This is a genomic window from Campylobacter concisus, from assembly GCF_003048535.1.
GTDB classification, from domain to species: domain Bacteria; phylum Campylobacterota; class Campylobacteria; order Campylobacterales; family Campylobacteraceae; genus Campylobacter_A; species Campylobacter_A concisus_S.
The window spans coordinates 57,672-115,072 of record NZ_PIRQ01000005.1 but is presented as its reverse complement, the minus strand read 5'-3'; the positions used below and the strand labels follow the sequence as shown (position 1 = coordinate 115,072).

The following is a 57,401-nucleotide window of genomic DNA, read 5'->3' as shown; positions in this document are numbered from 1 at the left end:
TCTCTTACAAGCTCGCTTTGGCTTAAAATTTCTCTTTCTCTGTAAGTTGGCTGTGCGATGTAGTCATCTATGCTATTTTTGGCGTAGTATCTCGTGCCATCCACGAAGCCCACGCTATAAGCCCCTACACCAAGGTAGTTTTTGCCTTGCCAGTAGCCAAGATTGTGCTTGCAAATTTGACCGAAATTTGAAATTTCATACTGCCCAAAGCCAGCAAGCCCAATTTGTTCTATCATAAATTTAGCCAGGCTATCGCTATCCTTTTTATAGCTTTTTTTGCCAGCAAATGGAGTATTTTCTTCAAGCGTGAGCGAGTAAGCACTTAGGTGCGTGATAGCAAGGCTTTTTAAATTTTCAACCTCAGCCAAAAGGCGCTTTTTAGTGTCAAATTTGGTGTCATAGATGAGGTCTAAATTTATGCTCTTAAAGCCAGCTGTCTGGGCATTTTCTATAGCTTTAAAAATTTGCTCCCTGCTGTGAATACGCCCCAGAAATTTTAGCTTATCTTCAAAAAAACTTTGAGCGCCAAAGCTTATGCGATTTGCGCCTAAATTTTTTACATGCTTTAGCCAAGTAAGGCTTGCTGAGTTTGGGTTTGCTTCAAGTGTGATCTCGGTCTCTCGCGTGCAAAGAGGCGTTAAAATGCTAAAAATTTCATCATAAAATTTAGCATTTATCACGCTTGGTGTGCCGCCACCAAAAAAGATGGTTGAGATTTCTTTTATATTTTGGCTTTGTAGCTGAAAATTTAGATCAAAGCAAAGTGCCTTAAAATAGTTGCTAACCTTGTTAAATTCGTCGTCGCTTGAGCCAAAGGCACAATAAGGACATTTGCTTTCGCAAAATGGCACATGGATATAAACTTGCAAATTTCTCTCTTTTTAAATTTTGGCGATTATAAGAAATTTGGCATTTATAGCAGTTTAAAAGTAGCTTTTTGTCTTTAAGAGTTTGCTTGGTAAAAAGCCAAAATTTATCTTAAAAATTTTTGCAAAATGTGCTGTATTTGCGTAGCCTACGATATTTGCGGCTTCTTTTATACTTATATCGTTTTGCTCTAAAAGAGTAAAAGCTAGTTTTAGACGCTCTTTTGCTAGGAGCTGGTAGATCGTATCTTTAAAAAATAGCTTAAAATTTTTCTTTAGCCAAAAGTCATTTGTGCCACAAAGATGGGCTAGCTCTTTGATGCTTGGAGGATTTTGCATACGATTTAACAAGATCGTTTTAGCCTTTAAAAGAGTCTTTTCTTCATCACTATTAAGTGAGAATTCGCTCTTTTTTCGTATTTTGCTTTTATAAATAAGCTCTAAAATTTTTGACTCGGTAAAAATTTCCCTCATTGCGCCTTCATATAAATTTGTCGTATCAAGTTCATTTAAAACGCAAATTTGAGCTAAATCTTTTTTGTATTTCAAAAGTTCAAATTTATCATCAAATCTAAGTCCAGCAAATATCTCAAGCTTATTTGCGTAACTTTCGTCAAAAAGTAGTGTTTTCGTCTTATAAAATTTATTTTGATACTCAAAGATACCTTTAAAATCATCATTAACAAGCCCAATGCAAAATTCATCTTTGTTTAAGATATACTCTTTTTTATCAAGCTTAAAGCAAAGATCGTTTTTATCCTCATTAAACATTAAAAATAGGTATTTTTTAGACTTATGACGATCTCTTTTTATCCTGCCATTACATAAAATTTCACTTTTTAGATAGCTAATACCGCTGCTTTGCTTGAAAAACTCCACGCTTACTTGTTTTTCCTTTTGAGATATTTTGCTCGTTCCATATTTTTTGTCTAAATTTATCATTTTATCCCTCAAGCGTTAAATTTAATCCCTTTAGCGTTACGTATGATATTGATAACGATTATTTAATTTTAGTAAAATGTGCATTAAATTTTTATAAGGAGTTTTTGTGAAAAGTGCATTAAAAATTTCTATTTGTGCGGCAATTTTTATAAATTTACCGCTTTTTGCAAATGAAGATAAAGTTCTACCAGAAGTTAAAGTAGTGAGTGCGACAGGATTTGAGCAAAATATCAAAGACGCACCAGCAACGCTTAGTGTTATAACCAAAGAGGCATTAGAAAAGAAAAATCACAAAGATATCGAGAGCATGACCAAAGATATCCCAAGTCTTTTTGGAACTACTCCCGAAGCGGCAAATAGACGAGGAATTTCTATACGTGGATTCTCTCCAAGATTTACTAAAATTTTAGTAAATGGCATGCCAGTACCAGGCGATAACGCCTATAAAGGACTTAGAAGCGTTGGAGGCTCATATAGTTTCGTCCCACCAGCAAGTGCGATAAGCCGTATCGAAGTGATACGTGGACCTATGAGCTCGCTTTATGGAAGTGACGCACTAGGCGGAGTTATAAATATCATAACAGATGAGTTTAGCAATGAATTTGGCGCAAATCTTGGCTCAAGCTATAAATTTGCAAGAAATAAAAATATAAGTGGCGAGTTTTACAATAGCCTTTATTTGCACTCTGGGCTAATAGATGATGTTTTAAGTGTTTCTGTTTATGGTAAAAATTTAAATAAATCAGAAGATAAAATTTCTTATGCAAATAGAGAGCAAAAGGATAGAAATTTTGGCGCGAAGCTCTTTTTAAAGCCAAATGAAAATAATGATCTTACGCTTGAGCTTGCAAGAAGCGATGTGAAATATAAAAGAACTAAAGGCAAAACACTATCAACTGGTACTAACTCGGTTGCTAGCGAGAGAATAAAGGGCGATGTGATAAATTTAAGCCACGAAGCAAGGCTTGATAATATCTTGCTTCAAAGCTATTTATCTTATGGCAAGATAAAAGAGATAGCACAACAAAATTTGACGCTAAAGACTCTAAATTTTGATACAAAAGGCTCATATTTTACTGATAATAACGCCTTTACTTTAGGAGTAAATGCCAAAAAAGAAAAGCTTGACGAAAAGGCCACCACAGCAGATGCGGCAAATGTAAAAAGATATGATTATTCGGTCTATGCTGAAGATGATTATCGCCTTATAAAAGACTTTATCTTAAGCATAGGTATTCGCTATAACTACGATGAGAACTATGGCTCGCACGTTTCACCAAGAATTTATGGTATCTATAACTTAAACGACTTTTTTGCCTTAAAAGGCGGAGTTAGCACAGGTTATGCGACACCTGATATCAAGCAACGCACGCAAGATCTTGCTTTGCCATTTGCTGGAGGACGTGGAGCACAGCTTGGAAGAAGTGCTCTTAAGCCAGAGACAAGTGTAAGTTATGAATTTGGTGGCGTTTATAATAACAATGAAGGTTTTGAAACGTCTTTAACTGGCTTTTACACAAGTTTTAAAGATATGTTAAGTTACAGGCCTATCTGCTCAAGAGGCAGTGTTTGCAGGCATAAAGGCAAAATTTATCCAAATGGTATTTGGGAGAGTATAAATATCGGTAAGGCTGAAATTTACGGAGTTGAGCTAACAAATGAGTGGCAAGTTACAAATGCTCTTAGACTAAATCAAAGCTATGTTTATACAAAATCAAAACAAAAAGATGGATCAGAAGTTGGCAAAAGCTTAAACAACTATCCGCTTCATACATTTAAATTTGGAGCGAACTACGAGCTAAATAGATGGCTAAATTTCTGGTCACAGATAAATTATTATGGTAGAACTAAAAACTCATTTAGCTATGCTGATGATATGAGAGCTTACGTTATCGCAGATCTTGGCATAAACTACAATGTAACTAAAAATTTCAGCCTAAACTTAAGCGTTCATAATCTCTTTAACGAGTTTTTTACGACAAGATCAGGCAGATATGATGTTTTGATAGTCGATGGACAAAAGATCGAACTTGGCTTTAATTTGAAGTTTTAAAATGTTTAAAATTTGGCGGAAATTTCACTTAATTTTAGCTCTTATCTTTGCTTTGCCGCTTTTGATAATCTCAATTAGCGGAGCGATTATTTCGTATCACGATGAGATAATTGAAGCTTTTAGTAAAGATGAGATAGACATAGCAACCAATAAAAGTGCTTTAAGAATAGATGAAATTTTAAAGGTCTTTAGTAAGACTAGGCCAAATTTTAACCTTAGTTATATAAAGATAAAAGGCGAGGCAAATAGAGCTTATGTGGTAAGTGGCACAAGCGAGAATGGTGAGTTTAAATCATTTTTTATAGATCCTTATACGGGCGAGATAGTCTCTGAAAATAGTGTGGAAAAATTTATAGGACTAGCTTTAAATTTACATAAAAATCTAGGAGTAGCTCTATTTAAAAACGAAAATGTATCTAAATTTGCAAGTGAGCTAGTGGCGATTTCGACGCTTGCACTACTTGCAATTTTATTATCTGGAGCGTTTATACAATTTTGGAGATTTAGAAGTAAATTTATTAGCGCCTTTAAGCTAAATCTAAAGGCAAAGAAATTTGCATTTTTATATTCGCTACATGGATTTTTAGGGCTTTATTTGGGGGTTATTTTGCTTATTATCTGTGTTAGCGGTCTATACTTTTCTTATGAGAGCTTTGCTAAGGTCATAAATCAAATTTATGGCGAGCAAAAGGTATTTAAAAAGCCAAATTTTACTAGCAAAAATGGCTTTAGTTTAAGTGATGAGCAAAAGGTAGAAAATCTTCAAAAAGCTTATGAAATTTTTACTTTAAAATTTGGAAATGAGTTTGATGCTTTAAATTTTATCCTCAATAAAGACGGCGTAAAATTTATGATTTTTTACTTACCAAAAGGTGCTAGTGAGAGTGACGGCGTTAGGCTTGTGGTCGATACGGCAAGTGGAGAAATTTTAAAAAATACCATGCCAAAATCTTTTGAAATTTATAAATTTATGCTTGATCTACACGCTGGATATATATTCGGAGAGACTGGAAAATTTATCTTTTTTATGGCTTCTTGTGGAGTTGACGTGCTACTTTTTAGTGGCTGTGTGATTTACTACAAACGGCGTAAAAAGTAGTCTTATTTATCTATCTCTTAACTCTTTTTAGTTATTATCCCAAATAAAATTTTTTGGAAAAATCATGCAAAAAAAATACAGACCAAATGTGGCAGCTGTTATTTTGTCTAGCTTGTATCCATTTAAATGTGAAATTCTAGTCGCAAAAAGGGTGGATATGGATGATATTTGGCAGTTTCCTCAAGGCGGAATAGACGAAGGCGAGAGTCCAAAGCAGGCTTTAAAAAGGGAGCTTAAAGAAGAGATCGGAACTGATAAAATCGATATCTTAGATGAGTATCCGCAGTGGCTAAGCTACGACTTTCCAGCAAACGCGGCAAAGAAATTTTATCCATTTGATGGACAGACACAAAAATATTTTTTGGTTAGACTTAAAAATGGTGCCAGCATAAATTTAAAGACAGAGCATCCAGAGTTTAGCGAGTATAAATTTGTAGATTTTGGTAGAAGTTTAGAGGGAATAAATCACTTTAAAAAGCCTATTTATGAAAAGGTTTTGAGTTATTTTAAAGAGAAAGGATATTTTTGATGTTGATCGTTCAAAAATTTGGCGGAACTAGCGTAGGAACACTTGAACGCATCGAAGCTGTGGCAAATAGAGTCATTGAGACAAAAAATAGCGGTGCAGACGTAGTTGTGGTAGTTTCTGCGATGAGCGGAGTTACAAATCAATTGGTTGAATATAGTGAGTATTTTTCAAAACATCCAGATGGCGTCGCCACTGATATGCTTTTAAGCTCTGGAGAGCAAGTAACGACCGCGCTTTTAACGATCGCACTTAATGCAAAAGGCTATGCGTGTGTAGGTATGACAGGTGCGATGGCAGGCATTATTACTGATGATATTCATACAAAAGCAAGGATCGAAAGGATAGAGACTGCTAGGCTAAAAGCCGAGCTAAAAGCCGGCAAAATCGTAGTTGTGGCTGGCTTTCAAGGTATAGATGAAAAAGGTAATATCACAACCCTTGGTAGAGGTGGTAGCGACCTTAGTGCAGTTGCATTAGCGGGAGCACTTGATGCTGATCTATGCGAAATTTTTACCGATGTTGATGGCGTTTATACGACTGATCCAAGGATAGAAAAAAAGGCAAAAAAACTTGAGAAGATAAGCTATGATGAGATGCTTGAGCTCGCCTCTGCTGGTGCAAAGGTACTACAAAATCGCTCAGTCGAGCTAGCAAAAAAACTAAATGTAAAACTCATTACAAGAAGTAGTTTTAATCACAATGAAGGTACATTAATAGCAAAGGAAGATGACAATATGGAAGCAGTTTTAGTAAGCGGAATAGCACTAGATAAAAATCAAGCAAGAGTAACACTAAGAGGCGTAGTTGATAAGCCTGGCATCGCAGCAGAAATTTTTACAGCTTTAGCTCATGAAAACATAAACGTAGATATGATAATCCAAAACGTAGGACATGACGGCACTACAAATTTAGGCTTTACAGTGCCACAAAATGAGCTTGAACTAGCAAAAGAAACTATGCAAAAGCTCTCAGCTGCAAAACATATAGAATTTGATGATGCGATCGTGAAAGTTTCAGTTATTGGCGTCGGCATGAAAAGCCATAGTGGCGTAGCATGTTTGGCATTTGAAACGCTTGCAAAAGAGGGTATAAATATCCAAATGATCTCAACAAGCGAGATAAAAATTTCAATGATTGTTGATCAAAAATATGGTGAGCTAGCAGTTCGCGTACTTCACGATGCTTATAAGCTAGATAAATAATGCAAGATTTTATTCAGTGGACGTTAAAGGCTATTAGGGACGAAGGACCTTTGATGAGCTGGATGGAGGAAAGGCGTGTCGAATGGACGCCTTTGCTCGCATCTAGGCTTAAATTTTTACTTGAAGGAAGGGCTTTTATAACTATAAGTGATGAAGAGCGAAGATGGTTTGAAATTTATCTTTTAAAAAAGATGAACCATTCAAAAAGCATAAGGCCGTTTTTGCCATTTTTTAGCCTAAGATCGCTTTATCCATCACTTGATGAGATAGAGACAAATGAGCAAAAGCAGCTTCTAAAAGATATGCTAAGTCTTGCTTTTCCAAACGGATACTTGTTTTTTTATATCGGAAAGAGCCTTGATAGATATGCGAATTTAGCCAAAAGTGATGAGGATAGTTATATGTGGCTATTTGACGAGCAGGCACAAAATAGCTTTACTCTTAGCTCAAGTGATGAAAATTTAGACGTTAAACTAATAAGCCTTTGCAAAATTTTTGATAAAAGCATCGATGCGGCGCTTTTTGCCAAGGTGATACTCTAAATGCTTAATAAAATCGTCGTTACAAGCGATTTTGAAAGTTTAAAAGCCAAGCTTGAAAGCGAGTTTGGCATAAATAATTTAAGATTTTTTATAAGCGATGATTTTTTGCTAGAAAATGCAAAGGAGGTCATCGCAGAAGCTTACATTGCTGAAAAAGATGAAAAAATTTTAGTAATACATGCTAATTCTTTTAGGACAGAGGCTCAAAATGCACTTTTAAAGATCATCGAAGAGCCTCCAAGAAATATCAAATTTATAATAGTAACGCAGAGTAAAAATTTACTTCTACCAACGATCAGATCGAGAATGCTTATAGAAAATAAGCTCACAAAAAAGCCAAAAATGAGTGTTGAGCTAAATTTAAAATCGCTTGGACTAAAAGAGCTAACAAGCTTTATCGATCAAAAGATAGCAGAGGAGCAGGCGCAAAAATTTGGCAAAAACGAGCTAAAAGAGCTTGTCGGAGCCATCGTGACAAAGGCGGTTGATAGTGGGTATAAATTTAGCGGCGAGGAGATGGAGTATTTTTTCTCGCTCATCAAGCTTGCCGATCTAAACGCCAAGTCTCACGCCATTTTAATGCCACTCTTGCTTACTATCTTTGAGAAAGGACGACGTTGAAATTTTATAAGATAAATAACAAAAGCGACTTTGATGAAATTTGCAAAGCCGTCTCGCCAAGCCCGGCTGGCGCGAAGCTCATGCACGAAAAGAGCGAGATAAATTTTATCTTTATCGATGAGATAAAGACCCCAGCAGCAAATATCCTAAAACAAGACGCCCTAAGTGTCGGCGCCGAGCTAGTGACGCATAATGATACGATCTTGGGTCGCGAGAGCCTAAACAAAGCCTTGCTAATGGCGACAAACGCGCAGCTTAGGCAGCTAGCTAAAAAAGAGAAGCTACAAGACTTTGGGCTTAAAAAGCTTGCCGTCTTTTTAGAGACTAAATTTATAAAGCCCGCAAAGCCTCTTATAATGGGCGTGGCAAATATAAATTCAGATAGTTTTAACGAGCAAAGCCGCATAAATACGCAAAATGGCATAGCAAAAATAGAAGCGATGATAGAAGCAGGTGCTGACTACATCGACCTTGGCGGCGTTAGCTCAAGGCCAGGGAGCGAGTATTGCGGACGTGAGGAGGAGTTTAGGCGCATAAAAGACATCATTGAAGAAATTTATAGGCTAAATTTACACGAAAAGGCGAAATTTAGCCTTGATAGCTTTGATGAGTATTGCTTAGAATTTGCGCTAAATCACGGCTTTAAGATGATAAATGACATCACGGCAAATGCAAATTTAGCCTCGCTTGCTGCAAGATACGACGCCCAGTTTTGCATGATGCACATGCAAGGAGACCCTGCTACCATGCAGATTGCGCCAAAATACAACGACTTAATCGGCGAAATTTCAGACTTTTTTGAGCAAAAGATCGTCCTAGCAAGGGAGCTTGGCGCTAAAAAGATAGTACTTGACGTTGGCATCGGCTTTGGCAAGACGGCTGAACAAAATTTACTGCTTATTAAGCATTTGGAGCATTTTTTGAAATTTGATTGCCCGCTACTAGTAGGTGCCAGCCGTAAATCAGTTATAAATCACTACTACCCAAGCGAGGTTAAAGACCGCTTACCAGGCTCGCTTTATCTGCATCTAAAAGCCTTCGAAAATGGCGCGCAGATCATAAGGACGCACGATGTAGCCGAGCACAAGCAGCTTTTTGATATGCATGAGGCGATGAGCCAAGCCACGCTTTGGTAGGGCGCTGGGCCAAATTTGATAAAAGAGGCCAGATGAAAAATTTATTGCCGCCACCTTGGATCAAATTTCCAGAGATTAGCCCCTTTTCTATAGGCTGGAGGATGGGCTGCGGCGAGGATTATAAGTTTAAATTTAACGACTGGCTAAAAACACTCAGCCAAGATGAGCAGCGCCAGTATCAGCAGCTATTTGCTGAGCCTGCAACGTGGCGCGGATACTGGGATGAGAGGCTTAGTGATGATGATAGCACACTTTTTACTTATAATGAATTTTTGCTAGATCTTTGGGAGCGTGAGCCAAGATATGATCTAGCGTGGCTAAAAAAGCGCTACAACGCAGGTGCTGTTGGCAAGTTTTTATTATTTTGGGGTCATCAAAAGGGTGCAAGTATAAGTGCCAGCTGCCTAAGCCAGTGGTACGCCTCTAGCTTTTGGCAAGATGAGGTGAGATACGCTTGCGCCGAGCAATACATGATGGCTAAAAAGGCTGAGTGCTTTGGCGATAAAGAGGCTTTGGAGCAAATTTTATCTGCCAAAGATCCAGTGCAAATGAAGGCGCTTGGCAGGCAGGTGAGAGGCTTTAACGCTAAGGTCTGGGACGAGGTCAAATTTAGCGTCGTGCTAAATGCAAGCTATCTAAAATTTAGCCAAAATACTTCTTTGCGAGACTTTTTGCTCCAAACTGGGAGTAAAGTTTTGGTTGAGGCAAGCCCAGTTGATAAAATTTGGGGCATAGGTTTAGCCGCAAGCGATGAAAATGCGCAAAATCCTATGAAGTGGAGAGGGCAAAATTTACTTGGCTTTGCGCTGATGAGAGCGAGGGATGAGATAGCAAAGGTCTATAAAAATGTCCATCTTTTTGATACGAGAGAGCTAAAATTGGATCATTTATAAAGTATGTTTAAGATAAAATGCGGTGTAAATTTGGAGCAAAAATGACAAAACAAGAGTACGAAAAAGCGGTAGATACGCTAAATACATGGGCAAAGGCCTACTACGACGAGGATGAGCCACTTGCAAGCGACGAGGAGTACGACGCGCTATATCACGCGGTGCTTGAGTATGAGCAGGCAAATCCAAGCGAAATTTCTATCTTTTCACCTACAAAACGCGTGGGCGGCACCGTAAAAGAGGGCTTTAGCAAGGCTAATCACATCAAACGCATGTGGAGCATGGAAGATATTTTTGATCTAGCCGAGCTTGATGCGTGGCTAAAGCGTGGCGAGAAAGAAGATTTGGTCTTTGTTGCTGAGCCAAAATTTGATGGAGCGAGCTTAAATTTGCTTTATGAAAACGGCGTTTTGGTTAGGGCGATTACTAGGGGTGATGGCGTTACAGGCGAAGACGTGACACAAAATGCAAAGACGATAAATTCTGTTTTAAAGAGCATTGATTACAAAGGGCTAATTGAAATCAGGGGCGAGGTCGTTATAAAAAAAGAAGATTTTGAGCTTCTAAACGCAGAGCGCGTAAAAAATGGCGAGGCGCCGCTTTCAAACCCTAGAAATGCAGCTGCCGGAAGCCTAAGACAGCTTGATAGCGCAGTCACTGCTAAAAGAAAGCTACTTTTCATACCTTGGGGTGTGGGCGAGCAGAGCCTTGGGCTAAAAGATCACAGCGAGGTGATGAAATTTGTGCGAGATCTTGGTTTTGAAAGAGATGATTTTTTCAAAATTTTAAAAAAAGATGAGCTCGAGGCTGCGTATAATGAGCTTTTGGCAAATCGTGAGGCAAAGAGCGTAATGATGGATGGCATGGTGATACGTGTAAACGACCTTGCACGCTGCGAAGAGCTGGGCTATACTGTTAAATTTCCAAAATTTATGGTGGCGTTTAAATTTCCAGCTATTGAAAAGGTGACTAGGCTAAAAGACGTCGCGCTTCAGGTTGGCAGAAGCGGCGTAGTAACACCTGTTGGCGTGCTTGATGAGGTAAATATCGATGGCGCAAATGTAAAATCCGCCACGCTTCATAACTTTGACGAGATCGAGCGTCTTGGCGTCATGAAAAACGACTATATCGGTATCATCCGCTCAGGTGATGTTATACCAAAGATCACAAAGGTTTATAAGGATAGGCGCGATGGCAGCGAGCAGGCGATAGAGAGGCCTAAATTTTGCCCAGTTTGCGGCTCGCACTTGCTTGATGAGGGAGCGTTTTTGAAGTGTCAAAATTTAAGTTGCAGGGCAAGAGTAGTTGGCTCTATCATCCACTATGCGTCGAAAAAATGCCTAAATATAGACGGCCTTGGCGACGCGATCGTAAATTTGCTATTTGATAAGGGGCTAATTTCCTGTATAAAAGACATTTATGGCCTTAAATTTGATGATCTCATGGCGCTTGAGGGCTTTAAAGAGAAAAAGGTAAATAACCTTTTAAATGCGATCGAAGCTAGCAAAGGTGCGGAGCTATCGCGCTTTATCACGGGTCTTGGCTGCGAGCATATCGGCGAAGTGGCGGCCAAAAAGCTAGCAAGTAGCTTTGGGCTAGGCTGGCTTGATGCTAGCTTTGAGGAGCTTGTCTCGCTTGAGGGCTTTGGTGCGGAGATGGCAAATAGCCTAATTGACTTTGCCGAGGTAAATAGAGCAGAAATTTTAGCCCTTAGCCAGATCGTGCAGCCAAGCGTGACGCAGGCGCAGAGCATCTCAAATGCACTAAGTGGCAAAACGGTCGTGATAACTGGCACGCTAAGTCGCCCAAGAGATGAGATAAAGGCGGAGCTTGAGAGTTTTGGTGCAAAGGTTTCAAGCTCAGTTTCTAAAAAAACGGACTTTGTCTTAGCCGGCGAGGAGGCTGGCAGTAAGCTAGAAAAAGCAAATGAGCTAGGCGTGCTGGTGATCGATGAGAGCGAATATGAGAGGCTAAAACTTGAGGTTTGATAACTATGTCGCAAGCGTTTTAAATATCAGTAGAAACAAGGCGAGCGAGCTAATTAAATCTGGCAAGGTGCTAACAAATGGCGAAATTTGCACCAAGGTTTCAAGCGAGGTTAGTGAGGCTAAAATTTCGCTGCTTGATGAAATTTATGTTGGGCGAGGGGCACTTAAGCTAAAAAGCTTTTTGGAGACGGTGAAATTTGATCTAACTGGCAAAAATGCGCTTGATATCGGCAGCTCAACTGGCGGCTTTATGCAAATTTTACTTGAGCGTGGCGTAAAGAGCGTAACAGGCGTTGATGTTGGCACTGATCAGTTAGATGCCAGTCTAAGAAGTGATGAGCGAGTAAAAATTTATGAAAAGACCGATATCAGAGAGTTTGCTAAGCAAGAGCAAGATAAATTTGATCTAATAACTTGCGATGTTAGCTTTATCTCGTTGGCTGAAATTTTGCCAGCCATAGGCGATTTAGCAAGCACAAATTCGCTCATCATCACACTCTTTAAGCCACAATTTGAAGTGGGCGTCGGTGTAAAACGAAATAAAAAAGGCGTCGTCACTGATATGAAAGCTATAAATTTAGCGATGAAGAGATTTGAAGTGATGGCTAATAGCTTAGGATTTAAAATGATAGCTTGCAAAGAGTGCGAAGTAAAAGGGAAAGAGGGAAATGCCGAATTTTTCTACGCTTTTAACAAAAGATAATATCACTGCCGTTGCGATCGGGCATTTTGACGGCGTGCATAGAGGGCATAAACAGCTTTTAAAGCAGCTAGGCGAGTTTGGCGGACTTGTCGTGATCGATAAGAATAAAGCCAACATCACGCCAAAGCTAAAGCGAGCGGAGTACTCAAATTATCCTTGCTTTTTGTATGATTTTGATACCATTAAAGGGCTTAGCGGTGAGGAATTTATTGCACTGCTAAAACATGATTTTAAAAATTTAAAAAAGATCGTTGTTGGCTTTGATTTTAGATTTGGCAGAAATAGAGCATGGGACAAGCACGATTTGAAAAGAATTTTTGATGGTGAGGTGGTCGTCGTTGACGAGGTTTGTTATGACGGTATGGGCGTGCATAGCTCATCCATCAGAGAGCTGATACGCCAAGGCAACATCGAAGAGGCAAACAGGCTAATAGGCAGGGAGTACTCGATCGAGGGCAACGTGATAAAAGGGCAGGGCATCGGCGCAAAAGAGCTGGTTGCTACGCTAAATTTAGAGATAAAAAGCTATCTTTTGCCGCGCGAGGGCGTCTATGCGACAAGAACTAGGATGGGCTCATATACCTACGGCTCGGTCACATTTATAGGCAATAGGCTTAGCACGGACGGAAATTTTAGCGTCGAGACGCACATCTTAGACGAGGTAGCGCCAAAAGTGACGAAGCACGTTGCCGTTTGCTTCATAAAACGTTTGCGCGATAATAAGAAATTTAATAATCTTAGCGAGCTAAAAGAGCAGATAAAACGCGATATAAACGAGGCTAGACAGTGCGTGGGCGTGTGCGATCTCTTTTTTGGAGAGACGATGAGATACTTTGACGGATATGGAGCTGGTATATGAGAGATGAAATTTTTAAAGAGCCTATAAGTAAGCAGTTTGAATTTGATGACTTTGTGGCGAGCGTTTTTGATGATATGATCTCGCGCTCGGTGCCATTTTACGACGTTAGTTCAAATTTAAACGCAAAACTGCTAGCTAAAATTTTGCCAAAAGATGCAAGTGTATGCGACCTTGGCTGCTCTACGGCAAATAGCCTGCTTTTGCTAAACAACCTTAGAAACGACCTCGTGCTAAGCGGTGTGGATAACTCTGAAGCTATGCTAGCAAATGCTAAAAACAAGGCAAAGGCATATGGAGCAAAGATAAAATTTTTGCTTGATGATATTTTAAAGTGTGAGCTAGCGGGCTTTGATGCAGTTTTGGCAAACTATACTTTGCAGTTTATCAGACCGCCAAAAAGGGCTGACCTAGTGCAAAAAATTTATAACGGACTAAATGAAAATGGAGTTTTTTTGTTTAGTGAAAAGATCATCTTTGAAGATAAAAAACTTACTAAAAGTGTCATAGAAATTTATGAAGACTACAAGCAGGCGCAAGGCTACTCACGCTACGAGATCGCTCAAAAGAGAGAGGCGCTTGAAAATGTGCTGGTGCCATACACCGAAGAAGAAAATAGAAGCTTAGCCCTAAACACTGGCTTTAAGCGAGTCGAGAGCACATTTAAGTGGGGAAATTTTATGAGTTTTTTGGCGTTTAAATAAATTTAAAAATATCTGCTTTTGTATTTAAATATAAAATTTAACCACAAATAGTGAAGTTAAAATTTAGATTTTTTGGCTTTGCAATGTTAAAATTCTTGGATTATGAAATTTGGTAGTAAAGAAATTTAGCGGGAATTTCCCGCTAAATTTACTCATTTATCGCCACATTTCCGTGGTGGTGGAAGTCATCATAGATGATCTTTGAAGTTTGGAATTTCTCGCGTTTTAGCTCGCGAACTCTTAAAAATTCCTCTTCATCGATCTTTTTGATCTGAATAGCTGCTTTAAATGTCGGAGTCTTACTGATGTAGTCCCAGCCACTGCTTGTTAGCTCGTTGCATGAGCTCTCCCAGTAGTGAAAAGTCATCTGTATGATACCATCAGGCACTATGTCTGTAACCTCGGCTTTTACGACGATGTAGCCGTGTCTGCTCCACGCTTTGATGAAGTCGCCTTGCTTTATGTCGTATCTTACGGCAAGCGACGGGCTCATCTCAGCGATAGGTCCGATGCTGTCGCCGCCTTCTTCGATCGCTTTTGAGCGCCTTGTCATGGTGCCAACGGTGTATTGATAGACCTTTCTAGTAGTTAGAAGCTGTATCGGATACTCAGCGTCGGTTTTCTCATCAACTGAGCCAGCCATGATAGGATACTCAGGTGACATATTCATCTTCTTAGCAAACTCAAGTTTCGCTGGCTCGATCTCGTCGGCACTGTCCACAAATAGGCATGGTACAAAGCGACCTTTGCCATCAGGTGTGAAAAATTTCTTATCAAGATACAAGCTTTGACCGCCCATGTTATCTTCTGTTGGGCATGGCCAGTGAAGACCGTGATATTTTTTGATGCGGTAGTAGCTCATGCCACCATAGCGTCTAGGGTCGCATTTTCTGACTTCTTCCCAAATTTCTTCTGGTGAGTTGTAGTTAAAGCCCTCAGTTGCACCCATACGACGTGCGATCTCACAAACGATCCACCAGTCTTGTCTAGCATCGCCTGGAGGTGTGATAACCGCTTCGTTGTGCTGTACCCGGCGCTCTGCGTTGGTGTATAAGCCCTCTTTTTCGCTACTTGCAACGCCTGGAAGCACGACGTCAGCTTTTAGGGCAGTTTCAGTCAAAAATAGGTCTTGAACCACGTAGAAATCGACATTTGCGATGCCTTTTAAAAAGTGGTTTGTATTTGGCTCAGAGATAACTGGGTTTTCGCCGATAGTCCAAAAGAAATGCACTCTGCCATCAAGTATCGCATCAGGCACTTCAGTCTTGTGGATGCCTATCTTTGAGTTTAAAAATCCAGGCTCAAGGTGCCACATTTTCTCAAACCAAGCTCTTTGCTCTGGGTCGGTGACTGAGCCAAGATTTGGAAAGATATTTGGCAAAACGCCCATATCGCAGCAGCCTTGAACGTTCTCTTGACCTCTAAGCGGCAAGTCGCCTGTGCCAAGCTCGCAGATGTTACCAGTGATTAAGAATAAATTTGATACGTCGCAAACTCCGCCAACGCCGTGGTTAAAGTGAGTTACGCCCATGCCGTGAGTGATGACGGCCGGTTTTGTGGTGGCATACATTCTAGCAGCTGCTCTGATATCCTCTGGATTTAGCCTTGTGTATTTAGCTACAACCTCTGGAGCATAGTCTTTTACGGCTTCTTTGACATACTCGATGCCTATTGTGTGATCTCTTACAAATTCCTCATTTACAAGGCCTTCTTCGATGATAGTGTAAAGAAGTGCATTAATAACTGGGATGTTGTGCTCTGGCTCTAGCTGCAAGTGGATGTCGGCTCTACTTGCAAACTCAGTCTTAATAGGGTCGATAACGATCAGTTTTGCACCGCGGTTTAGCGCTCTTTGAATGTGCATAGCTGCGATTGGGTGACCATTTTCTGGGTTTGAGCCTATCATTAATATGCAGTTACTATAAGTGCCAATCTCTGTAAAGCTATTTGTGGCAGCTCCGTTTCCGATTGTTTTAGCAAGTCCTGCTACTGTCGGAGCGTGTCAAATTCTAGCGCAGTGGTCGACGTTATTTGTACCAATTACAGCGCGCATTAGTTTTTGAGCAACGTAGTTGTCCTCAAGTGTGCAACGTGCTGAGAAATTTCCAGCTAATGCGTCTGGGCCGTATTTCTCTTTGGCTTCTTTCATCTTTTCTACGACAAGATTAAGCGCCTCGTCCCAGCTTGCCTCTTCAAATTCACCATCTTTTGAAAAGATCCCATTTTTCTTTCTAATAAGCGGCTTTGTAAGTCTATCTGGACTTGCAACGTAGTCCCAGCCATAAAAGCCTTTTAAACATAAATTTCCTTGATTGACTGGATTGTCTTCGACGCCAGTAGCGGCACGAACGACGTTGTTTTCCACGTGCAAGGTTACTTGACAGCCTGTCCCGCAATAAGGACAGATGACTTTGCCTTCTTTCATCACTTTCTCCTTCTAATTATGCATTTTTTGCATATTTATTTTGAGTAATATTACTAGCCAAATTCTTAATCTTTAATAAAAATTCTTTATCTACAAAAATAAATTTTTAATCTAAGTTAAAATTAATTTAATTCTATTAAAGTCAATTATTTAGGGGTTTTAAAATTTATTTAAAATTGATAAATTTATTATAAAAGAAATAAAGATATAGAGATTTAGCTTTTTATATAAAACGAAGAAATTAATTCTAATTTTACTTTATTTAAAAAGATTAGTCATATTGTGAGTAGATAAATTAATACTAAAGATAGAAAATTTTAAAATTGAGCTTTAAATTTTTGAATAAAAGAAATGTATAAATGAAATTTAGTAAGGAGAGCGGATCGCTCTCCGATGGATTATTTATCTCTTAAGCCAAGCTCAGAGATTATTTTTGAATATGTAGAGTAGTCTTTGTTTTTAAGATACTTTAAAAGTCTTTTTCTTTGACCAACTAGCTTTAAAAGACCTAAGCGTGATGAAAAGTCTTTTTTGAAAATTTTAAGGTGTTCTGTAAGTTCAGTTATTCTAGCTGTTAAAAGAGCTATTTGAACTTCTGGAGAGCCTGTATCTCCCTCTTTTCTAGCGAATTTCGCAACTATTTGAGCTTTTTTAGCCGAATCCAAAGCCATAATGACCTCCTGATTGGTGAATTTTGAAAGAGCGATTATAGCATTTAAAACATAAAGTTAGATAAAACTACGCTTTTTAAAAATTAATGAAAAATGCAGTAAAAATTTTATAGAATAATGGCTATTTAAAGACTTAAGGAAGATAAATGCTTTTTACAAAGGCAAGCGAATACGCTCTACTTTCACTTATTTTAATATCTCAAAAATCATCTCCAGTTGATGTTGATACGATCTCAAATGAACTTAAAATTTCAAAAAGCTTTTTAGCCAAAATTTTACAAAATCTTGCAAAAGATGGAATTTTAAAGTCGTTTAAAGGGGCAAATGGCGGTTTCGCGCTAAATAACGAACCTGAAAATTTAAGCATAAAAAAGATAATAGAGTGCGCTGAAAAACGTGAACTTAACGTCTTTGAGTGCTCATCTTCTGCAGATGGCTGCCCGTCAAACAAAGCCTCAAGCTGTCAAATTTGGTCTATGTTTAGCGGCCTTCAAAGCAAGATCGACGAGATGCTTGATGCGATAAAACTAAGCGACATCGTTAAGAAGTAAAGTTGGCAAAGCAAAAAAATAACATATTAACTCTTGTAGCGCCGTTTCTTGCGCCAATTGTTAAGTTTAAAAGTCTTAGCATCGTTGGTATCATTGTTGCCATCCTTGCTATCATTATCGTACCGCTTCCAAGCGCGGTGCTTGACTTTTTCTTGGCACTTTCTATTTCTATTTCTGTGCTTATAATCTTAATTTCGATTTATGTGCCAAAACCAACCGATCTTAGTACATTTCCGACACTGATCCTTATTGTTACGCTTTTTCGCCTCTCGCTAAACATCGCAACTACGCGTATGATCTTAAGCGAAGGTCACAATGGCCCAGAAGCGGTCAGCGAGATCATCTCAAGCTTTGGAAATTTTGTCGTTGGTGGCAACTTTGTCATCGGAACCATCGTCTTTTGTATCTTGGTTCTCATAAATTTTATGGTCGTAACAAAGGGTTCAACCCGTGTGAGCGAGGTGCAAGCACGTTTTACACTTGATGCGATGCCAGGTAAGCAAATGGCGATAGATGCGGATTTAAACGCAGGTTTGATTGACGAAAAAACAGCGCGTGAAAGACGTCAAGCCATCATCGGCGAGGCAAATTTCTACGGCGCGATGGATGGTTCGTCTAAATTTATAAAAGGTGACGCCGTAGCTGGCATCATCATCACTATCATCAACATCATCGGTGGCTTTGCTATCGGCTCGTTTCAGCACGGCCTTGATATGGCGACATCGGCTCAGTATTATACGATCCTAACTATCGGTGATGGCCTTGTGAGCCAGATCCCAGGACTTATCACATCAACAGCTACTGCCATCATCATCACAAGGGCTAGCAAAGACGATGAGGACTTCGCAGAAGGTACTCTAAATCAACTCTTGGGAGACTATAAAACCTTACTAATAGTGGGCTTCATACTCTTTATGTTTGCCCTGGTTCCTGGACTTCCGACACTATCTCTTGGGTTTATTGCGCTGTTATTTTTGGGGCTTGGCTACATCATAAAGCAGACAAAAGATGGAGGATTAAATTTAAACCTTGCGCCAAAAGACAAAGCTGCTTCTAAAAAGGCCGGAGCAGGTGTGCCTGGCGCCACAGGAGCTGGTGCGACAAGTGGCACTGCTGTCAAAGTTCCAAAGAAGAGTGACGAAGAGATAGCAAGAGAAGAAGAGACAAAGATAAATGACATATTAAAGCTTGAAATTTTAGAGCTTGACCTAGGGTATGGACTGCTAAAACTAGCCGATGTGGATCTTATCGAGAGAATTCGCGCTATGAGGCGAAATATCGCTTCAAGCCTTGGCTTTTTGATGCCAAAGATAAGGATTCGCGACAACCTTCAGCTTCCACCAAATGAGTACCGCTTTAAACTAAAAGGTATCATCATCGGTCAGGGTGAAATTTATGCGGATAAATTTCTAGCAATGGATAGCGGTCTTGTGAGTGAAGATATCGAGGGAATTCCAACAAAAGAGCCAGCTTTTGGACTAGATGCACTTTGGATCGATGCTAGTGTGAAAGAGGACGCCATCCTTAGTGGCTACACGATAGTTGACCCTGCAAGCGTCATCTCAACGCATATGAGTGAGCTTATAAAGCAAAACGCAGCTGAGCTTCTAACTCGCCAAGAGACGCAAAATTTACTAGACAAACTAAAGATCGACTACCCAGTTGTGGTAGAGGATACGCTAAGAATCGCACCTATAAATTTGATCCAAAAGGTCTTAAAAACGCTGCTTAAAGATAATATCCCAATCAAAGACCTGCTTAGCATACTTGAGGCCATTAGTGATATCGCCGAGGTTAGTAAAAATTTAGACATGATCATCGAGCATGTTCGTGCAGCACTCTCACGTGTTATTACCTCTCTTTATGTCGATGAAAAGGGACAGTTAAATTTTTACATTTTAGATAGTGCGGTCCAGCAAAAGCTCATGGATGCGGTGCAGTATAAAGACGGCGCATACCACCTGATGATAAATGTAGCTCAGACATCGTCTATCGTGCAGGCTCTAAGGCGTGAAAAAGAGAAGCGTCCGATGAGCCAGCACGGTGAAATTGTACTTTGCGTGGAGCCAAGCTTGCGCAAATTTATAGCAAATATCTGTGCAAATTTTGCCATCGACATAGTGGTGCTAAGTTTTGCTGAGATCTCTGCAAATACGCCATTTGAAACAGTTGGCGTCATAGAAATAGAAAATATATAAAGGAAAAAGATGAAAATTTATCACCTCTCACACACCGATCTTGACGGATACGGCGCGCAATACATAACAAATTTTTACTTCAAAGATGTGAAATTTTTAAACTCAAATTACGGCAGAGAGATAGATGATAAATTTGCTCAAATTTTAGCTGAGATAGATGCCTCAAACGATGATAAAAACATCATTTTGATTACTGATCTAAATTTAACTCTAGCCCAGTGCGAGAGCTTTACTGAGATGATAGAGGGTAAAAATATAAAGCTATTTTTGCTTGATCATCACCAAAGCGGTGCAGAGTGTGCTAGTGCCTATCCGTGGTATTTTTTGGATAGCTCAAGGTGTGCTACAAAGATCACTTACGACTTTTTTGCAGGAATTTTTGGCAAAAATAAAGAGCTTGAAATTTTTAGTGACGTCGTAAATGCTGTAGATATCTGGCTAAAAGATGATAAAAATTTTGAGATGGGCAAGGTCTGTTTGGGACTTGTTGCAAACGCTAAAGAGATAAACAAGGTGATGTTTGAAGTTGAAAACAACCTGTATATGGATCACGTCCTAAAAGAAGCGAGTAATTTTTTTAACGAAAAAAACGATTACATTGGGCTTGATATGCAGATACACGCCATCAAAAAGTCATTTTTCAAAGAGGATAAAGACGACACGCTAAGCAATCTAATCTCAAACTATGTCGTAAAAAAGCTTAGTGAAAATAAAGAGAAATTTAGCATAAGCTATAAAGATCATAAAGGAATTTTAACCTACAATATCGGCAACGTTTCGGTTATTGGCAACGATTTTTTAGTAGCAAATCCTGAATTTGACTTCTTTATCGACGTGACAAATAAAAAAACACTAAGCTTTCGCGCAAATGGCAAGCTTGACGTTAGCGCCATGGCAAAGCACCTAGTTGGCGGCGGCGGACACGTGAACGCAAGCGGCGGATTATTTGCAAATTTCAAAGATGGCTTTAGCTACGAGCCAATCAAAGCACAGATAGTAGATCTAATAACCAAAAAAATACAGGAGGAAATATGAAAGAAGAAGAGGTAAGCGTAGAAGAACTTAGCTATGAGCTTAGTATGGTGCTTGAGGCGATGTTTTACTATGCTGGAGTAAAAAAGGACAAGCTTGAAGAGGCGGCAAATCTCTATGTCGAGTGCATCGATGATGCGCTAGAAAACTCTGACGCTAGCGGAAGCGATGAGGTCATAGAGATAGTTGAATATATGAAAAAACATCATTCGAAATTATTTAAGTAAGGAAAGAAAATGAAGAAAATTTTAGTTTTAGTGGCAGCGGTTTTTGCGTTAAATGCTATGGCAAATGAAAATTTAGACAAAGCAAATGAGCTTTATGCAAAGAAAAATTTCAATGAAGCTTATCTTTATTTTAATAAGGCTTGTGGAGAGGGCGAGAAAAAAGCTTGCACGATGAATGCGATCATGCTATTTAACGGCGACGGCGTAGCAAAAGATAGAGTTCAGGCTGAGAAAATTTTTACAAAAATGTGTGACGAAAATGAGGGCATGGCGTGCGAAAAACTAGGTGAAATGATCGCTTATGGCCTTGTAAAAGATAAAGACGCAAACGAAGCAAAGAACGAAGAAAAAGCGAAGGCTTTATTTAAAAAAGCTTGTGATAACGGCTACCAACCAGCTTGCGACTTCGTAGCAAAATAAATTTAAGAGGCTTAAAATGGGCTACAAACATAAAGATTTGATAGGAACTAGAGAGCTTAGCAAGGAAGAAATTTTATATTTTTTAGAGGCGGCGAAAGAGTTTAAGGAGCTAAATTTAAGCCAAGTGAAAAAAAATGACTATCTTCGTGGAAAGACCACGATAAACGCATTTTATGAGAACTCGACTAGAACGAGGACATCCTTTGAAATTGCTGCAAAGAGACTTGGAGCTGATACGATAAATTTCAGCTCATCAAGCTCGAGTGTGACAAAGGGCGAAAGCTTAAATGATACGATGAATAACATGGCTGCTATGAGAACTGATATCATCGTGCTTCGTCACCCAAGCTCTGGAGCTGCGAAATTTGCAGCTGATAGGACAGAGGCTAGCGTCGTAAACGCAGGGGACGGCACAAATGAACATCCGAGTCAAGCTTTACTTGATCTTTTTACGTTAAGAGAGCATGGCAAAATTTTAGATAAAAACCTAAATGTGGCGATCATCGGCGACATCGCTAGAAGCCGCGTGGCAAGGTCTGACATCTGGGCGATGAAGAAATTTGGCATAAATTTAAAGCTCTTTGCGCCAAGGATGATGATGCCAAAAGATGCTGAGGTCTTTGAGTCTCAAATTTGCAAAAATATGGAAGAGGCTTGCGAGGGCAGTGATGTCATCATCATGCTTCGCATTCAGCTAGAGCGTGGCGGTGCGGACGTGGCGTTTCCAAGTTCGAGAGAGTACTCAAAATTCTTTGGACTAAACAAAAATAGGATAAAGCTAGCAAAGCCTGACGCGATCGTGCTGCACCCAGGACCGATAAATAGGGGCGTGGAGCTAAACTCAGACGTGGCTGATGGCGCGCACTCAGTCATACTAAATCAAGTAGAAAACGGCGTTGCTATAAGAATGGCGATACTAAATACGCTTGCAAAAAATAGGGGCTAACGATGAAAATAGCAATAATTAACGGCACTATCGTAAATAGCGACGAGAAATTTAAGGCAAATATCCTAATAGAAAATGGCAAAATAGCCAAAATCGGAAGTGAGAAATTTGAGGCTGAAAAAGTCATCGACGCCACAAATAAGCTCGTAATGCCAGGACTTATCGACATGCACGTGCATTTTCGCGATCCTGGCCAAGAGTATAAAGATGACATCATCTCAGGCTCGCAAGCAGCCGTAGCTGGAGGAGTGACCACCTGCCTTTGCATGGCAAATACAAACCCAGTAAATGACAACGCCTCGATTACAAGAGCGATGATAGAAAAGGCTAAAAACTGCGGACTGATCGATCTTTTACCAATCGCAGCCATCAGCAAAGGACTTAGTGGCAACGAGATCGTCGAAATGGGCGATCTTATAGAGGCTGGCGCAGTTGCATTTAGTGACGATGGCTTACCAGTGACTAGCTCAAGCGTTATGAGAGCGGCGCTTGAGTACTCAAGCATGTTTGGTAGCTTTTGCATAAGCCACTCAGAGGACTGCTCGCTTTGCAGGCAGGGCGTCATGCACGAGGGTAAGGTCTCAGCCATACTTGGACTTCGCGGCATGGCGAGAGAGAAAGAGGAGATCGCAGTGAGCCGCGATATGCTGCTTGCAAAGCTCACTAAAGCGCACATCCACATCGCTCACGTAAGCTCGGAGTACTCGCTAAAGATCATCGAAATGGGTAAAAAAGAGGGCATAAACATCACTTGCGAGGCGACACCACATCACTTTAGCTTTAGCGACGATGAAATTTTGAAAAATGCTTACGATACAAATTTCAAAATGTCGCCGCCACTTCGTGAGATAAGCGACGTAAAAGCTGTAAGAGAGGCGCTAAAAAGCGGCCTTATAGACGTTATCGCCACCGATCATGCCCCACACCACACGGACGAAAAGATAGTGGAATTTGACAAGGCGCCATTTGGTATCATTGGACTTCAAACCCTTGTGCCACTTACGCTAAAGCTCGTAAATGAGGGCGTTATAAGCCTAGAGCGAATGGTGGAGCTAACTTCTACAAACGCAGCTAAAATGCTAAATTTAAAAGATAAGGGCAGACTTGCAGAGGGTATGCTAGCTGACATCGCGGTGATCGATCCTGAGATCGAGTACATTTATGATGAAAAGATAAACCGCTCAAAATCGGTAAATTCTCCGCTTTTTGGTAAAAAACTAAAGGGCGCAGCGACTACCACGATAAAAAGTGGCAAGATCGTTTATGAGTTTGGAAAATAATATAAATTTGCTCGTTCTCAAGAGCAAATTCTAAATCTATAAAAACGCAGAATCAAAATTTGCTAGAAATTTCTAGCAAATTTTATTTTTTATGAGTTATATTTTTTAACGATACCGCGAACGACTTTTTCTATAAAAAGCGCAGATTCAACCTCGCAGCATTCTCTTGTTGAGTGAGGTGAATGGATGTTTGGCCCTATTGAGCAAGCACTAAGACCCGCTTTTTTCTCCAAAAGCACGCCACATTCAAGTCCAGCATGCACAGCTGTTATCCTTGCATTTGGCTTATAAATTTTTAGCTCTTCTAGGATGTCGTTTGCAAATTGATCATTTATAGGCTTCCATGCTGGATTTCTATCTTTGCTTATGACGTTAAAGCCAAGCGTTTTTGCAAGCTCTGAAATTTCAAATTCCATTCTATTTAGCCCATCTTTACTCATTGATCTTGCAAAAAACTCCACTTCAAGTGTGCCATCATCTTTGATCTTTGCAAGTGAGAGATTGACACTATCTTGTGGTATGCCTAGCTCGCAGTTATAGGCTCTTACACCTTGTGAAAATGAGTTAATAAGTGCTAAAATTTTCTCGCCGTTTTCTAAAATTTCATCTCCAGTGCCAAGCTTTTTCACGCTTAAATTCTCACACTCGCTTTTTAGTTCTTTATCGCTTAAAATTAGCGCAGTTGCGCCGCTTGGGATAGAGTTGCTTCGCTCGCCACCTTCAAATTTAACAAGCTTGCAGCCATTTTTTGTCACAAATGCCGCCAAAACCTTGATCGCATTTGGGATATTTTTATGTATCTCGTTGCCAGAGTGTCCGCCAGGTAGGCCGCTTACTTTTACCTCATAAAGCGTGCTCTCTTTTGTCTTTTTGCTATTAAGCGCAATAGTAGCAAATAAATTTACACCGCCAGCACAGCCGATAGTGACGCGGTCGTCTTCTTCGCTGTCTAAATTTAAAAGTTTATTGGCTTTTAACTCGCCACTAAAGCCAGTGGCTCCGATCATGCCGACTTCTTCGTTGTTTGTAAAGAGGCACTCAATGTCGTCAAATTCGCTTATCATCTGCATCATGATAGCCACGCCGATGCCGTTATCGGCACCTAAAGATGATTTTTTAGCCCTCATGTAGCCATCATCACCGTAAACTATTTCGATCTTTGGAGCATCGCCCATGCAGACCATATCGTAGTGGCTTTGCAAGCAAATTTTTGGCTTACCTTTAAACGCATGAATGTTGCCAAATTTATCGACTGTAACCTCACAGCCCTTATCTTTTGCATAGCTAGCTAGAAAATCACGCATCTTATCAGTCTCATAACTGCAGTGTGGTATCGCAGCAAGTGTCTCAAATTTCTTTAAAATTTCACTATTTGACATATTTGCCTCCGTAAATTTATTTTATCTCGCCCTTATAGCCAGTCGCATCGACTGCTTTTAAAAGCTCTTTTTCATCGAGCTTATCATCTGCTATAACGACAGCTTTTCGCTCTTTTAGCGATACATCTGCCTTTTTTACGCCATCAACGCTAAGAGTAGCCTTTCTTACTATTGCCGTGCAAAGCGGACAGTGCATGCTGGGTACAGAGATTTCTATCTTTTTATCAGCATAGCTTGCTGCTACTAAAAGGGCTAAAACTAAAATTTTATGCATAAATTTCTCCTAAAAGCTCTGGGTATGTAAGGAGTAAAAGCAAAATTACTCCAAAAAGTATATATATAATTATCCATTTTTTCTTTTTGTAGCTTAGGTTGCAGCTTTTTGGCTTGTAAAATAGAGCAATGCCTGAAATCACAAAGCAAATGACCGCCACGACGCTTAAAGGGACGCGGTACTCGTATAAATTTTGTGTCCAAGATAGAAATGAAAAAGAAGTGCCAAAAAGCAAGAAAAGAAGTGCCGGCAAGCAGCACAAGGTAGCACCGATGGCGCTACCTATGGATGTTAGTATCAGCCAAAAGGCTCTCATTTTAGCTCTGTTGAGACGTAGTCGTAGCTAAATTCTTTTGGCGAATAGTAGTTTTGTGTGTTGCTATCAACCTCAGCGTATGGATAGCCAAAGTTGTTTAGCGGAGTTTGCTCTGGAGTTGGTTTTAAGATAAAGTCGCGGCCATAGTTAAAGCCTATCCAGCACATCTCCCAGTTGCCAAAGCAAAAGTCTCTAACAGCTACGATCTTAGCATCGTCGTTTGTTAATTTCTCACCAAGTCTAACCTTTGTGACGTCTGCTGGATCAACTGGTATCCAACCATAGCCTTTTAAGTAAAACTCAGCCCTGCAGTGCTGTCCGCCTGAAATTTTAGCTACGCCATCTTTTGCGCTACCCATTTGATCTGAAAATCTAGACTGACCAACTCTAATGCCAAAAATTTCTCTTGCTGGGATGCCAACTGATCTGCAAAGTCCCACAAAAACTGAGTTTATATCGGTGCATTTACCAACTAGCTTGCCACTTTCCAGGATCGCTCTAACATCGCCCGTGCCACATCCAAGGACACTGTTATCACGCTGCATAGTGTTTGCAACCCAAGTATAAATAGCCTTTGCACGCTCCAAATCGCCTTTAGTATCGCCGATAATCTCTAGCGCTTTTGCTCTTACGACGCCGTCAGTTGGGATGTGTGAAGTTGGTTTTAAAAATTCCAAAACAGCAGGATCAACCTTCTCGTTTGGATCGTAATTTACCTTGCTAAAGTCAGTATTACGCTCTGTTGTTTGAATTTTAAACTGCACATTTAAGATAGGTCTTGGCTCGTTTTCTTCAAAATCAGCATACATTGTAGGTATTAGCGTATCTGAAATATAGATGTTTTTAGCGGTTGTGTTTATGACGTAGTCTTGGGTTAGTTGCTGATAAGTGGTGCTTAGTGGAAGGGGTAGCCAAATTTTTGAGCTTTTGCCTTTTTCGAGCAGCTGGTGTTTGAAATTTACATCGAAATTTCTAACAACTAGATTTGCTGGCTCATCGCTAGCTAAACTAACATTTGGAAGCAGACTCGCTGCACCTAAAAGACTACTGAATTTAAAAAAATCTCTTCTTTGCATAAAATGCCTTTTTGCTTAATCTTAGCCAAACTTGGCTCTAAAACTGCCTGCTATTCTAGCATAAAATTTTTATTTATGATAAAATCCGCCACATGAAAAAGATTATATTTTTAGGCTTTATAGCGCTATTTTGCAATGGTTGTCTTTATATGAACGAGCGTGGAGTTTCGACTCAATATTATAATGATTGTAAAGAGTATTATGACGCGACTGGCACCTACCAAAAAGAGTGTCCGCACAACATCGTCGACTGGAAATAGCGTGGATCTTAGTAAATTTAATGAGCAGCAAAAGCAAATTTATAATAGGATAGAAAATTTAGCAAATTTTGACTGCGAGCTTGAGCTAAAAGATAGTGTAAATGTGAAATTTAAAAATTTAAATAAAGCCGGAAAATATGAAATTTATGATCTGGCCCTTAGCCTAAAGCCTTGGAGAAAAGGGCCATTTTTACTTGATGATATATATATAGATAGCGAGTGGCAAAGTTTTATTAAATTTAATATCCTTGCCCCACACCTAAATTTAGCTGGAAAAAGCGTGGCTGATGTTGGTTGCAATAACGGCTATTATATGTTTAAGATGCTTGAGTACGATCCAAAAAGCATAACTGGCTTTGATCCTAGTGTGCATACATATTTGCAGTTTGCTTTTTTAAATAAATTTATCCGCTCAAATATCGCTTACGAGATTCTTGGGGTAGAGAGCTTGCCTGAATACGCAGCGAAATTTGACATCATTTTTTGCCTTGGCGTGATATATCACAGAAGCGATCCTATTAAGATGTTAAAAGAGCTAAAAATGGCTTTGAATCCTGGAGGCGAGCTATTTTTGGATACTATGTATATTGACATGGATGGCGATTTTGCGCTGAGCCCAAAAGATAGATACTCAAAAATTCCAAATATCTACTTTGTACCGACTCTCTCGGCATTGCAAAACTGGTGCGAGAGGGCTAAATTTAAAGATTTTACCCTACTCGAGACAAAGGTGACTGATCTAAATGAGCAGCGAAAAACGCAGTGGATAGACGGCGAGAGTCTTGGAAATTTCTTAGATTCAAATGACAGTACAAAAACAATCGAGGGCTATCCAGCCCCAAAAAGAGCATATGTTAGAGTTAAAATTTAAGGATAAAAATGGCAGAAGAAAATATCTATGATACAAAAGATGAATCGCAAATAATCTTACCAGAAGATGAAAATCCATTAAGAAACGAGATCAAAACCGCTCCACTTACAAAGCTAAATTTTAGTGGAACGGCATTTTTACTTGAAAAAAATCACGCAAAGACTAGATTTTTTACTACGGATGATATGGTGTGCGATACTGAGGGGCTTATTCATAGCGGATTTATTTTTATGGGCGCAAATCATGCTGCCCTTTTAGCTATTAATGAAGAATTTTGCGTTAGTATCGGGGCTAGGATAAATTTCTTTGGACCGCTAAAGCTTGGCGATGTAGTGGAATTTGACGCTCAAGCAAGATTTGAAGAGAGTAGAAAAAGAGAAGTGAAAGTGCTTGGATACGTTAAAGATATAAAAATTTTTGAAGGAGTATTTCAACTTGTCACACTTGAAGAGCATATCTTCTTGGCTCAACAAAAAAATATCCAAAAAGAAGCTGCTATAAGGCAGAAAAAAGAACGAGAAGAAGCTAAGGCTAATAGCTAAAAGTAAGTAAAAATTTTTGATTTTTAATCCCAAATAAAATGAAATTTTAAAAAGACAATCTTTATCTCATTATCCTATTTTGGTAAATAATTGGTAACATTTTTTAAAATTTTAAGGAAAATTAAGCAATAAAATTAATTTTCTATGATAATATCCTTTCAAAACTTTTTATCAAAAGGAGATTTAGATGAAACTTACAAAAGTTAGCTTAGCTGCTTTGGTTGCTTTAGGTGCATTTTCAAGCGTTGCAAGTGCAACTCCACTTGAAGAAGCTATAAAAAATGTAGATCTTTCAGGATTTGCAAGATATCGTTATACAAATGATAGTACTAAGAAAACTACAGCTGATACTGTAAAGGGTAATAGTGCTGGTCATGCGTTTAGAATGGAGACAGCATTTAAAGCTGCGATAGACGATAACTTCTTTGGTGTTTTAAGACTAAGATATTCTGCCACTGATGATTCAGGCGATAAAGTAGCAACTGGTACAGATAAAACAAATACAACAAATTCTTTTGGTGTATATGAGATGTATCTAGGATACAAAGTATCTAACACTACTATTACAGCTGGTAAACAACTTATCAAAACTTTCTATGATGATGGTGATATAGCAGCTACTGGTCTAAAAGTGGTAAGTACAGATGTATCTGGTCTTACTTTAACAGCTGCTGCTTATGATGCCATAGAAAACAATAGTGATGAAGTAGATGGACCTTTCCTAAAAGAAGTAACGGATGGTACAAAATTCCATGACGCTCCTGCTAACCTTTATTATCTAGGTGCTGTTGGTAGCTATGATCCAGTATCATTTAAGGTGGCTATTGCAAATCTACAAGAAATTGCAACACTTTATGGTGCTGAAGCAGCATTTAGTTTTAATGTAACTGACGATATAAATCTAAACCTAAAAGGTCAATATGTTTATAGCGATTCAGATCACAAAAAAGTAGCTGATGCTGATTTTTGGGCTGTTCAAGCTGGAACGAAACTATTTGGTGCTAAATTTAATGCTGGCTACTTAGAATTTGACGCTAAAAATAAAGATAATGATGCTAGAAATAGTGGTAAAATCGCATTTACATCAATCGATGCAAATGGTCAGCTAATCAACCCAGCTAAAATACTAAATAGCGTAATGAGTGGTGGTGGCAAACAATACTACAATAATATCAAAGGTGACAACGATTACTGGTTTGTTAATGCTGGATATGACATAGATAAATTTGGTCTTGGTGCTGGCTATACTCAAGGTAAAGGCACAAGCTATGCTCTTGATAAAGAGAGAGCAAAAAGAAATGAGTGGTATACACAAGCTAGCTATAAATATAGCAAAAAGCTTAATTTCTTAACTTGGTATGCAGCTGCTAAAGATAAAAAAGATGGTGAAAGCTTTAAACAAAATCGTATAAGATTTGAAGCAAAATATAGCTTCTAAAACATTATATCCGAGCGAGTTTTCGCTCGGATCTTTTTAGAATTTAAAATAGACCCCATACAAAATTTCTCTATCTTTTTTGATCGATCCTTAGTTTTATAAAAAAATATAAATTTTTAAATAGTGATTAAGTGTGTTCTAGAAGTTTGAAACTTGAAATTAATACCACCTAAATTTTTAGCTATTTTTTACTATATCTATCCAACAATCAATATTGTTTTGCTCGGCCTTTAGTGTACTGCCTTCCCCGTGTCCCGGATAAAGCGTGAAGTTACCTTTTAAATTTTTACACTTTTCTAGACTTTTTAACATTTTATTTTTATCTGAAAAAGGAAAATCCCAGCGTCCTATGCTTCCTCTAAATAAAAAATCCCCACTAAACATCATGTCATCTATCTCTATCATCGAGCAGCCTGGTGTATGTCCTGGAAAATGATGAAATTTGATGCAAAAATCATCAATGTTAAAATTCTCATCATTATCAATCAAAACATCCGGAGTAAAAGTACTTTTCATATAACCAAAAATATCACTCTCACACATGAAAGCATCAAATTTGTTAATATAAACTGGAATTTCTAGCTCATCTTTTAATTTACCAGCATCAAAAATATGATCAAAATGCCCGTGAGTGCAAAGGATGGCTTTTAAATTTTTAGCATTTTGTAAAACCCATTCTTTTGCCCCGTCTCCTGGATCTATCACTAAAGATGAGTTATCTTTTGTAACTATGTAACAATTAGTGCCAAAATCTCCAAAACTTTTGTGCATTACTCTCATTTTTTACCTTAAATTTATTATTTCTTAAAATTTTACATCTTTTTACTTAAACTTAAAGAAAAATTTTAAATTCACTTAGTATAATTTTTGCAAAAGGAAGCAAATCTAGGCAAAGGAAGAATGAAGGAGTATCAAAAGATCGAAGAAACTTTAGTTTTAAGCTTAAAAGATAAAACTAAAGATAAAAATTTGTTGTTGGGTGTTAGTGGAGGTATTGATTCTGCTGTAGTAGCGACTTTGTGTGCAAGAGCAAAACCAAATGAAACTCATGCACTCATCATGCCAACAGCATCATCAAACAGACAAAATATGGACGATGCCTTAAATTTATGCGAAAAATTAAACATAAAATATAAGGTTTTATCCATAGAGGGCATTTTAAATGCCTTTTACGAAACGATAGATGTAAATTTAAGCAATTTAAGAAAAGGGAATTTAGCAGCTAGAGTTAGAATGAGCTTGCTTTATGATTATTCATCTAGTATAAACGCTCTAGTTATCGGAACAAGCAACAAAAGTGAGCTTATGCTTGGATACGGTACGATATTTGGGGATTTAGCATGTGCAATAAATCCTATCGGAGAGCTTTACAAAAGTGAAATTTTTGAATTTGCAAAACATCTTGGGGTTGATAAAAATTTTATTGACAAAGCACCTTCGGCTGATTTGTGGGATGGACAAAGTGACGAAGGCGACATAGGTTACAGTTATGCTGTTATTGATGAGATTTTAGAAAATTTAGAAAATAACAAGGAGCAAGTCATCAAAAAGTTCGGATTAAAAGCAGTATCGGATATAGAAAATAGAGTTGTTTCAAACAGGTTTAAACGACAAATGCCGTTGATAGTGAAAATTTAAAGGATTAAAGATGAGAGAGATTCCGTTTTATAGACCAACTATCACTGAGCGTGAAAGTGAGCTTATTGAAGAGGCTTTGCACTCTGAAAATACTACTAATATCGTTGCTAGATTTGAAGAAAAGTTAAAAGAGTATTTTGGTGCAAAATTTGTAGTTACCACAAATAATATTGCAGCCGCACATCACTTGGCACTAAGCGCGCTTGACACTAAACGCGGAGATAAGGTCATTTGCTCCATAAATGCCTTTCCTAGTATTGCACAAGCTGTTAGACATTTTGATGCTGAACCTATTTTTGTGGATGTTGATGAAGAAGATTTTAACATCTGCCCAGATGCCCTTGAGAAAGTACTAAAAGAACAAAATCACAAAAAATTAAAATGTGCTTTTATCTCTCATATCGCAGGTCAAAGTGCTAGGATGGATGAGATAACGGCGGTTTGTGAGAAATACGGCGTAAAAATTTTAGATGATGCAAATCGCGGTATGGGCTTAACATACAATGGCAAAAAAGTTGGCTCAGACTCCTTTTTATCATGCTTTCAAACACATTCGCGTGTGCAAAATCCTATATCAACGGTTGGATTTTTTACGACAAATGATGAGGAAATTTATAAAAGAGCAAAACTACTTCGCAACTATGCTCTTGTAAATGGCATTGATAAATTCGGTAGCTTGAGTTATATTTATGATGTCGTTGATATTGGCTTAAAGTATGATATAAACTCGATAAATGCAGCATTTTCTATTGCGCAGCTAGAAAGAACAGATAAGCTCATACAAAGAAGACAAGAGATCGCAAAAATTTATGATAAAGAGCTTGGCGAGTGCCACAATATAACAATCCCTGTTAAAAAACGTGAGCATATTTACACTCAGTATATTATTAAGATAAACAAAAATCGTGACGGCTTTGCCAGAGAGCTTTTAGAGCATGGCATTCACACATCATTGCACTACATACCGATACATTTACTAAGCTATTACAAAAACAAATATTCGCTTAAAGTAAATGATTTTCCAAATGCTTTAAAAAATTATCAGCAAGTGTTGTCATTGCCTATTTATCATAGTTTGAGTGATGAAGAGGTGCAATACATCTGCAACAAAGTAAAAGAAATTTCTAAAACTCGTGTTTAAGAAATTAAATATTTTCTTGCATTCTTGGGCGAATGACTACTTTTTTCGCCCAAATTTCTTTCAAATTTTACTAGCATTTTTACTTTTGCCATTAAGTTTTATCTATTTTCTTATTGTTGTGCTTAAGAAATTTACTGCTAGAAAAATAGACTTTGGCATAAAGGTAATAAGCGTTGGAAATTTGACCCTTGGAGGAAGCGGAAAGACTCCACTTTGCGTGGCAATTGCTAAAAATTTCGAAGGTGCTTTTATCGTTCTTAGAGGCTATAAAAGAAAAAGCAAAGGCATGCAAGTTGTCGCTCGAAATGGCGAAATTTTACTTGACGTAGCAGCAAGTGGCGATGAAGCGATGATATATGCTACAAGCCTTAAAAACGCAAATGTGATAGTAAGCGAAGATAGAAAAGTAGCTATAGACTACGCCAAAACCCATGGCGCAAAGTATATTTTGCTGGATGACGGATTTTCTAAATTCGACATAGCCAAATTTGATATTCTAGTACGCCCAAACCCAGAGCCAAGACTAAAATTTTGCCTACCAAGCGGAGCTTATAGGTATCCGTTTAGCTTTTATAAATTTGGTGATTTCATCGCATGTGAGGGGCAAACTCACTTTAGAAAGAGCGAAATTTTAAACAAAAGCGAAAAAATGGTGCTAGTAACCGCCATAGCAAACCCAGCCCGCCTTGAAGCATTTTTTAGCGAGTGCGTGGGGCAGGTCTTTTTCCCTGATCACTACGACTTTTCAAAAGAAGAGCTAAGTGAAATTTTGCAAAGTTACACTGCCACCTCGCTTTTGATGACGCAAAAGGACTATGTAAAGGTAAAGGACTTTGGGCTGAGAGTTTCGCTTATCACGCTTGAAGTTACGCTAAGTGAGGAGTTTAAAAAGGTTTTGGCGCAGCAAATTTAAGCCCATTTTGTTATAATGAGCCACTTTTTAAAAGGAAAATTTAGATCAAAATGAGAATTTTAATCACCTCAATCGCAAAGAAAAAAGAGGCAAAAAAACTAAGCAAAAAGCTCGTGAAAAAGGGACTTGCAGCTTGCGTGAGTAGCTTTAGCGCAAAGAGCATTTATCTTTGGCAAGAGAAGCTTTGTGATGAAAAAGAGCAAATTTTACTCATAAAAACGGACGCGAAATTTAAAAAAGTAGCTAAATTTATAAGAAAGCACCACAGCTACGAAACCCCAGAAATTTTGGCGCTTAAGCCAAAAGAGGTTTTTAAAAAATATGAAAATTGGATAAAAAAATCAACCAAAAAAGGCAAAAAATGAGACTAACCCCAACTAGAAGCGTAAAAGATGAAAAGATAAAAAATGTAAATTTAAGCACAGCCATGCTTAGCCCAAGCTCTGCTCACGGCGGACTTTACGCGCCAAAGAAGCTTCCAAAAATAACAAAATCAAAGTGGCAAGAGCTCTCACAATTAAGCTACGAGAAACTCGCACTTTATATCATATCACTATTTAAATTTGATGTGCCAGAGGCCTTTTTCAAAAAAGCGGTCAAAAGATACACAAGCTTTGATGATCCAAAGCACCCAGTCATTTTAAAAAAAATAGATAAAAATTTATACGTAAATGAGCTATATCACGGTCCAACGAGGGCATTTAAGGATATGGCGCTTCAGCCCTTTGGCTCGCTGCTTAGCCAACTAGCCAAAGAGAGGGGTGAAAGATACCTTATCATGTGCGCAACTAGCGGTGATACGGGCCCTGCTACACTTCAAACCTTTGCAAACGACGAAAATATCAAGGTCGTCTGTCTTTATCCAGACGGCGGCACGAGCGAGGTTCAAAAGCTTCAAATGCAGACCATGCAGGGTGAAAATTTAAAGGTTTTTGGCATAAAAGGCGACTTTGACGACGCTCAAAGGGCGCTAAAGATGCTACTTGCAAATGATAAATTTAAGGCTGAGCTTAAGAAAAAGCGCCTTAAACTAAGCGCGGCAAACTCGGTAAATTTTGGCAGAATTCTCTTTCAGATCATCTACCACGCCTATGCCTACGCAAATTTGCTAAAACAAAAGGCGCTTAAGGCAAACGAGAGCTTTGACATCATCGTACCAAGTGGAAATTTCGGCAACGCTCTTGGGGCATATTACGCTAAAAAAATGGGCGCAAAGATCGGCAAGATCAAGATCGCTTCAAATGCAAACAACATCTTGACGCAGTTTTTCACCACTGGCATTTACGACCTCAGGGATAAAAAGCTGGTTAAGACGATAAGCCCTGCCATGGACATTTTGATCAGCTCAAATGTCGAGCGTTTGCTGTTTGATAAATTTGGTAGCGTTAGAACAAATGAACTCATGCAAAGTCTTGCAAAAAATAAATTTTATAAGCTTAGTAAGCAGGAGCTTGAAGCGTTAAAAGAGGACTTTGAGGCTAGCTGGTGCGACGATAAGGAGTGCGAGGCATACATCGCAAAGCTCGCAAAGGGCGGCTACGCGATCGATCCGCATACGGCTACTTGCTTTAAGATGGTGGATGCTGGCCGCGTAAACGTCATCACATCGACCGCGCACTGGGTGAAATTTACGCCAAGCATGATCAAGGCGTGCCAGATCAAAGATACAAAAGATGAAAAAGATGCGCTCGCAAAGACCGCTAAAATCTTAAATGACAGCGTGCCAAGCTCGATAAACTCGCTATTTAGCGCGAAAATTTTGCATAAAAGCATCATAAAAGAGGACGAGATTGAAAAGTGCGTCCTAGAATGGATCGAGCGATGATAATCATCCCAGCTCGCCTTGCTTCAACAAGGTTTAGTAATAAAATTTTAAAAGAGATAAATGGCGTGCCAATGTTTGTGGCAACGGCTCTTAGAGTAAGTGGCGTGGATGATGTGGTGGTTGCTGTGGACGAGCCAAGCGTGCTAGATATCGCCAAAGCTCACGGCATAAAAGCGGTGCTAACTAGCAAAGATCATCAAAGTGGGACTGACAGGATAAACGAAGCGGCGCAAATTTTGGGACTAAGCGAGAGTGAGATCATCATAAATGTTCAGGCCGATGAACCATTTATCGAGCCTGAAAATATCGCCAAATTTAGAGCATTTTGCGAGCAAAACAAGGGGAAAGCCTTTATGTTTTCTTGCTATAAAAAGATGGACGATGAGTTTGCGGATGATAAAAATTTAGTCAAAGTGGTGGCTGATTTTGAGGGGTATGCACTTTACTTTTCAAGATCAAGGATACCATTTAACAGAAGTGAGTGCAAAAGCTACAAGGCTCACCTTGGCATTTACGGATACAGCGTAAAAAGCCTAAAAGAGTTTTGCGCTCTTATGCCTTCAAGCCTTGAAAATACTGAAAAGCTTGAGCAACTCCGTGCCCTAGAAAATGGCAAAAAGATAGCGATGCTAGAGGTTGAGAGCCAAAGTATCGGCATCGATAGCGAAGAGGACTACCAAAGAGCGTTAGCTAAATTTGGTAAGAAATAAGTCGGCAAATTCTCTTTAAATAAAGTCAATATTTAAGGAGAATTTATCTAAATTATTAATCTTTAAATGCAGTAAAAAATATTTTTCTACTCAAATAATATAAAACTAATTTTTCTTGATTCTTATTTTTTTAATTCTGTCTTTAACTACGTAAAATTTTAAAATCGCACTCGAGTAAAAGTCTTTATAGAAACCTAAAAATTTAGGCTCTTTCTTAGTGCAGATAGCTGCAAACACGCTCTCAAGGTCTATTCTCTCTTTTTGTGTCAAATTTTCCATCTATTTTCCTAATAACTTTCTCATCTTATTGATAACAAATAATATTTCATCGTCGTCAAGCTCACAAAGAAGTTTGCAAACTGCAGCAGCAGCTTGTGGCTTTGAGTTGCCAAGCCTCCAATCTTGATACGTTCTCATTGGCACACCAAGCTCTTCTGCCATTTTTGCCTGTGAAATTTTCTTACCGATATTTTTTGCCTCAACTGCATTATGAAGCAAATTAAATATATCACTTGTTTCAATCATTAAAGTATTATACGGATTATTTTATTAAATATACATAAAATAATATATAAATAATAGTAATACGTATAAATAAATTAAAATATATTATATATTATACTATAAAACATTATATTAATACGTAAAAACATATAAAAACATTAGAACATAGAGGCAATATAAAAGACTTTTAAATTTGTTTAATTATTTTTTGTAATTTTATTTTCGGAAATGCTTATACAATTAATATTAAATAAGCTTAGTTATATAGACTAAAGATACATAAATAAATTATTTTAACTTAAATACTTGACATTAATAAACTAAAGTTGTATAATCCACTTAGCAATTAAAAAGAAAGAGTGCTAAAAGTGAGTAAAACAAATAAACGTGATTTGATACTAAATTCTATCATCGAGGCTTATTTGCAGGACAATATACCTATTGGTTCAAATGAGCTTGGCTCTCGTATGAGCGCGGCTATTCCGGCTTCTACGATACGTGTTTATTTTAAAAAGCTTTCAGACGAAGGCGAGATCACCAAGCTTCATATAAGTGGCGGTCGGATACCAACAATCGCTGCGATGAGAAGGTATTGGAGTGAAATTTTTACTATAAGTGATATAAATCTGGAGATAAATGATGCCGAAGAACTGAAAAAGTTATGCGATGAATTTGAGCTTTATTGTATGATTTTTGGCACGATCGATAAGGAGTTGCTAGAAATTTTAAATTTAAACGATAGATATATGATCTTAAATTTTGGCGAAGATGAGATCGTTATTAAATTTGATGCTAGGACGTATAAATTTTTAAGTAATCTTGCTGGAGTTAGTTTAAACAAACTTGAGCTTATCTGCTCTCAAGTTGGTTTAAGCGAACTAAAAAGTAAAATAAGAGAGCTGAAAAGGACTAAAATCTACTTCCAAGAAAATGAAATTTTAGCCTTTGATATGTTTAAGGATAGACGTTTTAAGATGGTTTTTGACCCAAGTTTTAGTCTGCAAATGGATGAAAAACTTACATTTTCTCCTATGTTTGATGAAAATTTTATGGGTCTTAAATTTAATGCAAACTACCTTGGTAGTGAATCTCAGATGATCTGTGCTGGCAGTATTTATACTGACTATGTGAAATTTCTAAATCTAATAAAGGAGGCCGCGTGAGCGAGGAAATAAAAGAACAAAACACACCGGAAACTGAACCTGTGCAAGAGCTAGCTAGTGATAGCGTAAATTTTGACGCACTTGGTGATATTTCAAAGGTTGAAAAGCTCGAAAAAGAACTTGGCGAGATCACTGATAAATATTATAGAGCAAATGCTGAGTTTGAAAACATGAAAAAGCGTTATGAAAAAGAGAAGTCAGACATTGCAAATTTTGCAAATGAGAAATTTGCTAGGGACTTGCTTCCGGTTATTGATGCGCTTGAAATGGCAGCAAATTTTGACCCAGAGGATGATGAATTTGCCAAAAAGATAAAAGAAGGTGTTTTGATAACTATAAATCAATTTAAAAAATGTTTTGAAAAGCATGGTGTGGTCGAGATCTCTACTGACACTGAGTTTGATCCAAATGTTCATAATGCGGTATTAAGGGTCGATAGCGAGGAGAAAGAGAGTGGTCAGATCGTGCAGGCTTTACAAAAAGGCTATTTGATAAATGGTAGGGTTTTGCGCCCAGCTATGGTCAGTGTAGCAAACTAAATTTATAAAAATAAAATCTAATAAAAAGGAAAGAGATGTCAAAAGTTATAGGTATAGACTTAGGTACAACAAACTCTTGTGTGAGCGTTTTTGAACGTGGCGAGAGCAAGGTGATCCCAAACAAAGAGGGTAAAAACACGACTCCATCGGTCGTTGCTTTTACAGACAAGGGTGAAATTCTAGTAGGTGACGTAGCAAAACGTCAAGCGGTTACGAACCCTGAGAAAACGATCTACTCGATCAAACGTATCATGGGCCTAATGAGTAGTGAGAAAAACGCTGAAGAGGCAAAGGCTCGCTTGCCATACCATGTCGTAGATAGAAATGGTGCTTGCGCTGTTGAGATCGCTGGAAAGGTTTACACTCCACAAGAAATTTCGGCAAAAATTCTTATCAAGCTAAAAGAAGATGCTGAAGCATATCTTGGCGAGAAGGTAACAGATGCGGTTATCACAGTGCCTGCGTACTTTAACGATAGTCAAAGAAAAGCTACAAAAGAGGCTGGAACGATCGCTGGTCTTAACGTACTTCGCATCATCAACGAGCCAACAGCTGCGGCACTTGCGTATGGTCTTGATAAAAAAGAGGCTGAGAAAATTTTAGTTTACGACCTAGGTGGTGGTACATTTGACGTTACAGTGCTAGAAACTGGTGATAATATCGTTGAGGTTTTGGCAACTGGCGGTAACGCATTCTTGGGTGGCGATGACTTTGATAACAAGATCATTGACTGGCTAGTAAGCGAGTTTAAAAACGAAAATGGTATCGATTTAAAAGGCGATATCATGGCACTCCAACGCTTAAAAGAAGCTGCTGAAAATGCTAAAAAAGAGCTAAGCTCAGCTCAAGAGACTGAGATAAATTTACCATTTATCACAGCTGATGCGACTGGCCCAAAACACCTTGTTAAAAAGCTAACTCGTGCTAAATTTGAGGGCATGATCGACTCACTTGTGGGCGAGACTATCACTAAGATAAACGAGGTAACAAAAGACGCTGGTTTAAATAAAAGCGACATCAAAGAGGTCGTAATGGTCGGTGGTTCAACTCGTGTACCACTAGTTCAAGAAGAGGTCAAAAAAGCATTTGGTAAAGAGCTAAATAAGAGTGTAAATCCAGATGAGGTCGTGGCCATCGGTGCTGCTATCCAAGGTGCGGTTATAAAAGGTGACGTAAAAGATGTGCTACTTCTTGACGTAACTCCACTTAGCCTTGGTATCGAAACACTTGGCGGCGTGATGACAAAGATCATCGAAAAAGGTACAACCATACCAACTAAGAAAAGCCAAGTTTTCTCAACTGCTGAAGATAACCAAAGTGCCGTTACTATCATGGTTTTACAAGGCGAGCGTGAGTTTGCAAGGGATAATAAATCACTTGGAAATTTTAACCTCGAAGGCATCCCAGCAGCTCCAAGAGGCGTACCTCAAATCGAAGTTGAGTTTGACATCGACGCAAACGGAATTTTAACCGTTTCAGCAAAAGATAAAGCAACTGGCAAAGCTCAAAACATCACTATCTCTGGATCAAGCGGCTTAAGCGAAGAAGAGATAAACAACATGGTAAAAGATGCTGAGCTTCACAAAGAAGAGGACAAAAAGCGCAAAGACGCAGTTGAAGCTAGAAACCAAGCTGACGCACTAGTTCATCAAACCGAAAAGAGCATGAGCGAGCTTGGCGAGAAGGTCCCAGCTGAAGATAGAAGTAACATCGAAGCTGCGTTAAATGATCTAAAAGAGGTCTTAAAAGATGAAAATTCTTCAAAAGAGCAGATCGATGCTAAAGTAGAAGCTCTAAGCAAAGCTAGCCACAAACTAGCAGAAGCTATGTATAAAAAAGATGAAAATGCTGGAGCAAACGGCGGAAACAACAAAAAAGACGACGACGTAATAGACGCTGAAGTCGAGTAAAATTCCTAGAGCAGGGCGCTTGCCTTGCTCTTTTATAAATTTATCTTCATAAATTCTTAAGATTGATTCAAAATAAGCAGTTTAAATAGTTAAAATTTATATAATGCCAAACAAAAAGGCAAAAAAATGTACTTATTTTTTCTGATTACTCATTTAATTTGTGCCATTGTATTTATAGGATACGTATTTTTCGATGTTTGCATATATCCGTTTGCTAAAAAAACGGTTGATGCTAAAACCCTTGAAATAGTTAAAAAGGCCTACACAAAAGGCAGCGCAAAGGTTTTTGGCACAGCATTTTTATTGCTTTTAATAAGTGGCGCTTATATGGCAAAAGACTATTTTGGAGGTGAGCTCGGCTGGTGGCAAAGCAACTTTCAAAAGCTACTGCTTGTAAAAATTTCTGTTTTACTCATAATGTGCCTTGTAACTTTTATCTCTGTTTTTAATGTCGTTATTTTAAAAAAGCCTGATCCATTTGGTAAATTTTCACATTTAATAGCTCTAGTGCTTTGCCTGATAATGGTCATTTTAGCAAAAGTAATGTGGTGGGCTTAAAAATTTAGCTAGCAAATTTAAGTAAATCGCCAGCTAGAAGTTAAAAATTCTTTAATCGATACTCTTTAACTTATCTTTATTCAGCCCTTCTTCTATACGTTTTATCTCTTCACTTCCGTCTCTTACGACGTTTTTGTCAAATTCCAAGTAGTCATTTATCTTTTTTGGATATTCAACGTGACTTAGGATAAATTTAAAGACATTTAGCCTAGCTTCTTTTTTATTATCGCTTGAGACGATGACCCATGGTGAGATGCTATTGTGAGAGGCAAGAAGCATAGAATATTTAGCGATAGAGTACTGATCCCAAAGTTCTTGTGCTTTTTGATCAACGGGTGAAATTTTAAACTGTTTTAGCGGATCATTCTGCCTCTCTTTGAAGCGTTTTTTCTGCTCATCTTTTGTGATTGAAAGATAAATTTTAAAGAAAATTATGCCAGAGTTTATGATCATCTCTTCAAATTTTGGCACTTCACGTAAAAATTCCTTATGCTCTGCTTGCGTGCAAAAGCCCATCACTGGCTCAACACCAGCTCTATTGTACCAGCTTCTATCAAAGATCACGATCTCTCCAGCACTTGGTAGATGAGTCACATATCTTTGAAAATACCACTGTGTTTTTTCGACATCACTTGGCTTAGCAAGCGCCACTATACGGCAACCTCTTGGATTTAGATGCTCAGTTAGGCGTTTTATTGTTCCGCCTTTACCAGCTGCGTCGCGCCCTTCCATTAGCATAAGTACTCTAAGGCCTTTTTCTTTTACGTAATTTTGAAATTTTAAAAGTTCAATTTGAAGTAGTCTAAGCTCTTCCTCATAGCCAAGTTTCTCGCTTTTTTGGTGTTTTTTGTCTTTTGACATCTTTGCTCCTTTAAAATTTCACATATTTTCACGATTTTACAATAAAATAGAATAAATTTAAGAATTTAGACTAAAATCATCTTTTTTAATTTAGCAAGGATTAGTATGTTTTTAAAATTTCTTTTTTCGCTTATTTTATTTGCAGGCTCGCTTTTTGCCGAAGTTTTAGATGTTAGTAAAGCCTTTGTTTTAACTCCAAGTGTTGATAGTCAAAATGTTGAAGTGAAGTTTAACTTTGGTGAAAATATCTATCTTTATAAAGAGAGTTTTGAGATTAAACTAGCTGGCAAAAAGATAAATGAGCTATTAAATTTGCCAAGTAGTGAAAATACGGGAGAATATGAAATTTATCCAAAAGATTTTTCGATTTTTATCCCATTAAATTTAGTAAAAGAAAATCTTTCAAATGGCAAAGCAATACTTGACATTAACTATCAAGGCTGTGCTAAAAACGGCATTTGCTATCGTCCGCAAAGTAAAATTTATGAGATAACTGACCAAGCTGGGAAATTTGGCATCGCCACTTTTAAAAAAGAGCAAAAAAGCGATACCGACAGCTTTGCTGAAGAATTTTCTAGCGAGCAAGATATCGCAAATGGGCTTGGAGATAAAAATTTCTTTATCTCGCTTCTTACTTTTTTTGGTTATGGTCTCTTGCTTTCACTAACACCTTGCGTCTTTCCGATGATACCGATACTTTCAAGCATAATCGTCTCAAAAGGTGCTAATTTAAATGCAAAAAAAGGCTTTTTATTATCATTTATCTATGTTGTCGCGATGAGCCTGGCTTACGCACTAGCTGGAGTGGCAGCTAGCCTACTTGGCTTTGGTATCGCAGGAGCTTTGCAAAACATCTATGTGCTTGGCGCTTTTGCAGCCATTTTTGTCATTTTAAGCTTTAGTATGTTTGGATTTTATGATATAAAATTGCCAGCAAAATTTGAAAATTTGATAAGTAAAAAATCGCAAAATAGCTCAGGCTATGTTGGAATTTTTATTATGGGCTTTGCCTCAGCTCTCATCGTATCACCTTGCGTAGCAGCACCATTAGCTGGTGCGCTTCTTTATATCGCTCAAAGTGGAAATATCTTTTATGGTGGCATTATGCTTTTTGTCATGGGGCTTGGTATGGGCGTGCCGCTACTTATTATTGGGCTAAGCTCTGGAAAGCTTTTGCCAAAACCTGGTAGTTGGATGGATGAAGTGAAAAAATTCTTTGGTTTTTTGATGCTCATCATGGCAGTTTGGATCCTTGCACGTATGCTTGGAGAATTTTTTGAGCTATTAGGATATGGCATTATAGGCGTTTTTATGGCGGTTTATTTTGGGGCATTTGAAGTAGCAGGGCAAAGCTGGGCTAAGTTTAAAAAAGCGTTTTTTATCTTGGTTTTTATATATTCAGTTATGCTAATAGTTGGTTCATTTTTGGGCTCAAAGGAGGCTTTTTCTCCACTTTCTGGATTAAATTTGGCAAAAAGTGATAGTGCGTTAAAATTTAATCCCGTTAAAAATTTAGATGAACTAAATGAGGTAATAAAAAACTCAACCAAACCCGTTTTAGTAGATTTTTATGCTGATTGGTGTGTAAGCTGCAAAGAGATAGAAAAGATCACTTTTAAAGATAGTAGTGTTATAGATGCTTTGGCAAATTTTGCACTTATTCGTATCGATGTAACAAATGGTGGATCACAAAATGATGAAATGCTAAGAAATTTTGGGCTTATTGATCCGCCTGCACTCTTGTTATTTAATGGTGGCGATGAGCTAAAATTTCTTAGAACTATCGGCTTTATAGATGCTAAAAATTTTCTAGCAAAGCTTGAGAAAATTAAATAATCTTGTCCTTGCTGTTGCAAAGATCATTTAAAATACACTCATGGCAAAGCGGTTTTTTGGCTTTACAGGTGTAACGTCCAAAGAGCACCATGGCTTGATGAAGCTTGCCAAGATCTGTTTTAAAGGCATGGCTAAGATCAGCTTCAGTGGCTTCTGGTGTCTTTGCATGGCTAAGATCAAGTCTGTGTGCCACTCTAAAAACGTGTGTATCAACAGCCATAACATTTGCATTTGTAGCTTCTAAAAGCACGACATGAGCGGTCTTTTGTCCAACTCCAGCAAGCGCTTTTAGCTTCTCTTCATCAAGCGGAATTTCTCCGTTATAAAGCTCAACCACGCTGTTTGCCATTTTGATTAAATTTACAGCCTTGTTATTAAAAAAGCTGCACGAGTTTATCATTAGTTTTAGGCTTGCTAAATTTGCGCTAGCTAGCTCATAGACATCTTTATACGCTTCAAATAAAGCCGGAGTTATTAAATTTACTCTTTTGTCGGTGCACTGGGCTGAGAGCATGACACAGACAAGTAGCTCATATAAATTTCTAAATTTAAGCTCACTTTTGGCGTCTTTAAACTCTTCTAAAAGTCTTCTTTTTATCTCTAAAATATCTTTTTTTGTTCTCATTTTCGTATTTTACCTTATTTTATTAAGTTAAATGAAAAGTTATCGCTTTATTTGATATAATCTTGCCCATAAAATCAATTTTTTAAAGGATTTATATGAAAAAATTTTTGTTTCCAGCAGTTTTAAGTTTAGCAGCAGCTGTTACTCTAAATGCAGCAGTAGTTGCAACAGTTGATGGTGATGCTATAAGTGATAGCGATATTTCAAGCCTTTTATCAGCAGCTATGCCAGGATTTGACGCTAGCAAGCTTCAACCAAATGAGAAAAAACGTATAATCGACGATCTAATAAATAGAAAACTTCTTTTAAAAGATGCTAAATCAAGCGGTATCGAAAAAGATGTAGAGTACATCAAAGCTGTAAAAGCAGCACAAGAAGGCATCGCGGTTGAGCTTTATATGAGAAAGCTTTTTGACGGCATAAAAGTAAGTGATAACGAACTAAAAGATTTTTACAATAAAAACAAAGCAAGTATGAACGAGCCAGCTCAAGCAAAAGCAAGGCATATCCTAGTTGAAGATGAAAAAACAGCAAACGACATCATCGCTCAACTTAAAAATTTAAAAGGTGAGGCGCTAACAAAGAAATTTGCAGAGCTAGCAAGCCAAAAATCAATCGACAAAGGCTCAGCAGCACATGGTGGCGCGCTTGGCTGGTTTGGTCAAAGCCAAATGGTAAAACCTTTTGCAGACGCAGCATTTTCAATGGCTAATGGCACAGTTTCAACTAAACCAGTTAAAACTCAGTTTGGATACCATGTTATCTTAAAAGAAGATGGCAAAGCTGCTGGCACTGTAAGCTTTGAGCAAGCAAAAGCGGAGATCGAGCAAGCTGTTAAAATGGAGAAATTCCAAGCTGCTGTTAGACAAAAAAGTGAAGCTCTACGCCAAAAAGCAAAGATAGAATATAAGTAAAATTTGGAGGATAAAATGGGCGTTTTAGATATCGTAAAACCTGGTGTTTTAAGCGGAGATGATGTAACAAAACTTTATGCTTATGCCAAAGAGCAAGGTTTTGCAATACCTGCTGTAAATGTCGTAGGCAGCGACTCGGTAAATGCTGTTTTAGAAGCAGCAAAGGTTGCTAACTCGCCTGTTATCGTTCAGTTTAGTAATGGCGGTGCAGGTTTTTACGCTGGTAAAGCCTGCGAAAACGCAGCCGTTCTTGGTGCGATCGCTGGAGCAAAGCATGTTCATCTGCTTGCCAAGGCTTACGGCGTGCCAGTCATTTTACACACTGACCACGCTGCTAGAAAGCTTTTGCCTTGGATAGATGAGCTAGTAAAAGCAAGTCATGAATATAAAAAAACTCACGGCGTGCCGCTTTTTAGCTCTCACATGCTTGATCTTAGCGAAGAGAATATCAACGAAAATTTAAGCACGTGTGAGAAATATCTAAAAGAGCTTAGCGAGCTTGGCATTAGCCTAGAGATCGAGCTAGGCGTAACCGGCGGCGAAGAAGACGGCGTAGATAACACAAGTGTTGATAATGCGCTTCTTTACACTCAGCCAGAAGATGTCGCGCTTGCTTATGAAAGACTAAGTAAGATAAGCGATAAATTTAGCATCGCAGCTAGTTTTGGCAACGTTCACGGCGTCTATAAACCAGGCAATGTCGTACTAAGACCAGAAATTCTTAAAAACTCACAAGCCTATGTGGCAAAGAAATTTAATACAAAAAGTGACAAGCCAGTAAATTTTGTATTTCACGGCGGTAGCGGTAGTGAGCTAAAAGACATCAAAGATGCTGTAAGTTACGGTGTTATCAAGATGAATATTGACACCGATACTCAGTGGGCTTTCTGGGACGGTGTGCGCGAGTATGAGGCTAAAAATAGAGCATACTTGCAAGGTCAGATCGGCAACCCAGAAGGCGATGATAAGCCAAATAAAAAATACTACGACCCAAGGAAATGGCTAAGAAGTGGTGAGGAGAGCATGGTTAAGCGTCTTCAGACTGCTTTTAGCGACTTAAACTGCCTAAATAGGAACTAATCCTATGCAAAATCAAAATGATTTTAGTGAGCTAAGCGTGCCAAAAGAGCGCCAAGCTCACTCTTTCTTTGTCTTTTTTAAAGTTATCTTTATCCCTTTAGCTATCTACATCTTGGCGATGCTAGCGTATCTTGGCGTTATAAATTTTCAGATGAAGCTTCACACCATCGTGATGATGGGCGTTATACTTTTTGTGGCATTTATCTTTTCTCGCCACAGCGCCTTGGTAGCTTACTCAAATTTCTTAGCAAATGCTAAAGACTACAAGATAAGGCTAAAAGAATTTATCATCGCTCACCTCTTTGAAATTTCAAATGTCAAAAAGGCAAACGCTAAATTTGAAGATTTTTTTGAGAGCTACACAAGAAATTTTAGAAATGACAACCTAGCAAACATCGGTCAAGCAGTCTTTCCTATGCTTGGAATTTTAGGCACATTTATCAGTATCGCTATCTCCATGCCAAGCTTTAGCTCAAGCACCGCAAACGGCCTAGAAAAAGAGATCGCCATACTGCTAAATGGCGTGGCTACGGCGTTTTATGTATCAATTTATGGCATATTTTTAGCGCTTTGGTGGATGTTTTTTGAAAAAATCGGCATTAGTAAATTTGAGAAATTTTACAGCGAGCAAAAAGAGCTTAGCCGTGAGTTTTTCTGGCAGGAAAATGAGCTAAATGCAAATTTCATGAAAGCAAGTGTAGGCTACTTTAAAGATAGTCACGACGCCTTTAAAATGGTGCTTGATGATAAATTTGTAAAAGAGCTAAGCGAGCAGACAAATGAGAAATTTAACAGCCTAAAAGAGCTTTGCGAGGTTGAGAAAAATATCATCAATCAAAGCAAGGCAGAGCTTAGTGTAAGTTTAAAAATGCTAAATGAATCTGGACTAAAACAAGATGAATTTGTAAAAATCCACTCCGATATATTAAAGGCGGTTGGAGCGTTTTCTAATGCATTTAAAGATATGGAGGTTAAAATTTTAACCGAGCATGCAAAGCTTGGCGAAATTTTTAGCAGAAATTTAAACGCCACAAAAGAGAGCCAGCTTAAATTTGAGCAGACTATCAAGAGTTTTGACGCCATTTTAAAAGAATTTTCTCTCTCTTTGATGAAAGAGCAAAACGAAGCATTAAAGGCATTTAGAACCTCGCTCGTGGAGAGTGCTACGATATTTAAGGCAGCCTACGAGCAAGAGGGCAGGAGCTTGGAGCGTGAAAAAGAGCGCGAGAGCCTCATTGCTGAGCTTAAGAAGAATATAGACGAGATCGATAAAGAAGCAAATTCTGTAATAGAAAAGATCGAAAATCTAGTGCAATGAAAATAGACAAAAATAACGAAGATCAATCGAGCTTTTGGGTTTCGTACGCGGACTTGATGGCTGGTCTGCTCTTTGTTTTTATGCTACTTATCGGTGCTGTCGTCGTAAAATACGTCCTAACTCAAAACACCCTTGAAAATAAAGAGCAAGCTATCATCGCAGCTTTAGCAAATTTAAAAGACGCTCAGGGTAAGAATTTTACCCTTGAAGAGCTAAACGACGCCCTAAAAAGCGAGCTTTCAAAGATAAGCGACGAAAATATAAATTTGAAAAAATCAAATGAAATTTTTGTTATCCAAATAGACGCTCTAAAAGAAAAACTAGCCCAGCTCATAGAGGAAAACAAGGACGCAAATACGAGCATAAAAGAGCTAAATGCTAGCATTTTTGATCTAAATCAAAAGATGATCGTGCTAAATGATGAAATTTCATCAAAAGATAGAGCGCTTAGTGACGCAAATGAAAGCAGTGAGAAAAATTTAGCCAAGATCGCCTTTTTGCTTGAGCAAGTGAGCCAAAGAGAGGCTAGATATGACGAGCTTTTAAGGGATCTAAACGTTACTCGCGATAGAGTTAAAAATTTAACCGGTATCAGAGTAAAAGTGATCTCAGCCCTAAAAGATAGGCTAGGCTCAAGCATCGAGATCGATCCAAACTCAGGCGCGCTAAAGCTTAGCTCCTCAGTGCTTTTTGATAAAGGCAGTGCAGTCTTAAAAGAAGGGGTCAAAGAGGAGCTAAAGGTCACGCTTAGTAAATATTTCGACGTGCTTTTAAATGATAAAGATATCGCGTCAAACATTGATCAAATCATAATCGAAGGCTTTACAGATAGCGACGGAAGCTATATTTATAACTTAGAGCTTTCGCAAAAAAGAGCTTATGCAGTGATGGAGTTTATAAATTCATTTAGTGGTGATACTCGCCTTAGAAAGCTACTTGTCGCAAGCGGACGAAGCTACAATGAGCTGGTTTTTAAAGACGGAGTCGAGGACAAGGACGCTTCAAGGCGCATCGAGATCAAATTTTCACTCTCAAACAAAGAGGCTATCAACGAGATAGAGAAATTTTTGGAGTTTAAGGGTGATTGATAAAATTCGCTTAAGAGGGCGAGAATTTTGGCTTTTAAGAGATGATCTGCTAGGCGAGTTTAACGGCAACAAAGCAAGAAAACTGGAGTATTTTTTAAAGGCCGATCTTAGCGGCATCAAAGCCATCGTATCTCATGGCTCAAGCCAGTCAAATGCCATGTATAGCCTAAGTCTTTTTGCCAAACTAAAAGGGCTTAAATTTTACTACGTCATCTCTCATCTAAGCTCAAATTTAGAGCAAGATCCAGTTGGAAATTTCAAATTTGCACTTGAAAATGGCATGGAAATTTTTGTGAAAGAGGAGCGCGAGAAATTTGCTAAAGAGCTAGCAAAGAGTCAAAATGCGCTCTTTATAAACGAGGGCGTGGCGCAGAGTGAGGCTGAGCTTGGCTTTATCACGCAAGCACGTGAGATCAATGAGTGGAGTAAAAAAAGTGGCATAAAGCCTGATATTTTCTTGCCCTCAGGCACAGGTACAAGCGCATGCTACCTGGCAAAACACACCGATCTTAGGGTCTTTACAGCTCCTTGCGTAGGGGATAGCGACTACCTAAAAAAGCAAATTTATGGGCTAGATAAAAACAGCAAAGTGCAAATTCTAAATCCGCCAAAGAAGTATCATTTTGGAAATTTATACAAAGAGCTTTATGAAATTTGGCTTGAAGTGTGCAAAAGTGGTGTGGAGTTTGAGCTTATCTACGACCCAGTGGGCTTTATGACTCTTTTTGCAAATTTAGATAAGCTTAGTAATGAAATTTTATATATCCACCAGGGCGGAATTTTAGGTAACATTACACAAAAGCAAAGATATGAGAGAAAACTAAAAATAAAGGATAATAGATGAAGTTTTTACACAGCAGCGACGCTGACTTTGAGAGTAAATTTTCGCAGCTTGTTAGACGAAGTGATAATGATATGAGCGCTGTAATGCCAGTGGTTGCGGGCATAATAGACGAGATAAGAAAAGATGGCGATAGTGCACTTTTTGCCCAGATAACAAAATTTGATAAATTTAGCGTCACAGGCAAAAACGACATAATAATCGACGTAAAAGAGATGGAAGCGGCCTATAACTCTCTAGATAACGCCCTAAGAGTAGCTTTAAATTTAGCTCACGATAGGATAAAAAGCTATCATGAGCGCACAAAGCCAAGTGACTGGACCTACAAAGATGAGCACGACATATTACTTGGGGCAAAATACACTCCGGTTGATCGTGCCGGCCTTTACATCCCTGGCGGTAAGGCAGCATATCCTAGCTCACTTCTTATGAACGCTGTGCCTGCTATCGTGGCTGGCGTAAAAGAGATTGTGGTTTGTACACCTGCACCAAATGGCAATGTAAATCCTTTGCTTCTTGCGGCAATGCATCTTTGTGGCATAAAGACAGCCTTTAAAGTAGGCGGTGCAAGTGCGATCGCAGCGATGGCATATGGAACCGAAACGGTGCCAAAAGTTGATGTCATCACAGGACCTGGCAATATCTACGTAGCGACTGCTAAAAAGCTAGTTTATGGCGACGTAAATATCGATATGATAGCTGGTCCAAGCGAGATAGGCGTGATCGCTGATGATAGCGCTGATCCTCGCCACATAGCGATCGATCTACTCTCACAAGCCGAGCACGACGAGATAGCAAGCGCCTTTTTGATAACACCGGTAGAGGCTTTTGCAAGAGCGGTGCAAAGACACATTGAAGATGAGCTAAAGACACTAAAACGTGAACCAATCGCAAGTGCAAGCATAAGAAATAAAGCCGCAATAATAGTGGCAAAAGATTTAAAAGAGTGTTTTGCTCTCATGAATGAGCTTGCTGTTGAGCACCTAGAGATCGCTACAAACGATGCTTTAAGTTATATTGATGATGTGACTCATGCGGGCGCTATATTTTTTGGACACTTTACACCTGAAGCGATGGGGGATTATATCGCTGGACCAAATCACACATTGCCAACTGGAGGAAGTGCGAGATTTTATTCACCGCTTGGAGTTGAAAATTTCATGAAGCGAAGTTCGATCATTTCAGTAAGTAGAAAAGGTATCATGCATCTTGGCAAATCGTGCATGCAGCTAGCTGAAGCTGAGGGGCTAACCGCTCATAAAAAATCAGTCGCAGTGAGGCTAGAAGAGTAAAGAAAAATGGATTTTATAGAGATTTTGCAACTTTTTATAGAATTTATAGTAGAATCCATAGCGAATTATTAAAAAGGAGTTGTTATGAAGTTAGGAACTTATACTGCAAACCAGGCTTCAGGAAACTATTATTTAGATCAAGCAAAAAATAGCGAGAAGAAAGCGCTAAATGCTATCTCTGCAAACAGCGAGATCAAAGCTTCAGGTGCAAATTTGCAAATCGCAGAGAGTTTGCTATCACAAACAAATGTCTTGAACGAAGGTTTGGCAAATGCAAACGACATGATCGGTATGCTTCAAATCGCTGATTCAACGCTTTTAAATTTAAGTAAAAGTACGGATAGAATAGGCGAGCTTTCAAGTAAGCTTACAAATCCTACTCTCTCAGCAAATGAACAAAAAGGCATAAAGGGCGAAATCAATGCACTAAGAAGTGCTATGAGTGATAGTGTAAAAGAAGCTAAATTTAACGGCAAAAACGTATTTGATGCTGAGCTTGGATTTTTCGCAGGTGAGAGTACAAAAAATATAAATTTAGGTACAAATGCGCTTCTAAATGTAAAAGATGACGGTTCAAATGCAGATGAAATTTTAAAAAATATAAATTCGCTTCGTTCAGAGATCGGATCAACACAAAATGCTGTATTTAGAGGTATAAATGCTCTAGCCGCAAGAAGCGTGGCAAATGCTAATAGTGTAGAGAACCTTGATAGCAGCGACATCACAAAGAGCTTAGAAGAAAATTTACAAGCAAATTTAAAACTTCATGCTGCGAGCTTAGCCAAAGCTCATGATACTGCGAGCTTAGCTGCAAAACTAGATAAACTTCTAGCCGAATAAATTTTTACCGGTCTTGCGCCGGTAAATTCTTTTTTAGTTTCTAATAAATTTTTTATAATGATCCTATCTTGTTTGGATGACATAAATTTATGGTTTAGATTGTATATAAGTATATTAAGGATTTTGATGCTAGATTTGCTCAAGTTCAGGCAAACCTAAGCCATTTTTATGATAAAAAGCAAAAATGTTACTATTTATATCATTTAAATTTTTATAGTAAGGTAAAAAATAAATTTTAAGAGGTATAAATTTGTAAGACCAAACGGCCTTACAAAAGTGATTATTTTTTAGTGTGAGGGTTGTTTACTCTGCCACTATCGACAACTTGGAGTCCTACTGTGTCATATGCTGCGCCAAAGCCTTTTACATATCTACCTTTTGTTGGGGTGAGTTTTACTATATAGAAGTCTTTCATCTCTTTAATAAATGCAAGTGCTGATTCATTTGCAAAGGCACTCTCAAATTTTGATATAAATTCATCTCTTACACTGTCGCTTATGAATTCAGCTTTTGCTTCAAAGCTTACTCTTACACGAGCAAATAGACTTTTTGCATCTTTTTCATCCTGAATAAAAAGGAGTGAAATTTTATCCGGGTTTTGTTTTATTGAGTGGTAGTGATCTGCTACTGATGATATGCAGATATAAAACTCATCGTTTTCTTTTATGAAAGGTGAATACGACGAAACCGCTTGTCCGTCAAGAATGCTTGAGATCACAACAGTCTTAAAGCTATTTATAAATTTCATCATCCCGCCTTGCACACTAGAGCTGTTTGTATCGCCCTTGATGCTCATATAAAGCTCGATGATCGACTCTCTAAAACCATCTCCGCCTGCTTTGCTTAAAAATGGTACAAATGTTTTTGCCTGATCACATGTTATTTCCATGCCATCTTCGTTTATATCGGTCATTTTGACATTTGTAGGCTCAGCTACGCCGCTAAATTTCTTACAAAACTCGATCACTATATCCAAATGATCCTTATTCATGTGGTTTAATGCTCTTTGTTTCAAAACTGTTCTCCTTATAAAAATAAAATTGAAAATCGCAAAATCATACTAAAGAAAATCTTAAAATTGATTAAAATTATCATTAATATTTTTAAAGCGAAAATTAAGCTTATTTTTTTAAAATTACGAGTTAAAAATAATATTTTAGAAAATTTATATCTTTTATTTAAAATTATATTTTCTGCTTATTTTTATGCTTTTTTGTTGTTTTTAGCCATTTGTATTAAAAGGAAATTTATGCAGGGTAGTACTAAGCTTGCCGTTTTGCTTATTTTGCTCATTGTTTTGCTCTCTTTTATCTCGCTTAGTATAGGCGGTTCTGATATAAGTATGAGTGAGATTTTAAATTTTATATTTAATAACAAAATAGACGAGATGAAAGAGACCATCTTGTTTGACATTAGGCTACCAAGGCTTGTAATGGCTCTGATTATAGGCATGCTTTTGGCTAGCTCGGGTGTTGTAACGCAAAGCGTCTTTTTAAATCCGCTTGCAGATCCATATATCATCGGCATAGCCGCATCTGCGACATTTGGAGCAGTAGTGGCATATCTTCTTGGCTTATCTGAAATTTATTATGGTATCTTTGCTTTTTTGTCTTCTAGCTTGCTTACCCTTGCTATTTTTGGAGTTTACAACCGTAGTCGCTCTATTGCTACACTTCTTATAATTGGTATCGCTTTTTCATCATTTCTAGGAGCATTTACGAGTTTTGCAACATATCTTATCGGCGAGGATAGTTTTAAGATAGTGGCATGGATGATGGGTTATTTAGGTTCTGCTTCATGGCAAAAGGTCGGTATCATCGCTGTTCCGCTTATCTTTTGCATGATGTATTTTTATCTAAAACGCTTTGAGTTAACGATACTTTTAAGCGGGGAAGACGAGGCAAAAAGTCTTGGTATAGATGTCGATGCGCTTAAAAAGCGTCTACTTGTTATAGCTTCGCTCACGGTCGCTTTTTCAGTCGCATTTACCGGTATGATAGGCTTTGTTGGGCTTATCATTCCACACTCTTTTAGAATGCTTTTAAATACTTCAAACAACGCTATTTTGCTGCCGCTTTCTACTCTTGGAGGAGGAGCGTTTTTGCTAGCTTGTGACGTGGTGGGAAAGAGTGTTTTAAGTCCGGTTGAAGTGCCAGTTGGCGTTATTAGTGCGTTTTTTGGAGCGCCATTTTTTCTATTTTTAGCACTTTATCTAAAAAGGAGTGTGCATTGAGCGTAGAAGTGTCAAACTTAAGCTTTTCATATGCGCAAACAAGTGTGCTAAAAAATATAAGCTTTACTGCTAAAAGTGGAAAATTTATAGGTCTTTTGGGCTCTAATGGATGTGGCAAATCAACACTTTTAAAATGTATCTTAAATTTGCTTTCTCCAAGCGCTGGAAGTGTCAAAATTTTAGAAAAAGATGTACAAAGCTACAGCACAAAGGAGCTTGCGAGAACGACTAGTTTTGTACCTCAAAAAAGCGCACTTACGATGCCATTAAGCGTTTTTGAGCTTGTTTTGATGGGTAGATATGCTCATCTAAAAAGCTCTTTTAGTGGTTATAGCTCTCACGACATTGCCCTAGTTGATGAGGCTTTGCAGACTTTTGGGCTGGCTAAATTTAAAGACCGAGTGGCAAACTCACTAAGTGGTGGCGAATTTGCTAGAGCTTTGCTTGCTCGTGCAATAGTTAGCGAGCCTAAAGTTTTGCTGCTAGATGAACCTACATCAGCCCTTGACCTAAGTCACGCTATAGAGGTGTTAAAGCTTTGCTCGCATCCTACTCGTGAGCTAAATTTAGTCACCATAGCTGTGCTTCATGATCTAAATTTAGCCTCACTGATATGCGATGAAATTTTAATGCTAAAAGGTGGTGTGATAGCTCATAAAGGCAGCGTCAGAGAGCTTTATAATCCAGAAATTTTAGATGAAATTTACGGTCTTAAGGCAGATATCATATATAAAAATGATATGCCATTTGTTTTACCAAAATGATAATTTTAAAGGAGATTTCATGAAAAAATTATTTTTAGTTTTTGTTTTTTTACTTGGTTTTGGCGGTGTTAGCCTAAGTGCTAAAAATATCGTTGTGCTCGATCCTGCAGTGGTTGAGATGATGTATATGTTAGAGGCTGAAGATCAGATCGCAGCTATTTCTACTCTTGAGTTTGGTAAGATTTGGCCTGAGGATAAGACGGAAAAGCTAAAGAGCGTTGGCACTTATACAAAGCCAAATTTAGAGCGTATAGTCGAGCTAAAGCCTGATCTTGTAGTTACTAGCTTTCACTCTGATGGTGTAAACGCCGACCTTGCTAAATTTGGTATAAAGACACTTACGATGCAGGCAAATAGCGTAGACGATATTTGCAAAAATATAGAAAAAATGGGCGATATCACAGGCAAAAAAGAGCGTGCTGGCGAGCTTGTGGCTAAGATAAAACAGGACTTTTTAAAATTTCAAAACTCAAATTTAAGCGGTAAGAAAATTTTAGGCGTTTACGCAGCTACCCCACTAGTTGCTTTTAACGATGCTAGCTTGCCTGGGGATATGTTTACTAAATTGGGTATGAAAAATGTAGCAGGTGGCCTAGCTGGAGCGATGCCGATCGTTCAAAATGAATTTATCCTAGCGCAAAATCCAGACTTCATAATAGTAGTAGGCATGAAAGATGGCAGTGATTTTTTATCGCAAAATCCAGTGCTAAAAGCAACTAGTGCGGCCAAGAACTCTAAAATTTTAAACGTCCCATCAAGTCTTGTCTTGCGCGGTACGCCTCGCATAAATGAGGCCGCAAATGAGCTATTTAACATGCTTAATAAGTGAGTATAAATGTTTAACAAACGTATAAAAGGACATAGTGTAGCTCCTTCAAAAAGACCAGATATGGTGAGTGAAGATGAGTTATGGGAATTTTTAGAGAGTGCGCCAGATGAAAATGAAGGAGTCATCTATATCCATGTGCCATTTTGTGACAATATATGCTCGTTTTGCTCGATGAATAGGACAAAGCTTGAAGACGAGCTTGATGAATATACAAAATTTTTACTAAGCGAGATAGAAAAATACTCTGCCACGAACTACTTAAAAAGCAAGAAAATAGGTAGTGTCTATTTTGGTGGCGGCACCCCAACGATATTAAAAGAGAGACACTTAGAGCAGGTGATAAACGCACTTAAGGGCAGTTTTAATATCCTACCTGAGTGTGAATTTAGCCTAGAAAGTACGCTTCATAATCTAAATATAAGCAAGCTTCGCCTTTTAAACGAACTTGGTGTAAATAGGTATAGTATCGGCGTGCAAACATTTAGTGAGGCTGGCAGAAAGCTGCTAAATCGCACACATAGTTCAGATGGAGCCGTAAAACATCTACGTGATCTGCGTGAGAAATTTAGTGGAATGCTTTGTGTTGATATTATATATAACTATCCTAATGAAAGCATAGATGAGGTAGTAAGAGATGCTAAGCTAGTGCGTGAGCTCGGCATTGATAGTGCGAGTTTTTATTCGCTTCAGTTTTTAGATGGCTCAGTGCTTAGCAAGACTATAAGCAAGGATTACTATGACGTAGAAGTCGATAAGAGCTTGCACCACGCATTTTTAGACGAAATTTTAAGTCAAGGTGACTATGAAATTTTAGAGTATACAAAGGTGGCCAAAAAGGCTAGGGACCAATATAAATATATAAGACTATCTCACATGGGTGCTGATGTCTTGCCTCTTGGAAAAGGCGCTGGTGGCAGGCTAGGGGAGTTTGGTATATATAACATGAGTCAAAAGATGAAAGTTATGGGTCGCATGACTGCTAGGCAGATGGAGTTTGATAGATTTGTAAATCTTTTTCAGTATCCGCAAATAAGCCTTGAGCGTGTTTTTAAATTTGTGAGCCAGACGTGTGCTAATGAGATTATGGATCTTTTTAAAAAATGTGAGGAAAGTGGATATCTAAAAATCGAAAACGACTCTTTAAATTTTACAAAAGATGGCGTATTTTGGGGAAATTCTATCGCAAATGCAGTGATGGAAATTTCTAAGAAGGAGTTTTTATGAAAAGTATTGTGATATATACATCAAAAAGTGGAAATACAAAAAAGATAGCAGAGGCTATTGCTGGTGAGCTTAGCTGTGAGGCGATAAATTTTGCCAATGCGGGCGAGATAAATTTGAGCGAGTTTGACTTTATCGCGCTTGGATACTATATAGATCAGGGCTCACCGGAGAAGGAATTTAAAAAATTTATCTCTCAAAGTGTAAAAAATAAAAAAGTAGGCTTTTTTATAACCCTTGGTGCTGATGTGCCAAGTGCGCATGCCACGCAGGCGATAGATCAAGGCAAAGAGCTATTTATGCAAAATGGCAATAAAATTTTGCGCACGTTTATCTGTCAAGGTGCGATTGCTCCTGAAGTAATAGAGCAACTAAAAAAACTTGGTAAAGCTATGCCCGATGATCCGAGATTTGCTCTAACGCCTGAGCGGCTAGAGCGATGGGAGCGAGCCAAAACGCACCCAGATGAGGCTGATGTAAAAGCCGCAAAGGAAGCATTTAGAGGGGTTAAAATTTAAACTCATTTTGTGCCTATTTTTGCTCTAAAATTTTTAATGATCCTGCAAATTTTATTTTCATTAGTGAGTGTAATGTGATTATGAGATGATAATCCATCCTCACTAGTGAATAGGAAACTAAAATTTACTGCAACAATATGCTTTAAAAGTCAACTAGCTTTGTAGATTTTAGCTTTGTTGCTTTTGCAACTAAAATTTATGTG

Annotated in this window: 60 protein-coding genes (1 of these 60 only partly in view); 46 read left to right on the top strand and 14 right to left on the bottom strand. The window is 38.4% G+C overall.

Features of this window, described 5'->3' with window-relative positions:
* Both hemW and CVS93_RS06045 read right to left on the bottom strand, forming a co-directional pair.
* A protein-coding gene (hemW, locus tag CVS93_RS06050) for a radical SAM family heme chaperone HemW (RefSeq protein WP_107686962.1) crosses the window boundary here: on the bottom strand, positions 1-869 show its 5' portion. 178 nt of this gene lie to the left of the window's left edge; only the first 869 of its 1,047 coding nucleotides appear in the window; it begins with the start codon at positions 867-869; its stop codon lies beyond the left edge, outside the window.
* Between the two features lie 54 nt (positions 870-923).
* Complete coding sequence (locus CVS93_RS06045) at positions 924-1,808, bottom strand: AraC family transcriptional regulator (RefSeq protein ID WP_107686961.1); 885 nt, start codon at positions 1,806-1,808, stop codon at positions 924-926.
* Positions 1,809-1,914: 106 nt separating this feature from the next.
* On the opposite strand from CVS93_RS06045, the gene CVS93_RS06040 reads away from it, so the two are divergent.
* From CVS93_RS06040 to cmoA, 12 genes are all read left to right on the top strand, one after another.
* Positions 1,915-3,861, top strand: a complete 1,947-nt coding sequence (locus CVS93_RS06040; protein ID WP_107686960.1) for a TonB-dependent receptor domain-containing protein — start codon at positions 1,915-1,917, stop codon at positions 3,859-3,861.
* A gap of 1 nt (position 3,862) precedes the next feature.
* On the top strand, positions 3,863-4,960 hold the full coding sequence (locus CVS93_RS06035; RefSeq protein ID WP_107686959.1) for a PepSY-associated TM helix domain-containing protein: 1,098 nt from the start codon (positions 3,863-3,865) through the stop codon (positions 4,958-4,960).
* Positions 4,961-5,024: 64 nt separating this feature from the next.
* A complete protein-coding gene (locus tag CVS93_RS06030; protein WP_021091471.1) occupies positions 5,025-5,489 on the top strand; it encodes an RNA pyrophosphohydrolase in 465 nt (154 codons plus the stop codon).
* Complete coding sequence (locus CVS93_RS06025) at positions 5,489-6,691, top strand: aspartate kinase (RefSeq protein WP_021091541.1); 1,203 nt, start codon at positions 5,489-5,491, stop codon at positions 6,689-6,691. Before CVS93_RS06030 ends, CVS93_RS06025 begins: the two co-directional genes overlap by 1 nt.
* On the top strand, positions 6,691-7,233 hold the full coding sequence (locus CVS93_RS06020; protein WP_072594585.1) for a HobA family DNA replication regulator: 543 nt from the start codon (positions 6,691-6,693) through the stop codon (positions 7,231-7,233). The genes CVS93_RS06025 and CVS93_RS06020 overlap by 1 nt, the downstream gene beginning before the upstream one ends.
* Positions 7,234-7,854 carry a DNA polymerase III subunit delta' gene (locus tag CVS93_RS06015; protein WP_107686958.1) on the top strand — a complete coding sequence of 207 codons (621 nt, stop codon included), beginning with the start codon at positions 7,234-7,236 and terminating at the stop codon, positions 7,852-7,854.
* Positions 7,851-8,990 (top strand): dihydropteroate synthase, encoded by a 1,140-nt coding sequence (gene folP, locus CVS93_RS06010; protein ID WP_107686957.1) that lies wholly within the window; start codon positions 7,851-7,853, stop codon positions 8,988-8,990. Before CVS93_RS06015 ends, folP begins: the two co-directional genes overlap by 4 nt.
* A gap of 32 nt (positions 8,991-9,022) precedes the next feature.
* Complete coding sequence (locus tag CVS93_RS06005) at positions 9,023-9,883, top strand: NADAR family protein (protein ID WP_107686956.1); 861 nt, start codon at positions 9,023-9,025, stop codon at positions 9,881-9,883.
* 41 nt (positions 9,884-9,924) lie between these two features.
* Entirely contained in the window at positions 9,925-11,868 is a 1,944-nt protein-coding gene (ligA, locus tag CVS93_RS06000) for an NAD-dependent DNA ligase LigA (RefSeq protein ID WP_107686955.1), read from the top strand.
* A complete protein-coding gene (locus tag CVS93_RS05995; protein ID WP_107686954.1) occupies positions 11,858-12,571 on the top strand; it encodes a TlyA family RNA methyltransferase in 714 nt (237 codons plus the stop codon). Before ligA ends, CVS93_RS05995 begins: the two co-directional genes overlap by 11 nt.
* Positions 12,537-13,430, top strand: coding sequence for a bifunctional riboflavin kinase/FAD synthetase (locus CVS93_RS05990; RefSeq protein WP_107686953.1), 894 nt, complete (start codon positions 12,537-12,539; stop codon positions 13,428-13,430). The genes CVS93_RS05995 and CVS93_RS05990 overlap by 35 nt, the downstream gene beginning before the upstream one ends.
* Entirely contained in the window at positions 13,427-14,131 is a 705-nt protein-coding gene (cmoA, locus tag CVS93_RS05985; protein WP_107686952.1) for a carboxy-S-adenosyl-L-methionine synthase CmoA, read from the top strand. The genes CVS93_RS05990 and cmoA overlap by 4 nt, the downstream gene beginning before the upstream one ends.
* Positions 14,132-14,279: 148 nt before the next feature.
* Here cmoA and fdhF read toward each other — a convergent pair whose 3' ends face one another.
* Both fdhF and rpsO read right to left on the bottom strand, forming a co-directional pair.
* The gene (fdhF, locus tag CVS93_RS10110) at positions 14,280-16,556 is read right to left on the bottom strand and encodes a formate dehydrogenase subunit alpha (protein ID WP_413784288.1); all 2,277 of its coding nucleotides are present in this window, start codon (positions 16,554-16,556) and stop codon (positions 14,280-14,282) included.
* A 398-nt stretch (positions 16,557-16,954) separates the two neighbouring features.
* A complete protein-coding gene (gene rpsO / locus CVS93_RS05970; RefSeq protein WP_107686950.1) occupies positions 16,955-17,227 on the bottom strand; it encodes a 30S ribosomal protein S15 in 273 nt (90 codons plus the stop codon).
* A 146-nt stretch (positions 17,228-17,373) separates the two neighbouring features.
* Between rpsO and CVS93_RS05965 the strand changes: the two genes are divergently transcribed.
* From CVS93_RS05965 to CVS93_RS05935, 7 genes are read left to right on the top strand one after another with little or no spacing between them, the layout of a single operon-like run.
* Complete coding sequence (locus tag CVS93_RS05965) at positions 17,374-17,778, top strand: RrF2 family transcriptional regulator (RefSeq protein ID WP_054196916.1); 405 nt, start codon at positions 17,374-17,376, stop codon at positions 17,776-17,778.
* A gap of 2 nt (positions 17,779-17,780) precedes the next feature.
* On the top strand, positions 17,781-19,976 hold the full coding sequence (gene flhA / locus CVS93_RS05960) for a flagellar biosynthesis protein FlhA (RefSeq protein WP_107686949.1): 2,196 nt from the start codon (positions 17,781-17,783) through the stop codon (positions 19,974-19,976).
* A 9-nt stretch (positions 19,977-19,985) separates the two neighbouring features.
* Entirely contained in the window at positions 19,986-21,011 is a 1,026-nt protein-coding gene (locus tag CVS93_RS05955; protein WP_107686948.1) for a DHH family phosphoesterase, read from the top strand.
* Positions 21,008-21,235, top strand: a complete 228-nt coding sequence (locus tag CVS93_RS05950; protein ID WP_021089755.1) for a hypothetical protein — start codon at positions 21,008-21,010, stop codon at positions 21,233-21,235. The genes CVS93_RS05955 and CVS93_RS05950 overlap by 4 nt, the downstream gene beginning before the upstream one ends.
* A gap of 9 nt (positions 21,236-21,244) precedes the next feature.
* Positions 21,245-21,655 (top strand): tetratricopeptide repeat protein, encoded by a 411-nt coding sequence (locus CVS93_RS05945; RefSeq protein ID WP_107686947.1) that lies wholly within the window; start codon positions 21,245-21,247, stop codon positions 21,653-21,655.
* Between the two features lie 16 nt (positions 21,656-21,671).
* Entirely contained in the window at positions 21,672-22,601 is a 930-nt protein-coding gene (locus tag CVS93_RS05940) for an aspartate carbamoyltransferase catalytic subunit (RefSeq protein ID WP_107686946.1), read from the top strand.
* A gap of 2 nt (positions 22,602-22,603) precedes the next feature.
* A complete protein-coding gene (locus CVS93_RS05935) occupies positions 22,604-23,881 on the top strand; it encodes a dihydroorotase (protein ID WP_107686945.1) in 1,278 nt (425 codons plus the stop codon).
* An 89-nt stretch (positions 23,882-23,970) separates the two neighbouring features.
* Here the strand turns inward: CVS93_RS05935 and CVS93_RS05930 are convergent, their stop codons facing one another.
* From CVS93_RS05930 to CVS93_RS05915, 4 genes are read right to left on the bottom strand one after another with little or no spacing between them, the layout of a single operon-like run.
* A complete protein-coding gene (locus CVS93_RS05930) occupies positions 23,971-25,260 on the bottom strand; it encodes a M28 family peptidase (protein WP_107686944.1) in 1,290 nt (429 codons plus the stop codon).
* 16 nt (positions 25,261-25,276) lie between these two features.
* Positions 25,277-25,534 (bottom strand): heavy-metal-associated domain-containing protein, encoded by a 258-nt coding sequence (locus tag CVS93_RS05925; protein WP_107686943.1) that lies wholly within the window; start codon positions 25,532-25,534, stop codon positions 25,277-25,279.
* Positions 25,527-25,850, bottom strand: a complete 324-nt coding sequence (locus CVS93_RS05920; RefSeq protein WP_107686942.1) for an aryl sulfotransferase — start codon at positions 25,848-25,850, stop codon at positions 25,527-25,529. The genes CVS93_RS05925 and CVS93_RS05920 overlap by 8 nt, the downstream gene beginning before the upstream one ends.
* On the bottom strand, positions 25,847-26,926 hold the full coding sequence (locus tag CVS93_RS05915; protein WP_107686941.1) for a transglutaminase-like domain-containing protein: 1,080 nt from the start codon (positions 26,924-26,926) through the stop codon (positions 25,847-25,849). The genes CVS93_RS05920 and CVS93_RS05915 overlap by 4 nt, the downstream gene beginning before the upstream one ends.
* Before the next feature lie 92 nt (positions 26,927-27,018).
* Here CVS93_RS05915 and CVS93_RS09825 point away from each other — a divergent pair, with 92 nt between their 5' ends.
* The 4 genes from CVS93_RS09825 (at position 27,019) to CVS93_RS05900 (ending at position 30,037) form a co-directional block, all read left to right on the top strand.
* Positions 27,019-27,186, top strand: coding sequence for a hypothetical protein (locus tag CVS93_RS09825; RefSeq protein ID WP_002942642.1), 168 nt, complete (start codon positions 27,019-27,021; stop codon positions 27,184-27,186).
* Position 27,187: 1 nt separating this feature from the next.
* Positions 27,188-28,057 carry a tRNA 5-methoxyuridine(34)/uridine 5-oxyacetic acid(34) synthase CmoB gene (gene cmoB / locus CVS93_RS05910; protein WP_234400101.1) on the top strand — a complete coding sequence of 290 codons (870 nt, stop codon included), beginning with the start codon at positions 27,188-27,190 and terminating at the stop codon, positions 28,055-28,057.
* 8 nt (positions 28,058-28,065) lie between these two features.
* Entirely contained in the window at positions 28,066-28,599 is a 534-nt protein-coding gene (locus CVS93_RS05905) for a thioesterase (RefSeq protein ID WP_107686939.1), read from the top strand.
* 187 nt (positions 28,600-28,786) lie between these two features.
* A complete protein-coding gene (locus CVS93_RS05900; protein WP_107686938.1) occupies positions 28,787-30,037 on the top strand; it encodes a major outer membrane protein in 1,251 nt (416 codons plus the stop codon).
* A gap of 177 nt (positions 30,038-30,214) precedes the next feature.
* Here the strand turns inward: CVS93_RS05900 and CVS93_RS05895 are convergent, their stop codons facing one another.
* Positions 30,215-30,817, bottom strand: a complete 603-nt coding sequence (locus CVS93_RS05895; protein ID WP_107686937.1) for an MBL fold metallo-hydrolase — start codon at positions 30,815-30,817, stop codon at positions 30,215-30,217.
* A 120-nt stretch (positions 30,818-30,937) separates the two neighbouring features.
* On the opposite strand from CVS93_RS05895, the gene CVS93_RS05890 reads away from it, so the two are divergent.
* From CVS93_RS05890 to kdsB, 6 genes are read left to right on the top strand one after another with little or no spacing between them, the layout of a single operon-like run.
* Positions 30,938-31,675 carry an NAD+ synthase gene (locus CVS93_RS05890; protein WP_103559984.1) on the top strand — a complete coding sequence of 246 codons (738 nt, stop codon included), beginning with the start codon at positions 30,938-30,940 and terminating at the stop codon, positions 31,673-31,675.
* A 10-nt stretch (positions 31,676-31,685) separates the two neighbouring features.
* Positions 31,686-32,816 carry a DegT/DnrJ/EryC1/StrS family aminotransferase gene (locus CVS93_RS05885; protein ID WP_103583020.1) on the top strand — a complete coding sequence of 377 codons (1,131 nt, stop codon included), beginning with the start codon at positions 31,686-31,688 and terminating at the stop codon, positions 32,814-32,816.
* Positions 32,809-33,729, top strand: a complete 921-nt coding sequence (locus tag CVS93_RS05880; protein ID WP_107686936.1) for a tetraacyldisaccharide 4'-kinase — start codon at positions 32,809-32,811, stop codon at positions 33,727-33,729. The genes CVS93_RS05885 and CVS93_RS05880 overlap by 8 nt, the downstream gene beginning before the upstream one ends.
* A 50-nt stretch (positions 33,730-33,779) precedes the next feature.
* On the top strand, positions 33,780-34,094 hold the full coding sequence (gene cutA, locus CVS93_RS10105) for a divalent cation tolerance protein CutA (protein ID WP_107686935.1): 315 nt from the start codon (positions 33,780-33,782) through the stop codon (positions 34,092-34,094).
* A complete protein-coding gene (thrC, locus tag CVS93_RS05870; protein ID WP_107686934.1) occupies positions 34,091-35,554 on the top strand; it encodes a threonine synthase in 1,464 nt (487 codons plus the stop codon). Before cutA ends, thrC begins: the two co-directional genes overlap by 4 nt.
* Positions 35,551-36,264 carry a 3-deoxy-manno-octulosonate cytidylyltransferase gene (gene kdsB / locus CVS93_RS05865; RefSeq protein WP_107686933.1) on the top strand — a complete coding sequence of 238 codons (714 nt, stop codon included), beginning with the start codon at positions 35,551-35,553 and terminating at the stop codon, positions 36,262-36,264. The genes thrC and kdsB overlap by 4 nt, the downstream gene beginning before the upstream one ends.
* A gap of 105 nt (positions 36,265-36,369) precedes the next feature.
* On the opposite strand, the gene CVS93_RS09820 is transcribed toward kdsB, so the two are convergent.
* Complete coding sequence (locus CVS93_RS09820) at positions 36,370-36,543, bottom strand: hypothetical protein (protein WP_199907239.1); 174 nt, start codon at positions 36,541-36,543, stop codon at positions 36,370-36,372.
* Positions 36,544-36,789: a DNA-binding protein gene (locus CVS93_RS05860; RefSeq protein ID WP_072594609.1), complete on the bottom strand. Its 246-nt coding sequence runs from the start codon at positions 36,787-36,789 to the stop codon at positions 36,544-36,546.
* A 347-nt stretch (positions 36,790-37,136) separates the two neighbouring features.
* Here CVS93_RS05860 and CVS93_RS05855 point away from each other — a divergent pair, with 347 nt between their 5' ends.
* From CVS93_RS05855 to CVS93_RS05840, 4 genes are all read left to right on the top strand, one after another.
* Entirely contained in the window at positions 37,137-37,931 is a 795-nt protein-coding gene (locus CVS93_RS05855) for an HrcA family transcriptional regulator (RefSeq protein ID WP_107687009.1), read from the top strand.
* Positions 37,928-38,470 (top strand): nucleotide exchange factor GrpE, encoded by a 543-nt coding sequence (gene grpE, locus CVS93_RS05850; protein ID WP_107686932.1) that lies wholly within the window; start codon positions 37,928-37,930, stop codon positions 38,468-38,470. The genes CVS93_RS05855 and grpE overlap by 4 nt, the downstream gene beginning before the upstream one ends.
* Positions 38,471-38,505: 35 nt before the next feature.
* A complete protein-coding gene (dnaK, locus tag CVS93_RS05845; protein WP_107686931.1) occupies positions 38,506-40,380 on the top strand; it encodes a molecular chaperone DnaK in 1,875 nt (624 codons plus the stop codon).
* A gap of 126 nt (positions 40,381-40,506) precedes the next feature.
* Positions 40,507-40,938, top strand: coding sequence for a trehalose-6-phosphate synthase (locus CVS93_RS05840; protein WP_107686930.1), 432 nt, complete (start codon positions 40,507-40,509; stop codon positions 40,936-40,938).
* Positions 40,939-40,989: 51 nt separating this feature from the next.
* Here the strand turns inward: CVS93_RS05840 and ppk2 are convergent, their stop codons facing one another.
* On the bottom strand, positions 40,990-41,799 hold the full coding sequence (gene ppk2, locus CVS93_RS05835; protein ID WP_087578978.1) for a polyphosphate kinase 2: 810 nt from the start codon (positions 41,797-41,799) through the stop codon (positions 40,990-40,992).
* A 105-nt stretch (positions 41,800-41,904) separates the two neighbouring features.
* On the opposite strand from ppk2, the gene dsbD reads away from it, so the two are divergent.
* The gene (dsbD, locus tag CVS93_RS05830) at positions 41,905-43,635 is read left to right on the top strand and encodes a protein-disulfide reductase DsbD (RefSeq protein WP_107686929.1); all 1,731 of its coding nucleotides are present in this window, start codon (positions 41,905-41,907) and stop codon (positions 43,633-43,635) included.
* Here the strand turns inward: dsbD and nth are convergent.
* Positions 43,628-44,260, bottom strand: coding sequence for an endonuclease III (nth, locus tag CVS93_RS05825; protein WP_021091542.1), 633 nt, complete (start codon positions 44,258-44,260; stop codon positions 43,628-43,630). The genes dsbD and nth overlap by 8 nt on opposite strands.
* 95 nt (positions 44,261-44,355) lie before the next feature.
* On the opposite strand from nth, the gene CVS93_RS05820 reads away from it, so the two are divergent.
* From CVS93_RS05820 to CVS93_RS05790, 7 genes are all read left to right on the top strand, one after another.
* On the top strand, positions 44,356-45,174 hold the full coding sequence (locus CVS93_RS05820; RefSeq protein WP_085658279.1) for a peptidylprolyl isomerase: 819 nt from the start codon (positions 44,356-44,358) through the stop codon (positions 45,172-45,174).
* Positions 45,175-45,189: 15 nt separating this feature from the next.
* Positions 45,190-46,254, top strand: coding sequence for a class II fructose-bisphosphate aldolase (gene fbaA / locus CVS93_RS05815; protein ID WP_103589546.1), 1,065 nt, complete (start codon positions 45,190-45,192; stop codon positions 46,252-46,254).
* 4 nt (positions 46,255-46,258) lie between these two features.
* Positions 46,259-47,572, top strand: a complete 1,314-nt coding sequence (locus CVS93_RS05810) for a MotA/TolQ/ExbB proton channel family protein (RefSeq protein ID WP_107686928.1) — start codon at positions 46,259-46,261, stop codon at positions 47,570-47,572.
* The gene (locus CVS93_RS05805; protein ID WP_107686927.1) at positions 47,569-48,660 is read left to right on the top strand and encodes an OmpA family protein; all 1,092 of its coding nucleotides are present in this window, start codon (positions 47,569-47,571) and stop codon (positions 48,658-48,660) included. The genes CVS93_RS05810 and CVS93_RS05805 overlap by 4 nt, the downstream gene beginning before the upstream one ends.
* Entirely contained in the window at positions 48,653-49,504 is an 852-nt protein-coding gene (locus CVS93_RS05800) for a pyridoxal-phosphate dependent enzyme (protein ID WP_107686926.1), read from the top strand. The genes CVS93_RS05805 and CVS93_RS05800 overlap by 8 nt, the downstream gene beginning before the upstream one ends.
* Complete coding sequence (gene hisD / locus CVS93_RS05795) at positions 49,501-50,793, top strand: histidinol dehydrogenase (RefSeq protein WP_054196889.1); 1,293 nt, start codon at positions 49,501-49,503, stop codon at positions 50,791-50,793. Before CVS93_RS05800 ends, hisD begins: the two co-directional genes overlap by 4 nt.
* A gap of 84 nt (positions 50,794-50,877) precedes the next feature.
* Positions 50,878-51,633, top strand: coding sequence for a flagellin (locus CVS93_RS05790; RefSeq protein WP_199907238.1), 756 nt, complete (start codon positions 50,878-50,880; stop codon positions 51,631-51,633).
* 280 nt (positions 51,634-51,913) lie between these two features.
* Here the strand turns inward: CVS93_RS05790 and CVS93_RS05785 are convergent, their stop codons facing one another.
* Positions 51,914-52,648 carry a HugZ family heme oxygenase gene (locus CVS93_RS05785; RefSeq protein WP_199907237.1) on the bottom strand — a complete coding sequence of 245 codons (735 nt, stop codon included), beginning with the start codon at positions 52,646-52,648 and terminating at the stop codon, positions 51,914-51,916.
* Positions 52,649-52,882: 234 nt separating this feature from the next.
* Here CVS93_RS05785 and CVS93_RS05780 point away from each other — a divergent pair, with 234 nt between their 5' ends.
* Genes CVS93_RS05780 through CVS93_RS05760 form a run of 5 tightly spaced genes read left to right on the top strand, consistent with a single transcriptional unit; the run spans position 52,883 to position 57,198 of the window.
* Positions 52,883-53,866, top strand: a complete 984-nt coding sequence (locus tag CVS93_RS05780; protein WP_107687007.1) for a FecCD family ABC transporter permease — start codon at positions 52,883-52,885, stop codon at positions 53,864-53,866.
* Positions 53,863-54,630 carry an ABC transporter ATP-binding protein gene (locus tag CVS93_RS05775; RefSeq protein WP_107686925.1) on the top strand — a complete coding sequence of 256 codons (768 nt, stop codon included), beginning with the start codon at positions 53,863-53,865 and terminating at the stop codon, positions 54,628-54,630. The genes CVS93_RS05780 and CVS93_RS05775 overlap by 4 nt, the downstream gene beginning before the upstream one ends.
* A gap of 19 nt (positions 54,631-54,649) precedes the next feature.
* A complete protein-coding gene (locus tag CVS93_RS05770) occupies positions 54,650-55,459 on the top strand; it encodes an ABC transporter substrate-binding protein (protein ID WP_103600145.1) in 810 nt (269 codons plus the stop codon).
* 6 nt (positions 55,460-55,465) lie between these two features.
* The gene (locus tag CVS93_RS05765) at positions 55,466-56,683 is read left to right on the top strand and encodes a radical SAM protein (protein ID WP_107686924.1); all 1,218 of its coding nucleotides are present in this window, start codon (positions 55,466-55,468) and stop codon (positions 56,681-56,683) included.
* Positions 56,680-57,198 (top strand): flavodoxin family protein, encoded by a 519-nt coding sequence (locus tag CVS93_RS05760; protein WP_107686923.1) that lies wholly within the window; start codon positions 56,680-56,682, stop codon positions 57,196-57,198. The genes CVS93_RS05765 and CVS93_RS05760 overlap by 4 nt, the downstream gene beginning before the upstream one ends.
* Positions 57,199-57,401 lie beyond the last annotated feature (203 nt).

Coding starts and splice junctions, on each gene's coding strand:
- CVS93_RS05805 (WP_107686927.1), top strand. CDS start 47,569: ATGAAAATAGACAAAAATAACGAAGATCAATCGAGCTTTTGGGTTTCG.
- nth (WP_021091542.1), bottom strand. CDS start 44,260: ATGAGAACAAAAAAAGATATTTTAGAGATAAAAAGAAGACTTTTAGAA.
- CVS93_RS05885 (WP_103583020.1), top strand. CDS start 31,686: ATGAGAGAGATTCCGTTTTATAGACCAACTATCACTGAGCGTGAAAGT.
- CVS93_RS05860 (WP_072594609.1), bottom strand. CDS start 36,789: ATGATTGAAACAAGTGATATATTTAATTTGCTTCATAATGCAGTTGAG.
- CVS93_RS06045 (WP_107686961.1), bottom strand. CDS start 1,808: ATGATAAATTTAGACAAAAAATATGGAACGAGCAAAATATCTCAAAAG.
- CVS93_RS05790 (WP_199907238.1), top strand. CDS start 50,878: ATGAAGTTAGGAACTTATACTGCAAACCAGGCTTCAGGAAACTATTAT.
- CVS93_RS05945 (WP_107686947.1), top strand. CDS start 21,245: ATGAAGAAAATTTTAGTTTTAGTGGCAGCGGTTTTTGCGTTAAATGCT.
- fbaA (WP_103589546.1), top strand. CDS start 45,190: ATGGGCGTTTTAGATATCGTAAAACCTGGTGTTTTAAGCGGAGATGAT.
- CVS93_RS05965 (WP_054196916.1), top strand. CDS start 17,374: ATGCTTTTTACAAAGGCAAGCGAATACGCTCTACTTTCACTTATTTTA.
- dsbD (WP_107686929.1), top strand. CDS start 41,905: ATGTTTTTAAAATTTCTTTTTTCGCTTATTTTATTTGCAGGCTCGCTT.
- ligA (WP_107686955.1), top strand. CDS start 9,925: ATGACAAAACAAGAGTACGAAAAAGCGGTAGATACGCTAAATACATGG.
- kdsB (WP_107686933.1), top strand. CDS start 35,551: ATGATAATCATCCCAGCTCGCCTTGCTTCAACAAGGTTTAGTAATAAA.
- CVS93_RS05925 (WP_107686943.1), bottom strand. CDS start 25,534: ATGCATAAAATTTTAGTTTTAGCCCTTTTAGTAGCAGCAAGCTATGCT.
- rpsO (WP_107686950.1), bottom strand. CDS start 17,227: ATGGCTTTGGATTCGGCTAAAAAAGCTCAAATAGTTGCGAAATTCGCT.
- CVS93_RS05915 (WP_107686941.1), bottom strand. CDS start 26,926: ATGCAAAGAAGAGATTTTTTTAAATTCAGTAGTCTTTTAGGTGCAGCG.
- CVS93_RS05990 (WP_107686953.1), top strand. CDS start 12,537: ATGCCGAATTTTTCTACGCTTTTAACAAAAGATAATATCACTGCCGTT.
- CVS93_RS09825 (WP_002942642.1), top strand. CDS start 27,019: ATGAAAAAGATTATATTTTTAGGCTTTATAGCGCTATTTTGCAATGGT.
- CVS93_RS05760 (WP_107686923.1), top strand. CDS start 56,680: ATGAAAAGTATTGTGATATATACATCAAAAAGTGGAAATACAAAAAAG.
- CVS93_RS05930 (WP_107686944.1), bottom strand. CDS start 25,260: ATGTCAAATAGTGAAATTTTAAAGAAATTTGAGACACTTGCTGCGATA.
- CVS93_RS06030 (WP_021091471.1), top strand. CDS start 5,025: ATGCAAAAAAAATACAGACCAAATGTGGCAGCTGTTATTTTGTCTAGC.
- CVS93_RS06035 (WP_107686959.1), top strand. CDS start 3,863: ATGTTTAAAATTTGGCGGAAATTTCACTTAATTTTAGCTCTTATCTTT.
- CVS93_RS05895 (WP_107686937.1), bottom strand. CDS start 30,817: ATGAGAGTAATGCACAAAAGTTTTGGAGATTTTGGCACTAATTGTTAC.
- ppk2 (WP_087578978.1), bottom strand. CDS start 41,799: ATGTCAAAAGACAAAAAACACCAAAAAAGCGAGAAACTTGGCTATGAG.
- cmoA (WP_107686952.1), top strand. CDS start 13,427: ATGAGAGATGAAATTTTTAAAGAGCCTATAAGTAAGCAGTTTGAATTT.
- CVS93_RS05950 (WP_021089755.1), top strand. CDS start 21,008: ATGAAAGAAGAAGAGGTAAGCGTAGAAGAACTTAGCTATGAGCTTAGT.
- CVS93_RS05820 (WP_085658279.1), top strand. CDS start 44,356: ATGAAAAAATTTTTGTTTCCAGCAGTTTTAAGTTTAGCAGCAGCTGTT.
- CVS93_RS05955 (WP_107686948.1), top strand. CDS start 19,986: ATGAAAATTTATCACCTCTCACACACCGATCTTGACGGATACGGCGCG.
- CVS93_RS05770 (WP_103600145.1), top strand. CDS start 54,650: ATGAAAAAATTATTTTTAGTTTTTGTTTTTTTACTTGGTTTTGGCGGT.
- CVS93_RS06005 (WP_107686956.1), top strand. CDS start 9,023: ATGAAAAATTTATTGCCGCCACCTTGGATCAAATTTCCAGAGATTAGC.
- cutA (WP_107686935.1), top strand. CDS start 33,780: ATGAGAATTTTAATCACCTCAATCGCAAAGAAAAAAGAGGCAAAAAAA.
- CVS93_RS05765 (WP_107686924.1), top strand. CDS start 55,466: ATGTTTAACAAACGTATAAAAGGACATAGTGTAGCTCCTTCAAAAAGA.
- hisD (WP_054196889.1), top strand. CDS start 49,501: ATGAAGTTTTTACACAGCAGCGACGCTGACTTTGAGAGTAAATTTTCG.
- CVS93_RS05810 (WP_107686928.1), top strand. CDS start 46,259: ATGCAAAATCAAAATGATTTTAGTGAGCTAAGCGTGCCAAAAGAGCGC.
- CVS93_RS05935 (WP_107686945.1), top strand. CDS start 22,604: ATGAAAATAGCAATAATTAACGGCACTATCGTAAATAGCGACGAGAAA.
- CVS93_RS05920 (WP_107686942.1), bottom strand. CDS start 25,850: ATGAGAGCCTTTTGGCTGATACTAACATCCATAGGTAGCGCCATCGGT.
- CVS93_RS05900 (WP_107686938.1), top strand. CDS start 28,787: ATGAAACTTACAAAAGTTAGCTTAGCTGCTTTGGTTGCTTTAGGTGCA.
- CVS93_RS06020 (WP_072594585.1), top strand. CDS start 6,691: ATGCAAGATTTTATTCAGTGGACGTTAAAGGCTATTAGGGACGAAGGA.
- CVS93_RS05840 (WP_107686930.1), top strand. CDS start 40,507: ATGTACTTATTTTTTCTGATTACTCATTTAATTTGTGCCATTGTATTT.
- CVS93_RS06025 (WP_021091541.1), top strand. CDS start 5,489: ATGTTGATCGTTCAAAAATTTGGCGGAACTAGCGTAGGAACACTTGAA.
- dnaK (WP_107686931.1), top strand. CDS start 38,506: ATGTCAAAAGTTATAGGTATAGACTTAGGTACAACAAACTCTTGTGTG.
- CVS93_RS05940 (WP_107686946.1), top strand. CDS start 21,672: ATGGGCTACAAACATAAAGATTTGATAGGAACTAGAGAGCTTAGCAAG.
- CVS93_RS05890 (WP_103559984.1), top strand. CDS start 30,938: ATGAAGGAGTATCAAAAGATCGAAGAAACTTTAGTTTTAAGCTTAAAA.
- CVS93_RS05905 (WP_107686939.1), top strand. CDS start 28,066: ATGGCAGAAGAAAATATCTATGATACAAAAGATGAATCGCAAATAATC.
- CVS93_RS06015 (WP_107686958.1), top strand. CDS start 7,234: ATGCTTAATAAAATCGTCGTTACAAGCGATTTTGAAAGTTTAAAAGCC.
- CVS93_RS09820 (WP_199907239.1), bottom strand. CDS start 36,543: ATGGAAAATTTGACACAAAAAGAGAGAATAGACCTTGAGAGCGTGTTT.
- thrC (WP_107686934.1), top strand. CDS start 34,091: ATGAGACTAACCCCAACTAGAAGCGTAAAAGATGAAAAGATAAAAAAT.
- CVS93_RS05780 (WP_107687007.1), top strand. CDS start 52,883: ATGCAGGGTAGTACTAAGCTTGCCGTTTTGCTTATTTTGCTCATTGTT.